51 protein-coding genes and 1 pseudogene are annotated in these 57,671 nt (G+C 64.7%); 30 read left to right on the top strand and 22 right to left on the bottom strand.

Annotated features, from left to right (window positions below):
- Positions 1 to 9 precede the first annotated feature (9 nt).
- From A5777_RS08815 to A5777_RS08800, 4 genes and pseudogenes are all read right to left on the bottom strand, one after another.
- Positions 10 to 1,410, bottom strand: a complete 1,401-nt coding sequence (locus tag A5777_RS08815; RefSeq protein WP_064862370.1) for an MFS transporter — start codon at positions 1,408 to 1,410, stop codon at positions 10 to 12.
- Between the two features lie 86 nt (positions 1,411 to 1,496).
- Positions 1,497 to 2,558 (bottom strand): esterase/lipase family protein, encoded by a 1,062-nt coding sequence (locus A5777_RS08810; RefSeq protein WP_231894995.1) that lies wholly within the window; start codon positions 2,556 to 2,558, stop codon positions 1,497 to 1,499.
- Positions 2,559 to 2,742: 184 nt separating this feature from the next.
- A pseudogene (locus A5777_RS08805) lies at positions 2,743 to 4,109 on the bottom strand (FAD-binding oxidoreductase).
- Positions 4,110 to 4,140: 31 nt separating this feature from the next.
- A complete protein-coding gene (locus tag A5777_RS08800) occupies positions 4,141 to 4,797 on the bottom strand; it encodes an SDR family oxidoreductase (protein WP_064862368.1) in 657 nt (218 codons plus the stop codon).
- A gap of 255 nt (positions 4,798 to 5,052) precedes the next feature.
- Between A5777_RS08800 and A5777_RS08795 the strand changes: the two genes are divergently transcribed.
- Together A5777_RS08795 and A5777_RS08790 are read left to right on the top strand one after the other, a co-directional pair.
- Positions 5,053 to 5,529 carry a MarR family winged helix-turn-helix transcriptional regulator gene (locus tag A5777_RS08795; RefSeq protein WP_156527450.1) on the top strand — a complete coding sequence of 159 codons (477 nt, stop codon included), beginning with the start codon at positions 5,053 to 5,055 and terminating at the stop codon, positions 5,527 to 5,529.
- 95 nt (positions 5,530 to 5,624) lie between these two features.
- Positions 5,625 to 7,460, top strand: a complete 1,836-nt coding sequence (locus A5777_RS08790) for an MFS transporter (protein WP_064862367.1) — start codon at positions 5,625 to 5,627, stop codon at positions 7,458 to 7,460.
- Between the two features lie 292 nt (positions 7,461 to 7,752).
- Here the strand turns inward: A5777_RS08790 and A5777_RS08785 are convergent, their stop codons facing one another.
- The 5 genes from A5777_RS08785 to A5777_RS08765 form a co-directional block, all read right to left on the bottom strand.
- On the bottom strand, positions 7,753 to 8,043 hold the full coding sequence (locus A5777_RS08785; protein ID WP_064862366.1) for a hypothetical protein: 291 nt from the start codon (positions 8,041 to 8,043) through the stop codon (positions 7,753 to 7,755).
- A gap of 59 nt (positions 8,044 to 8,102) precedes the next feature.
- Positions 8,103 to 9,026, bottom strand: coding sequence for an LpqN/LpqT family lipoprotein (locus tag A5777_RS08780; RefSeq protein WP_064862365.1), 924 nt, complete (start codon positions 9,024 to 9,026; stop codon positions 8,103 to 8,105).
- Positions 9,027 to 9,158: 132 nt separating this feature from the next.
- Positions 9,159 to 9,401, bottom strand: a complete 243-nt coding sequence (locus tag A5777_RS08775) for a hypothetical protein (RefSeq protein WP_039854792.1) — start codon at positions 9,399 to 9,401, stop codon at positions 9,159 to 9,161.
- Between the two features lie 62 nt (positions 9,402 to 9,463).
- Positions 9,464 to 9,922, bottom strand: a complete 459-nt coding sequence (locus tag A5777_RS08770; protein WP_064862364.1) for a hypothetical protein — start codon at positions 9,920 to 9,922, stop codon at positions 9,464 to 9,466.
- A 113-nt stretch (positions 9,923 to 10,035) separates the two neighbouring features.
- A complete protein-coding gene (locus A5777_RS08765) occupies positions 10,036 to 10,365 on the bottom strand; it encodes a hypothetical protein (protein WP_064862363.1) in 330 nt (109 codons plus the stop codon).
- A 130-nt stretch (positions 10,366 to 10,495) separates the two neighbouring features.
- Between A5777_RS08765 and A5777_RS08760 the strand changes: the two genes are divergently transcribed.
- Complete coding sequence (locus A5777_RS08760; RefSeq protein ID WP_064862362.1) at positions 10,496 to 10,969, top strand: NUDIX hydrolase; 474 nt, start codon at positions 10,496 to 10,498, stop codon at positions 10,967 to 10,969.
- A 1-nt stretch (position 10,970) separates the two neighbouring features.
- Here A5777_RS08760 and A5777_RS08755 read toward each other — a convergent pair whose 3' ends face one another.
- Together A5777_RS08755 and A5777_RS08750 are read right to left on the bottom strand one after the other, a co-directional pair.
- Positions 10,971 to 11,489: an SRPBCC family protein gene (locus tag A5777_RS08755; protein ID WP_064862361.1), complete on the bottom strand. Its 519-nt coding sequence runs from the start codon at positions 11,487 to 11,489 to the stop codon at positions 10,971 to 10,973.
- Positions 11,486 to 11,896 carry an ArsR/SmtB family transcription factor gene (locus A5777_RS08750; protein ID WP_005203748.1) on the bottom strand — a complete coding sequence of 137 codons (411 nt, stop codon included), beginning with the start codon at positions 11,894 to 11,896 and terminating at the stop codon, positions 11,486 to 11,488. The genes A5777_RS08755 and A5777_RS08750 overlap by 4 nt, the downstream gene beginning before the upstream one ends.
- 136 nt (positions 11,897 to 12,032) lie before the next feature.
- Between A5777_RS08750 and A5777_RS08745 the strand changes: the two genes are divergently transcribed.
- The 4 genes from A5777_RS08745 (at position 12,033) to A5777_RS08730 (ending at position 16,653) form a co-directional block, all read left to right on the top strand.
- A complete protein-coding gene (locus A5777_RS08745) occupies positions 12,033 to 13,067 on the top strand; it encodes an NADP-dependent oxidoreductase (protein WP_064862360.1) in 1,035 nt (344 codons plus the stop codon).
- A gap of 128 nt (positions 13,068 to 13,195) precedes the next feature.
- Positions 13,196 to 14,026: an aldo/keto reductase gene (locus tag A5777_RS08740; RefSeq protein WP_064862359.1), complete on the top strand. Its 831-nt coding sequence runs from the start codon at positions 13,196 to 13,198 to the stop codon at positions 14,024 to 14,026.
- A 249-nt stretch (positions 14,027 to 14,275) separates the two neighbouring features.
- Positions 14,276 to 15,466, top strand: a complete 1,191-nt coding sequence (locus A5777_RS08735; protein ID WP_064862358.1) for an aminotransferase class I/II-fold pyridoxal phosphate-dependent enzyme — start codon at positions 14,276 to 14,278, stop codon at positions 15,464 to 15,466.
- The gene (locus A5777_RS08730) at positions 15,463 to 16,653 is read left to right on the top strand and encodes a serine hydrolase domain-containing protein (protein ID WP_064862357.1); all 1,191 of its coding nucleotides are present in this window, start codon (positions 15,463 to 15,465) and stop codon (positions 16,651 to 16,653) included. The genes A5777_RS08735 and A5777_RS08730 overlap by 4 nt, the downstream gene beginning before the upstream one ends.
- A 145-nt stretch (positions 16,654 to 16,798) precedes the next feature.
- On the opposite strand, the gene A5777_RS08725 is transcribed toward A5777_RS08730, so the two are convergent.
- On the bottom strand, positions 16,799 to 17,902 hold the full coding sequence (locus tag A5777_RS08725) for a hypothetical protein (protein ID WP_064862356.1): 1,104 nt from the start codon (positions 17,900 to 17,902) through the stop codon (positions 16,799 to 16,801).
- Positions 17,903 to 18,336: 434 nt separating this feature from the next.
- On the opposite strand from A5777_RS08725, the gene A5777_RS08720 reads away from it, so the two are divergent.
- The 9 genes from A5777_RS08720 (at position 18,337) to A5777_RS08680 (ending at position 29,518) form a co-directional block, all read left to right on the top strand.
- Positions 18,337 to 19,974 (top strand): aromatic/alkene/methane monooxygenase hydroxylase/oxygenase subunit alpha, encoded by a 1,638-nt coding sequence (locus tag A5777_RS08720; RefSeq protein ID WP_064862355.1) that lies wholly within the window; start codon positions 18,337 to 18,339, stop codon positions 19,972 to 19,974.
- Between the two features lie 187 nt (positions 19,975 to 20,161).
- A complete protein-coding gene (locus A5777_RS08715) occupies positions 20,162 to 21,205 on the top strand; it encodes a 2Fe-2S iron-sulfur cluster-binding protein (protein WP_064862354.1) in 1,044 nt (347 codons plus the stop codon).
- 47 nt (positions 21,206 to 21,252) lie between these two features.
- A complete protein-coding gene (locus tag A5777_RS08710) occupies positions 21,253 to 22,359 on the top strand; it encodes an aromatic/alkene monooxygenase hydroxylase subunit beta (RefSeq protein WP_064862353.1) in 1,107 nt (368 codons plus the stop codon).
- A 5-nt stretch (positions 22,360 to 22,364) separates the two neighbouring features.
- Entirely contained in the window at positions 22,365 to 22,703 is a 339-nt protein-coding gene (gene mimD, locus A5777_RS08705; RefSeq protein WP_174273062.1) for a propane 2-monooxygenase effector subunit MimD, read from the top strand.
- Between the two features lie 163 nt (positions 22,704 to 22,866).
- A complete protein-coding gene (locus tag A5777_RS08700) occupies positions 22,867 to 23,928 on the top strand; it encodes an amidohydrolase family protein (protein ID WP_064862352.1) in 1,062 nt (353 codons plus the stop codon).
- Positions 23,925 to 24,737, top strand: a complete 813-nt coding sequence (locus tag A5777_RS08695; protein ID WP_064862351.1) for an iron-sulfur cluster assembly protein — start codon at positions 23,925 to 23,927, stop codon at positions 24,735 to 24,737. The genes A5777_RS08700 and A5777_RS08695 overlap by 4 nt, the downstream gene beginning before the upstream one ends.
- Positions 24,734 to 25,795: an NAD(P)-dependent alcohol dehydrogenase gene (locus A5777_RS08690; RefSeq protein WP_064862350.1), complete on the top strand. Its 1,062-nt coding sequence runs from the start codon at positions 24,734 to 24,736 to the stop codon at positions 25,793 to 25,795. Before A5777_RS08695 ends, A5777_RS08690 begins: the two co-directional genes overlap by 4 nt.
- A gap of 79 nt (positions 25,796 to 25,874) precedes the next feature.
- The gene (gene groL / locus A5777_RS08685; RefSeq protein WP_064862349.1) at positions 25,875 to 27,524 is read left to right on the top strand and encodes a chaperonin GroEL; all 1,650 of its coding nucleotides are present in this window, start codon (positions 25,875 to 25,877) and stop codon (positions 27,522 to 27,524) included.
- Between the two features lie 212 nt (positions 27,525 to 27,736).
- A complete protein-coding gene (locus A5777_RS08680) occupies positions 27,737 to 29,518 on the top strand; it encodes a sigma-54-dependent Fis family transcriptional regulator (RefSeq protein WP_064862348.1) in 1,782 nt (593 codons plus the stop codon).
- A gap of 11 nt (positions 29,519 to 29,529) precedes the next feature.
- Here the strand turns inward: A5777_RS08680 and A5777_RS08675 are convergent, their stop codons facing one another.
- Genes A5777_RS08675 through A5777_RS08665 form a run of 3 tightly spaced genes read right to left on the bottom strand, consistent with a single transcriptional unit; the run spans position 29,530 to position 30,886 of the window.
- The gene (locus A5777_RS08675; protein WP_064862347.1) at positions 29,530 to 29,976 is read right to left on the bottom strand and encodes an SRPBCC family protein; all 447 of its coding nucleotides are present in this window, start codon (positions 29,974 to 29,976) and stop codon (positions 29,530 to 29,532) included.
- Positions 29,976 to 30,410: an ArsR/SmtB family transcription factor gene (locus A5777_RS08670; protein WP_064862346.1), complete on the bottom strand. Its 435-nt coding sequence runs from the start codon at positions 30,408 to 30,410 to the stop codon at positions 29,976 to 29,978. Before A5777_RS08670 ends, A5777_RS08675 begins: the two co-directional genes overlap by 1 nt.
- Positions 30,407 to 30,886, bottom strand: coding sequence for an SRPBCC domain-containing protein (locus A5777_RS08665; RefSeq protein WP_064862345.1), 480 nt, complete (start codon positions 30,884 to 30,886; stop codon positions 30,407 to 30,409). The genes A5777_RS08670 and A5777_RS08665 overlap by 4 nt, the downstream gene beginning before the upstream one ends.
- Positions 30,887 to 31,077: 191 nt before the next feature.
- Between A5777_RS08665 and A5777_RS08660 the strand changes: the two genes are divergently transcribed.
- From A5777_RS08660 to A5777_RS08635, 6 genes are all read left to right on the top strand, one after another.
- The gene (locus tag A5777_RS08660) at positions 31,078 to 31,734 is read left to right on the top strand and encodes a class II aldolase/adducin family protein (RefSeq protein WP_064862344.1); all 657 of its coding nucleotides are present in this window, start codon (positions 31,078 to 31,080) and stop codon (positions 31,732 to 31,734) included.
- Between the two features lie 123 nt (positions 31,735 to 31,857).
- Positions 31,858 to 33,204, top strand: a complete 1,347-nt coding sequence (locus A5777_RS08655; RefSeq protein ID WP_064862343.1) for a flavin-containing monooxygenase — start codon at positions 31,858 to 31,860, stop codon at positions 33,202 to 33,204.
- A gap of 63 nt (positions 33,205 to 33,267) precedes the next feature.
- On the top strand, positions 33,268 to 33,720 hold the full coding sequence (locus A5777_RS08650) for a RidA family protein (RefSeq protein WP_064862342.1): 453 nt from the start codon (positions 33,268 to 33,270) through the stop codon (positions 33,718 to 33,720).
- Positions 33,717 to 34,391, top strand: coding sequence for a DUF1028 domain-containing protein (locus A5777_RS08645; protein ID WP_064862341.1), 675 nt, complete (start codon positions 33,717 to 33,719; stop codon positions 34,389 to 34,391). Before A5777_RS08650 ends, A5777_RS08645 begins: the two co-directional genes overlap by 4 nt.
- A 50-nt stretch (positions 34,392 to 34,441) precedes the next feature.
- The gene (locus A5777_RS08640) at positions 34,442 to 35,602 is read left to right on the top strand and encodes a M20 family metallopeptidase (protein ID WP_064862377.1); all 1,161 of its coding nucleotides are present in this window, start codon (positions 34,442 to 34,444) and stop codon (positions 35,600 to 35,602) included.
- Positions 35,592 to 37,082, top strand: coding sequence for an aspartate ammonia-lyase (locus tag A5777_RS08635; RefSeq protein WP_064862340.1), 1,491 nt, complete (start codon positions 35,592 to 35,594; stop codon positions 37,080 to 37,082). The genes A5777_RS08640 and A5777_RS08635 overlap by 11 nt, the downstream gene beginning before the upstream one ends.
- Here A5777_RS08635 and A5777_RS08630 read toward each other — a convergent pair.
- Positions 37,018 to 37,635: a TetR/AcrR family transcriptional regulator gene (locus tag A5777_RS08630; protein ID WP_064862339.1), complete on the bottom strand. Its 618-nt coding sequence runs from the start codon at positions 37,633 to 37,635 to the stop codon at positions 37,018 to 37,020. The genes A5777_RS08635 and A5777_RS08630 overlap by 65 nt on opposite strands.
- A 270-nt stretch (positions 37,636 to 37,905) precedes the next feature.
- Between A5777_RS08630 and A5777_RS08625 the strand changes: the two genes are divergently transcribed.
- Together A5777_RS08625 and A5777_RS08620 are read left to right on the top strand one after the other, a co-directional pair.
- Positions 37,906 to 40,008, top strand: coding sequence for an oxidoreductase (locus A5777_RS08625; RefSeq protein WP_064862338.1), 2,103 nt, complete (start codon positions 37,906 to 37,908; stop codon positions 40,006 to 40,008).
- Between the two features lie 26 nt (positions 40,009 to 40,034).
- A complete protein-coding gene (locus A5777_RS08620) occupies positions 40,035 to 41,729 on the top strand; it encodes an amidohydrolase (RefSeq protein ID WP_064862337.1) in 1,695 nt (564 codons plus the stop codon).
- Here A5777_RS08620 and A5777_RS08615 read toward each other — a convergent pair.
- A complete protein-coding gene (locus A5777_RS08615) occupies positions 41,723 to 42,664 on the bottom strand; it encodes a LysR family transcriptional regulator (RefSeq protein WP_064862336.1) in 942 nt (313 codons plus the stop codon). The two genes, A5777_RS08620 and A5777_RS08615, sit on opposite strands and share 7 nt — an antisense overlap.
- 110 nt (positions 42,665 to 42,774) lie before the next feature.
- Here A5777_RS08615 and A5777_RS08610 point away from each other — a divergent pair, with 110 nt between their 5' ends.
- A complete protein-coding gene (locus A5777_RS08610; RefSeq protein ID WP_082933599.1) occupies positions 42,775 to 44,340 on the top strand; it encodes an APC family permease in 1,566 nt (521 codons plus the stop codon).
- On the opposite strand, the gene A5777_RS08605 is transcribed toward A5777_RS08610, so the two are convergent.
- Positions 44,321 to 45,889, bottom strand: coding sequence for a GMC family oxidoreductase (locus A5777_RS08605; RefSeq protein ID WP_064862335.1), 1,569 nt, complete (start codon positions 45,887 to 45,889; stop codon positions 44,321 to 44,323). The genes A5777_RS08610 and A5777_RS08605 overlap by 20 nt on opposite strands.
- Positions 45,886 to 47,307, bottom strand: a complete 1,422-nt coding sequence (locus tag A5777_RS08600) for a purine-cytosine permease family protein (RefSeq protein WP_064862375.1) — start codon at positions 47,305 to 47,307, stop codon at positions 45,886 to 45,888. Before A5777_RS08600 ends, A5777_RS08605 begins: the two co-directional genes overlap by 4 nt.
- Before the next feature lie 333 nt (positions 47,308 to 47,640).
- Here A5777_RS08600 and A5777_RS08595 point away from each other — a divergent pair, with 333 nt between their 5' ends.
- Both A5777_RS08595 and A5777_RS08590 read left to right on the top strand, forming a co-directional pair.
- Positions 47,641 to 49,137 (top strand): aldehyde dehydrogenase family protein, encoded by a 1,497-nt coding sequence (locus A5777_RS08595; RefSeq protein ID WP_005207126.1) that lies wholly within the window; start codon positions 47,641 to 47,643, stop codon positions 49,135 to 49,137.
- A gap of 695 nt (positions 49,138 to 49,832) precedes the next feature.
- Positions 49,833 to 51,776, top strand: a complete 1,944-nt coding sequence (locus A5777_RS08590) for an HNH endonuclease signature motif containing protein (RefSeq protein WP_064862334.1) — start codon at positions 49,833 to 49,835, stop codon at positions 51,774 to 51,776.
- 111 nt (positions 51,777 to 51,887) lie between these two features.
- Here A5777_RS08590 and A5777_RS08585 read toward each other — a convergent pair whose 3' ends face one another.
- On the bottom strand, positions 51,888 to 52,475 hold the full coding sequence (locus A5777_RS08585) for a TetR/AcrR family transcriptional regulator (protein WP_064862333.1): 588 nt from the start codon (positions 52,473 to 52,475) through the stop codon (positions 51,888 to 51,890).
- Between the two features lie 194 nt (positions 52,476 to 52,669).
- Here A5777_RS08585 and A5777_RS08580 point away from each other — a divergent pair, with 194 nt between their 5' ends.
- Together A5777_RS08580 and A5777_RS08575 are read left to right on the top strand one after the other, a co-directional pair.
- The gene (locus tag A5777_RS08580) at positions 52,670 to 54,496 is read left to right on the top strand and encodes an acyl-CoA dehydrogenase (RefSeq protein WP_064862332.1); all 1,827 of its coding nucleotides are present in this window, start codon (positions 52,670 to 52,672) and stop codon (positions 54,494 to 54,496) included.
- 41 nt (positions 54,497 to 54,537) lie between these two features.
- A complete protein-coding gene (locus tag A5777_RS08575) occupies positions 54,538 to 55,299 on the top strand; it encodes an SDR family NAD(P)-dependent oxidoreductase (RefSeq protein WP_005202213.1) in 762 nt (253 codons plus the stop codon).
- Between the two features lie 53 nt (positions 55,300 to 55,352).
- Here A5777_RS08575 and A5777_RS08570 read toward each other — a convergent pair whose 3' ends face one another.
- Both A5777_RS08570 and A5777_RS08565 read right to left on the bottom strand, forming a co-directional pair.
- On the bottom strand, positions 55,353 to 56,189 hold the full coding sequence (locus A5777_RS08570; protein WP_064862331.1) for a class I SAM-dependent methyltransferase: 837 nt from the start codon (positions 56,187 to 56,189) through the stop codon (positions 55,353 to 55,355).
- A 101-nt stretch (positions 56,190 to 56,290) separates the two neighbouring features.
- Positions 56,291 to 56,800 carry an NUDIX domain-containing protein gene (locus A5777_RS08565; protein WP_197502325.1) on the bottom strand — a complete coding sequence of 170 codons (510 nt, stop codon included), beginning with the start codon at positions 56,798 to 56,800 and terminating at the stop codon, positions 56,291 to 56,293.
- Positions 56,801 to 56,878: 78 nt separating this feature from the next.
- Here A5777_RS08565 and A5777_RS08560 point away from each other — a divergent pair.
- Positions 56,879 to 57,671: solute carrier family 23 protein (locus A5777_RS08560; RefSeq protein ID WP_197502324.1), on the top strand; the 793-nt coding region annotated here is incomplete at its 3' end.

The raw sequence follows: 57,671 nt of genomic DNA, 5'->3' as shown, positions 1-57,671 counted from the left end.
GATGATCTCCTAGAAGAACTGGTCGCTGCGGCGGATCAGCGAGGTGGCGACGACGCTGATCAGTCCGGTCAGCACCAGGTAGCCCGCGGCCAGCCACGGCGTGCCACCCGCCGCGCCGAGCAGCGCGGTCAAGATGAGCGGCGTGAGACCCGACGCGTAGATGCCGGAGAACTGATACACCACCGACAGCCCGGTGTAGCGGACCGGCGTCGGATACAGGCTCGCGAACAGCGTGCCCTGCGCGCCATAGAACAGGGCGTGCACCACGCCGAACACCGCCACGAGTCCCACGGTGAACCAGATGAGGTCGGCGGTGCCGAAGAGCGCGAACACCGGGTACACCGCAAGCGAGTAGGCGATCATGCCCGCCAGGTACACGCGCTTGGGGCCGAACCGGTCGGTGAGCACGCCCGACACCGGTAGCAGCACGGCCATCACCAGCGAGGCGATTGTCACCGAGATCAGCACCGAGACCTTGGGCAGAACGAGTTGTGTTGTCGCATAGGCGATCGCGAACACACCCCAGGTGTTGAACGCCGACCCTTCACCCCAGCGAGCGAGCAGCCCGAGCACGGTGTTGCGCGTATACGGTCGACGCACCACCTCCTTGAGTGGCGCAGACGATTTCTGGGAGAGTTTGTCGACCTCCCGGAAGGCGGGCGTCTCGTCGACCTTCAGGCGCACCACGAACCCGATGACGACCAACACGATGCTGCCGAGGAAGGCGATGCGCCATCCGTAGGCGAGGAACGCGTCGTCGTCGAAAACCACCTGCAACAGCGCGAACATCGCCGTGCCCAGTGCGAGGCCGAGCGCCAGACCGATCTGCGGAATCGAACCGAAGAAGCCTCGACGCCCCCGCGGACTGTGCTCGACGGCGAGCAGGACCGCACCCGCCCACTCCCCGCCGAGCGCGAACCCCTGCACGACGCGGAGTACCAGGAGCAGGATCGGTGCGACGATCCCGACCTGCGCGGCCGTCGGCAGCACGCCCATCAGTGCGGTCGCGAGGCCCATCATCACCATCGTCAACGCCAGCGTCTTCTTCCGGCCGATCCGGTCACCGATGTGACCGAACACGACGCCGCCGATCGGACGCACCACGAACCCCACGGCGAAGGTCGCGAACGTGAGCAGAGTGCCGACGAATCCGCTCTGGTGCGGGAAGAACACCGTGTTGAAGACAAGACTCGCCGCGGTCGCGTACAGAAAGAAGTCGTACCACTCGACGGTCGTCCCGAGCAGACTCGCCACCGCGACGGTCCGCAACCGCCGACGCCGCTCGCCGTCGGTCTCGTCTGTCCGCGGCTCCGCGCTTGCAGCGGTCGGCGTGCTCGCGGCGTTCGGCGTGCTCGCGGCGTTCGGCGATCCGGCGAGCGGATCAGATGCGGTCGTGGGAGTCGCAGTCACGGTTATTCGACGCTACGCACCACCACGCCGATGAGCCCAGACCATGAATCACGGTGATCTCAACTAAGTGTGATCCCCACCGGCCGTCACCGTGCGACGCACACCACCGGGGCGTCGGCGCCGAGGCCCCGCAGCGCCAGGGACTGCGCTCGTGGCGAGTAGGTGAAGTCGGTGTGCTCGGTGTGGTCGTCGGCGCAGCCGTTCTGGATCACGATGTTCTCGACGCGGGCACCGGGACCAGCCGTCAGAAACGAAGCCGTGTACGGCGTGGAGACCTCGTCGTAGATAGTGGTGAGCACCGTGTAGCCGATTCCCGGCAGAGTGTCACCACCGCGGTTGAGTCGAGTGATGAACGCCGACCCCACCTCTTGATCCGCACCGGCGGGGCCCGACGCTGCGCCAACCTCGGAGCTCATGTCGATGCTCACTGCCCGGAGATCGTTCTCGAGACCGACCAATCCGTTCATCGTCGTACCATGATTGGTCGCGACCATTGTCACCACGTGAGACACCTTGTTGCGCTGAGGATTCGACGCATCCGCACCACCGTGGAACTTCAGGTAGCCGCGCGCGATGACACCGCCCTGAGAGTGGCCGACGAGATCGACCTGGCGCGCACCGGTCGCCCGCAGCACCCGATCAACGAACGCACCAAGCTGTGCCGACGACTCGTCGACGTGGCCCGCGCCGTACTCGCCGCCGTGCTGCCGTGCGGGTATTCCGCCACCATCGGTCGCAGACAGTATTCCCAGGTTCGGTGCGAAGACACAGAATCCGTGCCTCGCAAGCACCGGCGCAAAGCCTGCCCAAGTCTGATACGCCGATTCCCAGGTTCCATGCACCAGAACGACGGGACGCGGATGGGCAGCAGATGGTCGACAGGCCCAGTTGTTTGCGCCCGGTGGATTCGCTTCGGGATTCGAGAATCGTGCCGCCGCGCGGAAGTTGGACTGTACGGGACCGCTACCCACGGGGTCTGCACCGACGCTTGTCGCCGCATCCGCCGTCGGCGCGAGAAGCGCTGCGGCCAGGAGCGCCGCAGACACTGCCGTGACGACCGTCGACCCGATGCGACGTGAACGAATCGGACAAATACGAAATCCGTTGCGCAGCACTGATTCCCCCGTGAATTGACTGGTTTTGATCATAAATTCGCGATTGAGCATAGGGGCCAATGGGGGCGCAAGACCGGTCATGTGGTCGGTCAGTAGTTGCTCAACCGAGTGTGTCGCCGCTCGCATCGCCTGTTCGAGGTGGTCGGCGCTAATGCGGGCAATTCGTGGCAGGGGCAATTCAAAAGATCAGGCATTTCAGAACACCGCGATGCGGTCGCTACCCGAAGAGAACTCCCGGGTTGAGAAGCCCCGACGGATCGAGCGCAGCCTTGATCGCCCTCATCGTGTCGAGGTCGACTGCCGATCGGCCAAGCCCGGTCCAGGCGACTTTCGCGCGGCCGATTCCGTGTTCCGCGCTGATGCTGCCGCCGTGGGCGGAGACGATTCGAAACACCTTGTCACTCAACGATTCCACCGATTTCTCGGCGACGTCGAGCAGGTTCACGTGGATGTTCCCGTCGCCCACGTGCCCGAAAAGGATTGGCCGACAATCGTCATCAGCGATGGCAGCGAGCTCATCGAAGGCCACCGGCAATTCCCGCAGCGGAACCGAGACGTCGAGCTTGACCACCGGCGTCGTCGTCGACCGCGCAATGGATTCGGTATGACTCTCACGTACGAGCCACAGATCGCGCGAAGGACCCGGTTCCACGACCGCGTCGACGACGCCCGACTGACCGTCGAGCACTTGCAGCACAACGTCTTCCGCGTCGTGCGGACCCGAGACCTCCAGGAGGACATAGAACTGCGCGGGAGTCGACACGGCCGTCGGACTCCGTGCTCGTGCACCAGGTCGACGCCCGCCTGGGTCATGATTTCCGCGGCCTCTGTAGTCAGGCCGGCATCGGATACGGCGTCGATCAGCGCGAGTGCAACCGATACGTCGTCGATCGCAGCGATGAATACGACGGTCGCTCCGGTCGTCGGAACCAGGCGGACGAGCACGCGCGTGATAACGGCCAGGGTTCCCTCGCTCCCCGCGAGCAGGCCCGGAATGTCGTATCCCACATTGTCTTTCACGAGACTGCGCCAGCGGCGCAGGACCTGTCCATCTGCGCGCACGGCCTCGATCCCGAGTAGCTGACTGCGGGTGTTGCCATGCCGGATCATTCGGGTGCCGCCCGCGTTGGTCGCCACCATTCCGCCGAGCGTTGCCGACTCGCGCGACGCGAGATCGACGCCGAACCGGAGACCCACACTCGACGCCCGCGCATCGAGTGCCGCAAGCGTCACCCCTGCCTGCACGCCGACGCTGCGACCGACCGTGTCGATCTCGTCGATGTCGGTCATACGTGTGGTCGACAGCACAATCGCCGGAGTCGAGGCATCGGCGGGCGGGATCGACCCGCCGACAAGCCCGGTATTGCCGCCCTGCGGACAGATCGCGATACCTTCGTCGGTGCACAGCCCGACGACCGCGGACACCTCCTCGGTGGTGCGGGGTCTGACAACCGCGACGGCGCTGCCGGTCCAGCGACCTGTCCAGTCGGTGAGGTAACCCGCCATCGCATCGGCGTCGCTGAGGACGTGCGACGACCCGACGATGTCGCCGAGTCTGCCGAGGGCGTTGAGTCTGCCACTCACTGGATCACCGAGGTCAGGGGTCACCACCCGATTATGCTGGCTTGATGGCCTCCGCGATCGGCGTGGAGCCGTCGTTGAACTCGATGAACGTGCCGATGGTCGACGGCTCGACGATCACGGCCGCCGCGACCTGCGCGACGTTGTCGCGGCTGGTGTGCCCCTTCGTCCAGTCGCCCTTGTGCGTGACGTCGATGCGGCCGGTGCCCGGGTCGTCCGTGAGTGCACTCGGTCCGAGAATCGTCCATTCCAGGTCGGTCTTCTTCAGATACTCGTCGGCCTCGGCCTTCGATTCCGCGTACGCGTAGAACGAATCACCTTCCGGCACACCGTGATCGGGTCCGGCGCCGAAGTACGAAACCATGATGTATCGGTCGATGCCTGCCGCTTTCGCCGCATCCATCGACCGGATGGCCGCATCCCGGTCGACGGCGTAGGTGCGTTCTGGACTTCCACCACCAGCACCTGCCGACCACACGACGACGTCCTGTCCCGCCAGGACCGAGGCGAGGCCGGCCGTGTCGAGCTTCTCCACATCTGCGAGCAGCGGCTCCGCGCCGGTCGCCGAGACGTCGTCGGATTGGGCGTCGTTACGAATGACGGAGGTGACCTTGTCTCCCCTGTCGCTCAAGATCTTGGCCAGTCGCAGTGCGATCTTGCCGTGTCCGCCGATGATGATCACCTGGGTCATGAGAGTCCTCGTTTCGTCGGTGAATGGGTCGCCACATCCAACGTACCGACGCCGACGGCTCATTCCTCCCGAAGCACAGACACCCCTCGAGCGAACACCCTTCGCCGAGTTTACGATTCGATTACTTAGCATCAAGCAACTATATTGATCGTGGCTGGGTCCCTTGACCGACTTCTCGTCATCAGGGCATTCGTAGCCCGGAAAACAACACAGTTATCGACAAGTTCGACCAATCGAGCACGATTGACAAAGAAGGTGATCACCCTGTCCGACTCCACTTCAATCATCTCCACGACGCTCGACGGGGCAGGCACCAACGACGTCGCGGTGCTGCACCATCATCTGGTTCGCGTCACCCGCGCACTTCGCACCAGTGGGACCGGCAATCTCAGCGTCGGAACGGCATCGGCGCTCTGGACGATCAACGCGCACGGCCCGCTGCGCATGTCGGCACTTGCCGAGCGTGAGTCGGTCGCGTTGCCGACGATCTCACGCCTCGTCGCGAGCCTCGAGCAACTCGGGTACGTGACCAGGACACCCGATCCCGAGGACGGTCGGGCGCGTCTCCTGGTGGCAACCCCCGAAGGCGCGGATGTGATCACGCACGCTCGTACCAAAAAAGCCCAGTTACTCGGAGCCGCGATGGAGCGGCTCGATTCTCAGCAGCGAGAGCGCGTCCACGCGGCCATCGAGGATCTCGCCGACGCGCTGGCAGAGGAGATCTCGACCTGACGGCATCACCTGCTCCGCGGAGTGCCCCCCATCCCCACCACCAGATATCTCCACTGACGACTTCCTCCGTTCACTGACTTTGCAAAAGGATTCACATGACCACTGCGGTTAACGGCGCCGGGTCCGCCCAACCGGCACAGGCTCCCGCTCACGATCCCCACTACAAGTGGATAGCGCTGTCGAACACGACGCTCGGCATGCTGATCGCGACCATCAACTCATCGATCGTGCTCATCGCGCTGCCTGACATCTTCAAGGGCATCAACCTCAATCCGCTTCTCCCCGAGAACACCAGCTACCTGCTGTGGATGATGATGGGATTCCTCGTCGTCACCGCGGTGCTGGTGGTGAGCTTCGGACGACTCGGTGACATGTTCGGTCGCGCCCGGATGTACAACATGGGCTTCGCCATCTTCACCGTCTCGTCGATCCTGTTGGCGATCACCTGGTTCGACGGCAGCGAGGCAGCTATCTGGCTGATCTTCTGGCGCATCATTCAGGGCGTCGGAGGAGCGTTCCTGATGGCCAACTCGTCGGCCATCCTCACCGACGCCTTCCCACCGAACCAGCGTGGTCTGGCAATGGGCATCAACGGTGTCGCAGCCATCGCAGGCTCGTTCCTCGGCCTGCTCGTCGGCGGTTTGCTCGCGCCGATTCAGTGGCATTACATCTTCCTGGTCTCAGTGCCCTTCGGCGTCGTCGGAACCATCTGGGCCTACCTCAAGCTGCGTGACACCGGTGTCCGCAAGCACGCCAAGATGGATTGGTGGGGCAACGTCACCTTCGCCGTCGGCCTGGTCGCGATCCTCATCGCCATCACCTACGGCATCCAGCCCTACGGCACCTCGAACATGGGGTGGACGAACCCGTGGGTCCTCGCCGGCCTGATCGGCGGTGTCATCGTCCTGGCCATCTTCGTGCTGATCGAGACCAAGGTCGCGAGCCCGTTGTTCGAACTCTCTCTGTTCCGCAACCGCTCCTTCGCATACGGCAACCTCGCCAACCTGATGGCGTCGATCGGTCGTGGTGGACTGCAGTTCCTGCTCATCATCTGGCTGCAGGGAATCTGGCTACCGCAGCACGGCTACGACTACAGCCGCACCCCGCTGTGGGCAGGTATCTACATGGTTCCGATGACCATCGGCTTCCTCCTCAGCGCACCGGTGTCGGGCGCGCTCAGCGACAAGCTGGGCACCAAGTGGTTCACCACGCTCGGCATGCTCATCACTGCAGGCACCTTCGCGGCACTCATCGCGATCCCCGTCGACTTCGACTACTGGGTGTTCGCACTGATCCTGCTGATCAACGGCGTCGGCATGGGCCTGTTCGCCTCGCCGAACCGAGCGGAGGTCATGAACAGCCTTCCGATCACGTCTCGTGGTTCCGGCGCGGGCATGATGACGACGTTCCAGAACGCTGCGATGGTGTTGTCGATCGGCCTCTTCTTCTCGCTGATGATCGCGGGTCTGAGCCAGCACCTGCCGACGGCCATGTACAGCGGACTCACGTCCAACGGCATGCCGTCGGAAGCTGCCAACGGAATCGCGCACCTGCCGACGGTCGGCATTCTGTTCGCCGCGTTCCTCGGGTACAACCCGATCAAGGAGGTCGGGGGCCAGGCACTGCAGTCACTTCCGCAGGCCAGCGCCGATCACCTCACCGGGCTCAACTTCTTCCCGCACCTGATCAGCGATCCGTTCTCCGACGGCCTCACCGCGGCGTTCACCTTCGCCATGATCTGCTGCGTGATCGGCGCGATCGCGTCGCTGTTCACCGGCAGCAAGACGATGAAGGTCGAGACGGTCGACGGTGCCGCCGCGGAGTCGCATCAGCCTGCCGAATCACTCGGCGAAGAGCTCGCCGCCGTCGCCGCCGACGCGAGCGAGATGCCCGGCGAACTGGTGACCCCCGACTCGTCGCGCCGTTCCTGACGCCGCCGCCGGTCGAGCCCGATCCGCGGGTCAAGCCCGATCCGCTGGTCGAGCCGATCCGCTGGTCGAGCCCGATCCACGGGTCAAGTCGATCCGCTGGTCGAGCTTGTCGAGACCATCCCGCGGCACCGGTCCTCGCCCCGGGGTGGCCTGGCTCGGTAGATGTGTGTCGTTTGTGAGGATGTGGGTGCTGCAGCACCCACATCCTTACGTTCGACACACATTTGGGCCGGAGCAACCCCACTCCTCCGGCTGAGCTCATGCCCGCTGGTGGAGCCTGTCGAGACCACCCTCAGTCGTGAAACTCGTTCTTCGGGAGTCGTTCCCGGGCGTCGGCCGACCAGCGGGCAGCGCGGACCCGCAGGTTCCAGCGAGCAGGAGGCACGGTGAAATCCATCCACCGACCGTCGCCGAGCCAGAGTGACCAGAGATCCTCGTCGGGAAAATCGCCCATCCGCACGTAGACCCGTTCACCCGCTGCCGTCGCGGTCAGCCAACCCTGGTCGGTCGGATCGTCGACGAACTGGGCTTCCGCAGCGAGTACCGACTCCAAGTCGACGACGCGATCGGCACGACTCACCATTGCTCTCCCCCTCGTTGATCCACCCCGGGCGTCACCTCGAAACCCCGACTACCCCGAGCTCAGTCGTCGAGCCCCACGCTGCTGACCGCGGCGACGACCTCACGACACAGCTCGCGCCCTTCGCGGAGCGGCACTATGCCGGTCGTGTGGACCAGGTACGCGACGTTCCCACGCGCAAAGACCTCGTATCGCAGTGCGCAGAACCTGCGCTCGCCGAGATCGAGGTACGTCCCCGTCTGCAGCGACGCACCCTCCGTGCGAAACCCTCGAGCAGTGGTGACGACGTCGTCTTCGTCCCAGCCCGGCAGGGCGCGGGCCTCGACGGGCGCATGGTCGAGAAGTGCACCGAGGTCGGTGTGATGGTCGACGATGAACCGGGTGAGCACGATCGCGATGGTGCCTTCACAACCGTTTCCCGCGACGAATAGGCGCAGACATCCCGGCGACTGTGCGGCCTGCCAGGCGTCGTCGAGGTCGATGGTGATCTCGCCGGGCACCGACATCGGATCGGTGACCCGATGCGCGGAGACCGCCATGCGGGTGAGTCGGTCGAGAATCGGCACCGGGGCATCCACCGCCCGCGCAGCTTCACTTGATCGTCGACGCCGTGCCGCGCCGGCGCTGCGCGGACTGTGCGCGCTGTGTCCACCCAGACGGGTCGACGTGGCTCCGGGCCGATCACGACGATTCATCCGGGTGAAGAACTCGCCCGTTCGCGTATCGATTTCGCCTGTGACGGCGCCGAAATCGGCCTGGTCGGCAAAGCCGGCAGCAATCCCAGTCGAGTCGGCGATCCCCGCCGAGTCGTCTGGGCACTCGGCGGGGTCCGCGGACCCGGTCGTTTCGGAGTCCTGTGCGGCCCCTGGTGGGTGGATCGGTTCGGCGAGCGTGGTCGACTCGCTCATCACGGCTGGGTCGGGCGCATCCGGGCCGGTCTGCACCAGGAGCCGGGTCACCGGTACGGCATCGCTGTCAACGGACACCGGACAATGGTACGCACGTAACAAACCTGGTGACCATCTCGCGCGGGAGTTGGACGTCCCACACCTCACCGAATCCGCTGAACTGAATCATGCTGTCGCGCTAGCGAATTCGCGGGTGATCGTTTGCCGTCCTCAGAAGCCCGATGAACCACCACTCGACCTCGAGGACCGCGACGACCGGAAGAGCATGTAGCCGCCGTAGATCGCGAGGGCGATGAGCCCGACCCAGAAGAGTCCCTTGAGTACCGGGCCGATGATCGCGAGCGCAATCAGCGCCACGACAACGATCCCCAGGATCTTCCAGAAGCCCATTCCCGAGCCGTTGTTGTTATTGCTGTTCGACGATGTGCTGGTGCTGTCATATGAAGTGGTCATGACTCCACGATGCGCGAGATCTGCAGGGAAATCACCTGTTCGGAACCGATCTGGGGGAAAGATCAGGGGCATCCCCGAGCCGGCTGCGGCGCGGTGTAACTCCACCCGAGGGATGCCGGATTGCCCCACGCACACCGGTCCCGGAACCAGCCGATGCAGATGTCGGCGATGAGTTCTGCAGAGGCGCTCACGAGATAACCGTGGGTGCAGTCGTCGAAGCGGTCGTCGAGGCGCCACCGATTGCGCACCGACCGCGGTACCGAATAGCCGGAAAGTCGAGGACGCTCCATCAGGGCAGTCGACAATCTCACCAGGTAGACATCGCCGTGCAGGACGTGCACCTGGGCGCACTCGACATCGGCGTCAGGGGCAACTGTGGTGTCGAGTCCCGCGGGTCCGAGATCGAGTACAGCCGCGTTCGGCATCGCGCCCAGCTCCCGGATCAGCCACGTCCGCATCTCCGCCCAACCGGGCGATGCGGACGGCCCGCGCGACACATTGTGCGTAGTAGGGGTGTTCATTTTGCCATGCCTCATCTCGGCGATCGGATGCGCTCTTACACGCGCACACCACAGTGAAGCACCCACCACCGACAGATTCGTCGAACACATACTCGACAAGGTCCGTGTCGCAGCTACTTCTTCTCCGGTTCATCGCGGCCGAGTGCAGCGTCGGTCTGTGCGTCCGCATACCCGGGCTTGGTGATCCAGTTGGCCTCCAGGCCGTCGGCGCGCTTCTGCGCCTCGTACTCCTCGGCGATGTTCTCGTGGTCGACAGTGATCAGCGGAGACCCGCCGAACTCCCGATACAGCGCGAAGACGACGAGCACCAGCCCGAGCACCGCGCACACCCACGTGCTACCCGGAACACTCGACCAGCCGCGATCGACAACGTCGACAATCGCCCACACAACCCCGACCAGTCCGATGCCGACCAGCACCCCGAAGACACCTCTACCGCGCATCGATTACACCTTTCGCCTGCATGTTCCCGCCGCACGCTCGACCCGGATCGTTCGTAGCCGATCCTGCCACTCCACCGCACGACCCGAGGACCTACGACACAAAACGAACCGACCACGGCAAGATGGCCTCATGCCGATTCCCGGATTCATCACCGAACTGCGCTACCACGTAGGGCATATGCCGCTATGGCTCTCCGGTGTGAGCGGAGTGGTCCGTGACGACCGCGGACACATCCTGCTCACGCAGCGCGCCGACACGGCCGAATGGGCAGTCGTCTCCGGCGTGCTCGAACCGGGAGAACAGCCGGCACGAGCGATCATCCGGGAGATCGCCGAGGAGACCGCCGTCGACGCGGAGGTGGTTCGATTGACCAGCGTCGACGTCACTCCGATGGTCACCTATCCCAACGGCGATCAGACGCAATACCTCGACGTGTGTTTCCTGGTCCGCCACGTCGCAGGTACGCCACGCGCAGCCGACGACGAGAACACCGATGTCGCGTGGTTCGCGCCAGATGCGTTGCCCTCGAGCCTTTCCGAGACGTCGAAGCTGCGCATCGAGAAGGCACTGGCCGACACCTCGGAGGCGTGGTTTCAGCGCTGAGTCAATCAGCGTCGGTCATCTGCTCGGCGATACGCCGGTAGTGCTCGGCTTGCGCCGGATAGTAGTCGTCGAAATCGATGTCCTCGACGCCGGCTCCGACCACGACCGCGACCAGCCGATCAAGGTAGTACTCCCAGCCGGGACCAACGGTCTCGACGCCGCCCGTGTCGTCGAAGATCTGCCGCATAACCAGCTTGGTGAGTCCGTCGACCTCGCTCAATTCGACGCGCAGATCCCATACGAGCCCTTCATCTTCCGACACCACCTGCAGAATCCGGGGCGGTGTGCACTCGACGATGTTCCATGGAGTCGACGCCACGTCGTCGCCTTCGGCGGTCATCACGAGTTCGACCCGACCGGATTCAGGGTCGCCGGTATAGGTGCCGAACCATCGCCCCAACCTGTCGGATTCGGTGACCGCAGCCCACACGTCCTCTATCGACGCACGGAACTCGCGTTCGAACTCGATAACGTTGCGCTCACTCAGTTTTCGGTATCGTCCCGTCGGTTCGGGGATCATCCCGCCTCCTCTTTCCCATGGGATCGCCGCAGTGACCGCTCGCCTTTCGCGCAGTCTTTGCGGGTTCTGTACACCTCGGTGGCGAGCGCATCGAGGGCATGCTGACTGATCGGTGGCAACACCTCGCTCTGTGGCCGATCGAGTGATGTCAGGGAGGCGACGTACTTCGTCACCTCGTCGAGCGCCGCCGGACGCAATCGATGCAGCCGCTCGCGTCCCCTGTCCTCGACGCAGACAAGTCCCGCGTCGTCGAGCACCCGCAGGTGCCTACTCACGGCGGGTCGCGAAATCGTCGCCTCGGTAGACAATTCACGCGTGAGGTCGATCACGCGCATCGGCGCCGTCGCGATGTGGTCGAGAATGCGTCGTCGGACCGGGTCTGCCAATGCGTCGAAGATGTCCTGCACACAGCAAATGGTAACTAATCAGTTACCAATTTAAGAAGACTTTCTCTCATCCGCTGCTGTCCGAGTACAGCGATCGACACCGGACGGTGACCTTCGGATCGGAATAGCGCGACGGTGCCTACGCCTTGAAACAGTTATGGCCGATTCAACGAACTCAGACTCCTCGACTACTGACTCAGCGAAGACACCGACCAACGAGAACACTCTCGACATCGAGTCGGCCGCCGTCACCGCGCGGCAGGCTGTGGCCAACGAATACGGCGAACCTTCGACGGTCGTCGAGATCGTGAAAGCCGAATTGCCACTCCCCGACCCAGGACAAGTCGTCATCGATGTCACGGCGATCGGCGTCAATCCCGCCGACGCCAAGACCGTGCGCGGAGTGATGGGCACCGACGAATCGAAACTTCCCATTCCTATCGGCAACGAACTCGCAGGCGTCGTCCGTGCCGTCGGCGATCCACTCGACGGCCAGACACCTGGCTTCGCGGTCGGCGACGAGGTCATCGCCTACCCGATCTCAGGCGCCTACGCCGACCACGTCGTCGTCAATGAGAAGTCGGTTCACCGCAAACCGGCAGGACTCGATGACGAACATGCGGCGAGTCTCCTGCTGGCAGGTGTCACCGCGGCCGACGCGATCGCCACCGCCGGCGTGCGCGCCGACGACACCGTGCTCATCCACGGCGGCGCCGGAGCGGTCGGCGTGATCGCGGTGCAGTTGGCACGCAAGATCGGAGCTACCGTCATCGCCACCGCCGCGCCCGCCAATCACGACCATCTGCGCGAACTCGGGGCCATCCCTGTCGCATACGGCGACGGCCTTCTCGAGCGTGTACAAGCTGCTGCGGAGAAGCCGGTCACGGCGGCGATCGACACGGTGGGCACCGACGAGGCAATCGACGTGTCCCTCGTGCTCGTCGACGACCGCGACCGCATCGTCAGCATCGCGGCGTTCGGACGCGGCGACGACGGCATCGTGCTGATCAACGGTTCCACTCCGCAGAGCAAAGAGAACCGCAGCAACGCAATCGACGACCTCATCACAGACGCGGCATCGGGCGCTCTGGTGACAGACGTCGCCCGGACGTATCCGTTGGACCAGGCCGCCAAGGCACTCGACGACATCTTGTCGTCGCATCCGCGCGGCAAGTTCGTATTGCTGCCCTGACCCCTTCGGATCGAATTATCTCGCCAGATAGGCCTCGGCCACGACGCCGCGCATGCAGACCGAGCGTGCACGGAGTCCCCCGGCTATCGCGATGTATCTGTTAGTTCCATAGACGCGAAAGGTGTTCCATGACAGTCCCACTCATCACCCTCAACAACGGCGTCGAGATCCCGCAGCTCGGTTTCGGTGTGTTCCAGATCGAGCCGGAGAAGACGGTCGACGCGGTGCGGACCGCGCTCGACGTCGGCTACCGCCACATCGACACGGCCGAGATGTACGGCAACGAGAAGCAGGTCGGTGAGGGCGTCAACGGGTCCGACATCCCGCGCGACCAGGTGTTCATCACCAGCAAGCTCAACAACGGATTCCACGCGTACGACGACGCACTCAAGGCCACCGACCAGACGCTCGCCGACCTGGGCGTCGACGCCGTCGACCTGTTCTTGATCCACTGGCCGCTGCCGGAGGTCGGGGATTTCGTCGAGACATGGAAGGCGCTGGAGAAGATCTACGCCGACGGCAAGGCGCGAGCCATCGGAGTGTCGAATTTTCAGAAGCACCACCTCGAGCGGCTCTTCGCCGAGACCGAGATCGTGCCCGCGGTGAATCAGATCGAGGTGCACCCCTATCTGACGCAGGACGATCTGCGGGCATTCAACGCCGACCACGGCATCGCGACCGAGGCGTGGTCGCCGATCGCGCAAGGCGACGTCCTCGACGACCCGGTCCTGAAGAAGATCGCCGAGGAGAAGGGTAAGTCGACTGCCCAGGTCACCCTGCGGTGGCACATCCAGCGCGGCGACATCATCTTCCCCAAGTCGGTCACCCGCTCGCGCGTCGAGGAGAACTTCGACATCTTCGACTTCGAGCTGTCCGGCGACGACGTCGCAGCCATCGACGGCCTCAACAAGAACAAGCGCCGCGGCCCCGACCCGGACACCTTCAACTACGTGCCCTGACCTGCGCCGCGCAAACGGTTCGCTCCCGCTCGGCGAAAAGCCGAGCGGGAGCGGCGGCTTTCGCCAATCGAGCTGGTCCACCGCTGATCGAGCCACTCTTCCGCTGATCGAGCCACTCTTCCGCTGATCGAGCTTGTCGAGATCACCCCTTCCGCTGATCGAGCGGGCGCGAGCGCAGCGAGCACCCGAGTCGAGATCACTCCCCCACCCCGAAACATCTCGCGAGCACCGTCGCGCACAATGAGATGAATGAAGATCTCGCAGCGCGCCCAGGAGGTCGCACCGTTCTACGCGATGGACTTCGCGAGCAGAGCGGCCGCCGTCGAGGCGCAGGGCAGCCCGGTGATTCGGCTGAGCATCGGCGAACCCGATTTCGGTGCTCCGCCTGCATTTCTCGCGGCAGCCCGAGAGGTCTCCGACGGCCGCCCACTGACGTACACGGGCGCACTTGGCCTCCCCGAACTACGTGAGGCCATCGCCGACTTCTATCGCCACCACTTCCGCGCCAACGGCGTCACGGCGGAGCAGGTCGCAGTCACCTCGGGAGCGTCGGCGGCGCTGCTTCTCGCATGCGCCGCGCTGATCGACCCGGACGACGGTGTGCTGATCGGCGATCCGTCGTATCCGTGCAATCGACAGTTCGCGCAGGCGTTCGGCGCGCGCGTCAGCTTGGTGCCGACCGGCGTCTCCGATCGCTTCCAGCTCACCCCGGATGCCGTCGACGCCGCGTGGTCGGAGAGCACACGCGGGGTGATCGTGGCGTCGCCGTCGAACCCGACCGGCACGTCGTTGCCCTACGACGAGCTCGTCGAGCTGTGCCACCGCGTTGCCGCGCGCGGCGGGTGGAGCATCGTCGACGAGATCTACCTCGGACTCTCCGATCCCGGGCCCGACGGCCGGCCTCCACGCAGCGTCCTCGCCGATCCCACCACCGGCCCCGATGTTGTTGTGGTGAACAGCTTTTCGAAGTACTTCGGCATGACGGGCTGGCGGCTCGGCTGGTGCATCCTGCCACCCGACATGGTCGACGTCGTCGAGCGCCTCGCGCAGAACTTCTACGTGTGCCCACCCACGCCGGCACAGTACGCTGCGCTGAGCTGCTTCAGTCCGGAATCCCTTGCGGTATGCGAAGATCGACGCCGCGAGTTCGTCTCGCGCCGACAACTCGTACTCGACGCACTCACTGCGATGGGCTTGCGTGTGCCGGTCATCCCCGACGGCGCGTTCTACGTGTACATCGACGTCTCCGACACCGGACTGGGCTCGTGGGAATTCTGCGAGCGCGCACTCACCGAAGCACACGTCGCACTCACTCCCGGAAAGGATTTCGGCGCCGCAACGGCCGATGATCACGTCCGACTGTCGTACGCGGCATCGACGGCCGATCTCACCGAGGGTCTCCGACGTCTCGCATCGTTCGTCGAAGGTCTGGCGTCATGAACCTCGACGGCACTGACCTCGACGACGTTGCACTCGATCACGTAGTCGACGCCGCGCCAGCGGATTGCGCGCTACCCGGCGTCGTCGTAGGTGTAACCACTTCCCACGACACGATCTACCTCAAAGCTGCAGGTCCACGGACCGCGGGCACCGATGAGGCGCTGGCCAAGGATGCCGTTCTCGCACTGTTCTCGATGACCAAACCGTTGACCGCAACGCTGGCACTGCAACTCGTCGACGACGCCCTCCTCGACCTCGACGCCCCCGCGTCCGAGTACGCCCCCGACCTCTCCGGGATCGGCGTCCTCACCGGATTCGATGGAGACACACCGGTGGTGCGCGCACCACGGACACCTGCGACTACCCGCCAATTACTTACTCACACAGCAGGATTCGCCTACGACTTCTTCGATGCCGACTGCGCGCGAGCGATCGCGGACCTCGGCCTGCCCGACGTCGCGACCGCGACCAAGGCATCGCTGCAAGCACCACTGATGTTCGATCCCGGAACCCGATGGGAGTACGGGACGAACCTCGACTGGGTGGGCAGGGTCATCGAAGGCGCGACCGGACGCCGACTCGGCGACGTCATGTCCGAACGCCTACTCACGCCGCTAGGCATGCGCGACACCACTTTTCGTCGCGGACCACAGATGCTCGAGCGGAGCGCGACCCTGCACGTACGCACCGGCGACGGTCACCTCAAGGCATTGCGGCCACCGACCTCGCCCGACGATCCCGAACTCGATATGGGCGGCCAGGGCATCTACTCCACCGCCGAAGACTTCCTCACCTTCATCCGCTTCTGGTTGCGCGGCGGCAGATCCGACTCGGGGCAACAGCTCCTCCGCCCGGAAACGGTCGACGCCGCAACACGCAACCACCTCGGAGCGCTCGGGATCACGCCGCTCCCCGGCGTCAACCCACGCAAGACCAACGATGTCGACTTCTTTCCCGGCGTCGACAAGGGGTGGAATCTCATCGCGATGACAAACAATTCCCAGGCACCGACCGGACGCAGCGCGGGCTCCATGGGCTGGGCCGGGCTGGCCAACCTCTACTTCTGGGTCGATGCCCAAAGAGGCATCGGCGGACTCTGGGCCACCCAGCTCCTACCGTTCTTCGACCCTGCCGCCGTCGCCGCGTCGCAGCAGTTCGAGAAGGCGGTCTACGACTCCCTGCGCTGAGCGCGCCTGGTGACACCGCGGTCCGGAGCCGACACCGAACGTCGCGCCGCACGAGCTGTCGGGGCCGGTGCGCGGCGTCGAGAATATGTGTCGTCTTGAAGGATGTGTGTGCTGCAGCGCCCACATCCTTCGATACGGCACACATTCATGCGCTGGCAGGTTCGACGATCAGCGCCAACTTCACCAGCCAGCGTCGAATCAGCGCTGCCACTCTCCCTGCGCGAAGGTCGTCCCAGGTCCAGCGCACGACCATGATGCCCATCGCGCGGAGTTCGTCTTCCCGACGCTTCTCGCGCACCACGACCTCGGTGGCGTCCTCCCCAGGTTTGAGGAGCTTCGCGTACTTCACCTTGCCGTCGAACTCTCCGACGAGCCTCCCGCCCCAGTCGAAATCAGTACGCGCCACGTGCTCGCCGTCGACGTCGCGGAACGTGTGCTGCAGCCTCGCCGCGGGCAGACCCGCCTCGATCATCTGCGCCCTACTCCACGACTCGCCCGGATTCTCCGACCGCCCGTCGGCGTGATGCAGCGCTCGGCGCGCCAGACCCACACCGCGACGCTTGCCGGCGAGCATCTTCGTCATGACGTCGCGGTCGGCACCGAGCCGCAGAGCCGAATCAACAACGGCGAGCGCCTGGGCGAACGTCTGTGCCCCGCAGGCAATGTCGACGGCCGTTCGTTCGATCGAGGTGATCAGCACGCCGTCGACCTCGACGAGTTCGTCGTCAGACAGTGCCGCGACATGGCGGTGATGGGTCGCGGTTCGAAATCCCGCACCACTCACCGTCGTCGAATGGACGCGCGTCAGCGTCGGCGAGAGCATCTCGAGGCCATGCACCGCCGCGGCACTCTGATGACTCAGCGCAGCGCGAGCCTTCGGCCCCGACTCCTCCACTCCTGATACCGCTGCGCCCGACTCCTCCACTTCAGGCTTCCCGGCGCCCGACTCGACAGCGCCCGACTCGCCCGGCCCGAGATCCCCTGCGCCCACGCCATCACCCCTCACGGCTCGCCCGGACGCGAGCGCGACGAGCCGGTGGCGTTCGAGCCGAGTCCGCTCGGCGCGGACGACGAAGACCCCGCGATGGACACGCTCGATCTCCCGTCGACGCAGCGACGCGCGCAGGTCGTTGTCGGTGTATCCGGCGGCAAGAACCGCGTTCCGATGGATGAGCCCGAACCGGTCGGCTGGATAACAAGCAGCGGCATAGCGGGCAGCAGAGTCGGGTTCAGTAGCGGGTGAGTGCATGACATATCCGACGCACCCCCGACCCGCCAGGTTCCACATCCGCCGAGATACGCCTCTGGCCGCGGTAAATGTGTGTCGAACGTGAAGATGTGGGTGCTGCAGCACCCACATCCTTCGATCCAACACACATTTACAACCAGGCCCGACGTCGGGCGCGCCGCGCCCAGCCGCGGCCGACCGCCGCGCACGACGCCCCGCCCGCGCCTAACGTTCCGCCGCGGCGCACGGCCAAGCCCCGCTCACCGGCCCACCGCCCCGCGCCATCGACGCCCCGCGCCATCGACGCCCCGCCCCCATCGCATAACCGCTGCGCGATCGTGAATATGTGCCCCGTCTCACAGTGAGACGGTTGTGATGCACCTCACGCGGTTGTATCGAAAGCGCTCCAGTCCAGCCAGGTCGGCACAGCGCCGGCCCATACGAGGAGGCGCACATTGAGCAGGCAGAGCTTGACCAAAGCCCATGCGAAGATCACCGAGTTGTCGTGGGAGCCCACCTTCGCCACCCCCGCCACTCGGTTCGGTACCGATTACACGTTCGAGAAGGCCCCCAAAAAGGATCCGCTCAAGCAGATCATGCGGTCGTACTTCCCGATGGAGGAGGAGAAGGACAACCGCGTCTACGGTGCCATGGACGGCGCCATTCGCGGCAACATGTTCCGGCAGGTCCAGGAACGTTGGCTCGAATGGCAGAAGCTGTTCCTGTCGATCATCCCCTTCCCTGAGATCTCCGCCGCACGCGCGATGCCGATGGCCATCGACGCCGTCCCGAACCCGGAGATCCACAACGGACTCGCGGTGCAGATGATCGACGAGGTTCGTCATTCGACGATCCAGATGAACCTCAAGAAGCTGTACATGAACAACTACATCGACCCGGCCGGCTTCGACATCACCGAGAAGGCATTCGCGAACAACTACGCGGGCACCATCGGCAGGCAATTCGGTGAGGGTTTCATCACCGGTGACGCCATCACCGCGGCAAATATCTATCTGACGGTCGTCGCCGAGACCGCGTTCACCAACACCCTGTTCGTGGCAATGCCCGACGAGGCGGCCGCCAACGGCGACTACCTGCTTCCGACGGTCTTCCACTCCGTGCAGTCCGACGAGTCGCGCCACATCTCCAACGGCTACTCGATTCTGCTGATGGCGCTGGCCGACGAACGCAATCGTCCACTGCTGGAACGGGATCTGCGCTACGCATGGTGGAACAACCACTGCGTCGTCGACGCCGCGATCGGCACCTTCATCGAGTACGGAACCAAGGACCGCCGCAAGGATCGCGAGTCCTACGCCGAGATGTGGCGTCGCTGGATCTACGACGACTACTACCGCAGTTACCTTCTGCCGCTGGAGAAGTACGGTCTGACGATTCCGCACGATCTGGTCGAGGAGGCGTGGAACCGCATCGTCGACAAGCACTACGTGCACGAGGTCGCCCGCTTCTTCGCCACCGGCTGGCCGGTCAACTACTGGCGCATCGACGCCATGACCGACACCGACTTCGAATGGTTCGAGGAGAAGTATCCCGGTTGGTACAACAAGTTCGGGAAGTGGTGGGAGAACTACAACCGCCTCGCCTACCCCGGCAAGAACAAGCCGATCGCCTTCGAGGACGTCGACTACGAGTACCCACACCGGTGCTGGACGTGCATGGTGCCGTGCCTGATCCGCGAGGACATGGTGACCGACAAGGTCGACGGCCAGTGGCGCACCTACTGCTCGGAGACCTGTGCCTGGACCGACAAGGTGGCCTTCCGTCCCGAGTACGAAGGACGCCCGACCCCGAACATGGGGCGCCTCACCGGTTTCCGTGAATGGGAGACGCTGCACCACGGCAAGGATCTCGCCGACATCATCAAGGATCTCGGCTACGTCCGCGACGACGGCAAGACGCTCATCCCGCAGCCGCATCTCGATCTCGATCCCAAGAAGATGTGGACGCTCGACGATGTGCGCGGCATCCCGTTCGGCAGCCCGAATGTGGCGCTGAACGAAATGAGCGACGAGGAACGCGAAGCTCATATTGCCGCCTACATGGCCAACAAGAACGGGGCCGTCACGGCCTGATCCGCGACGGACGCACTCGCCGCGCCGGTCGAGCAAGCCCGAGCTTCGCCCGGCTCGGCGAGTCACCCCGAGCCCCGGGGTAAGGGCGTATCGAGACCAACTCCGCAAGCGTGGTCTCGATACGCCCCCGGCTTCGCTCATGGCCACCCGACCAGCGCGGACATCCCCATAAAGCCCAGGAGACTTCATGGCCGACACGCATCACATCAGCTTCGAACCCGTCGACATCGAGATGGAGGTAGCCGAGGACGAGACCATCCTCGACGCCGCATTCCGGCAGGGAATCCACCTCATGCACGGCTGCCGGGAAGGCCGTTGTTCGGCCTGCAAGTCGTACATGCTCGACGGCGACGTCCAAATGGACGACTACTCCACCTTCGCCTGCAACGACGCAGAAGAAGCCGAAGGGTACGTACTCCTTTGTCGCACATACGCATACAGCGATTGCGAGATCGAGCTCCTCAACTTCGACGAGGACGAACTGCTCGGCGGCGCGCCCATCCAGGACGTCACCACGAAGGTCGCCGCCATCGAGCCGATGACCCGCGACATCGTGTCGCTGAAACTCGACGTCGTCGAACCGGAGACCGTCGAATTCAGGTCGGGTCAGTATTTCGACCTGTTCATCCCGGGCACCGACGAGAAGCGGTCGTTCTCCATCGCCACCACTCCGGCGACTCCGGATCGGCTTGAGTTCCTGATCAAGAAGTATCCCGGTGGTCTGTTCGCCGGCATGCTCACCGACGGACTGTCGGTGGGGCAAGAGATCAAGGTCAACGGGCCGTACGGATCGTGCACTCTGCGCAACGGTCACGTCCTGCCGATCGTCGCGATCGGCGGCGGCGCGGGAATGGCGCCACTGCTCTCGCTGCTCCGACACATCAGCGAGACAGGACTCAACCGACCGGTTCGGTTCTACTACGGCGCGCGCACCGCGTCGGATCTCTTCCTTCTCGACGAAATCGCCACTCTCGGTGAGAAAATCGACGATTTCTCGTTCACTGCATGTCTGTCGGAGAGCACCGACGACGCACCCGACGGCGTCACCGTCATCGGCGGGAACGTCACCGACATCGTCAACGACAACGAAGCGGACCTCGCCCGAACGGAGGTGTATTTCTGCGGTCCCCCACCCATGGTCGATGCAGCTCTCGCGCTTGCCGAGCAGCATTCGGTTCCCCGCGACCAGATCTTCTACGACAAGTTCACCAGCCCGGCATTCGACTCCTGATCACGACCACCGCGGTCGAGTCAGCCTGAACGACAGGAACGAAAGGTATGTCCGCACCAGCTCAATCGAGGGAACGCAGTTTCCCGTCCATCGAATTCACCGACGCCGAGGCCGGCGCAAGGGAATTCCCGAGCAGCCGCAGCCGCAAGTACAACTACTATCAGCCGTCCAAGAAGCGGGCCACGATCTATGAGGACGTCACCGTCGACGTCCAGCCCGACCCTGAACGTCACCTCACCCAGGGATGGATCTACGGCTTCGGCGACGGCCCGGGCGGGTATCCGAAGGAGTGGACCGCCGCGCAATCGGACAACTGGCATCAGTTCCTCGATCCCAACGAGGAATGGGAACAGTCGATCTACCGCAACAACTCCGCGGTCGTCCATCAGGTTGACCTGTGCCTGCAGAACGCCAAGCGTGCACGGGCCTATGACGGGTGGAATTCCGCGTGGCTCAAGTTCATCGAGCGCAACCTCGGCGCCTGGATGCATGCCGAGAGCGGCATGGGTCTGCATGTGTTCACCTCGATTCAGCGGTCGGCACCGACGAACATGATCAACAACGCGGTCTGCGTCAACGCCGCGCACAAGCTGCGCTTCGCGCAGGATCTCGCCCTGTTCAACCTCGACCTCTCCGAAGCCGAGGAAGCGTTCGACGGCTCGGCGCACAAGGAGGTCTGGCAATCGGCCCCCGAGTGGCAGCCCACGCGCGAGGCGGTGGAGCGACTGACGGCGATCGGTGATTGGGCCGAACTGCTGTTCTGCTCCAATATCGTCTTCGAGCAACTGGTGGGCTCACTGTTCCGATCGGAGCTCGTCATGCAGGTTGCCGCCCGCAACGGCGACTACATCACACCCACGATCGTCGGCACCGGAGAGTACGACTACGACCGCGACCTGAACTACTCGCGCGCACTGTTCCAGATGCTCTCGCGTGACGAGAAGTACGGCATCGACAATCGAAAGCTCTTCTCGCGGTGGATGTCTGAATGGGTACCGCGAAGCCTCGACGCAGCCCGCGCCCTGCAGCCGATCTGGTCGCAGCCGGCCGACAAGTCGGTCACCTTCTCATCCAGTCTCGAACACGCGAAGACCAAGTTCGCCGACGTTCTGACCGCCATGGACGTCGATATTCCAGAGGAGCTGAACAAGTGAGCACCATGCAATTCGGGGCCGATACCGAGTTCTCCAACATGTGCGGTGTCACGCTCATGAATACGCCGATCGGTCGCATCGTCGCCGACGTCATGGGAGCCAAGGACGGCGTCGAACTCACCGAGTACCCGTCGATGATCCGTGTCGACGGCGTCAACCGCCTCATATTCGACTACGACGAACTGACCGATGCCCTCGGCCAGGACTTCGACGGGTCGATCTTCGAGGAGATCAGCTCCACGCACTACGGGCGGATGGTTCACCTCGACGACAAGACCATCCTGTTCGCCAGCCCGGAGGACGCCGCCGAGTTCATCGGATTCGACCTCACCGCGTCGTCGTAACACTTCGCCGCAGGCGCCGAGGATCGTCCACCCGGCGCCTGCGGCGAGTCCATTGCGGCTCACTTCTGTTGCCGTACAGCCGCTTTCCTCTACTCCATCCAGCCCGGTCACACGACAGCCCGATCAATTACGACAGCCCAGATCTCAGAGAGCGAGTGAGAAGATGTACGAGAAGAATGGCGAGAAATACTTCATCGTCGACGCCCACGTCCACCTGTGGGACGGCCGCGAATCCAATCAGCGCAACATTCACGGCAAACAGTTCATCGACTGCTTCTACGACTATCACCGCAACCTGAGTCCCGAGGAGCAGGTGTGGGACTACGACACCTACTGCTACTACGGCGCGGACCGTCTGATGCAGGATCTCTTCGTCGACGGTCCCGCCGATCACGCGATCTTCCAGGCCACGATCCTCAAGGACTTCTACGTCAACGGCTTCGCCCAGGTCGACGACTCACTCAAGCTTGCGCAGGACAACCCCGACAAGCTCACCTACAACCACGCCTACGACCCGCGCGACGGCGAAGACGGTCTGGTCCAGCTCCGACGCGATGCCGAGGCGATGGACCTCAAGGGCGTCAAGCTGTATACCGCTGAATGGCATGGGGATTCACGCGGATACAAGCTCGACGACCCGTGGTCGAGGCGCTATCTGGAGGAGTGCCTGAACCTGGGCATCAAGAACGTCCACGTCCACAAGGGCCCGACGATCCGCCCGCTCGACCGAGACGCCTTCGACGTCGCAGATGTCGACAAGGTCGCGACCGACTACCTCGATCTGAACTTCATCATCGAACACGTCGGGCTTCCTCGTCTCGAGGACTTCTGCTGGATCGCCACGCAGGAGTCCAACGTGTACGGCGGTCTCGCCGTTGCCATTCCGTTCATTCACACGCGCCCGAGGTACTTTGCGCAGATCATCGGCGAGCTCCTCTACTGGATCGGTGAGGACAAGATTCTGTTCTCCAGCGACTACGCACTCTGGACACCGCAGTGGCTCGTCGAACGCTTCGTCGACTTCCAGATTCCCGAGGACATGACGGAGTACGCGCCGATCACCGTCGAGCAGAAGAAGAAGATCCTCGGACTCAATGCCGCGGCACTGTACCCGCACATCTCGGTTCCAGAGGAACTGCGAATTCCCACCGACGCGGCCGATCCGGGTGTCGACGTCGCTGCAGGCGCCCAGGACACGCCGGCCGCGGAGGCGGCAACCGCATGACCGCGCTCGCACATCGCGGGCAGACGCACACATCGGGTATCCAGTTGTCGGACAACGTCATCGCAGCTCTCGATACCGTTGCCGATCCCGAGTTGGATCTGCCCATCACAGAACTGGGGTTCGTGCGCTCGATCAGCCTCGACGACGAGGGTGTCACCGTGCATCTGCGACTACCCACGTCGTTCTGTTCGCCGAACTTCGCTTACCTCATGGCATCTGACGCGCTCGATGCGCTGGAAGCGATCGACGACATCGGACGGGTCCGCGTGATGCTCGACGATCACCACGACTCGGACAAGATCAACGCGGGTCTGGCGGCACACGCGGGATACAAGGGCACCTTTGGTGTCGAGGCGGAGCAGGATCTCGAGGAACTTCGGCTCACCTTCTTCCGCAAGGCGCACACCGCTGCCATGGAACGTGCTGTGACCCCGCTGATCTCGTCGGGCGTCGTCGACGTCGAGGGCTGCACGCATCTGCTGCTGCGCGACATCCCTGACGGACCGGAGAAGTACGCACTCTTGCGCAGGCGAGTACAGATCGGACTCGGTGTCTGCCCCAACTGTCGGGCCGTCGTCGACGAGGACGGGCGGAGTTTGAGTGCCGACGAGGTTCCGATGCGCATGCGGTTCGCGCGATCGGTGCGAATCTCTATGGAGGGCAACGCACATTTCTGCCGCGGGTTGCTCGCGACCCGCTACGCCGACGACGACGAATGCGACGGGACAAGCGGCCCGGTCATCACCGACCTGCGCCACCACACGTTCGACGCATCACGTACAGCAACCACTACTGGGAGGTCATCATGAGAGCCGTACAGGTTGTCGGCTACCACGACAAGCTGCAACTCACCGAGGTGCCCGATCCGGTGGTGACCGGTCCACTCGACGTGATCGTGCGGATCGGTGGCGCTGGCGTGTGCCGCACCGATCTACACATCCTCGAGGGACAGTGGGCCGAGAAGAGCGGCGTCGAACTGCCGTACACGATCGGGCATGAGAACGCCGGATGGGTCGAGGCGATCGGCGATGCCGTCACCAATGTGTCGGTGGGCGACAAGGTGATCCTGCACCCGCTGATCACGTGCGGCCTGTGTCGGGCCTGCCGCGCAGGCGACGACGTGCACTGCGAGAACAACAAGTTCCCCGGCATCGACACCGACGGCGGTTACGCCGACTACCTGAAGACCACTGCGCGCAGCGTCGTGAAGATCGACGATTCGCTAGAGCCTGCCGATATCGCGGCTCTCGCGGATGCCGGTTTGACGGCCTATCACGCGGCCGCCAAGGTCGCACGGATGACACGACCCGGCGACACCTGCGTCGTAATCGGCGCGGGCGGTCTGGGGCACATCGGGATTCAGGTTCTTGCCGCGATCTCCGGGGTGCGCATCGTGGTGGTCGACCGTAATCCCGATGCGGTGGCGCTTGCGGTCGAGGTCGGTGCGCACGAGGGCATCGTCGCCGACGGCGCCGGGAGCGCAGCGAGCGGGCCGGATTCACACGGCACGCAGGTCGAGAAGGTGCTTGCGCTGACCGACGGCAAGGGCGCCGAAGCCGTCCTCGACTTCGTCGGCGAGGGCGGCGCGACGACGGAGGGCATCGCGATGCTGCGCCAGGCGGGCAACTACTTCGTCGTCGGCTACGGGGAGAACATCAACATCCCGACCATCGACGTGATCTCGACCGAGATCAACTTCATCGGAAACCTCGTCGGCTCGTACAACGATCTGACCGAGCTCATGACGCTGGCGGCGGCGGGAAAGGTGAAGCTACACACCGTCACTTACCCACTGACCGAATACCAGCAGGCGCTCGACGACCTCGACGCCGGCCGGGTGCGCGGCCGCGCGATCCTCGTCCCCTGAGGTTTCGACAAGCTCAACCAGCGGGACAGCTCAACCAGGAAACCCCAACCCCCACAACCCAATCGAAAGAGGTGCCAACATGGCCAAGGAGTTGCGCTACAACGCCGAAGCGCGACTGCGGCTGGAGCGGGGCGTCAACGCCCTCGCCGACGCGGTCAAGGTGACATTGGGTCCGAAAGGACGCAATGCGGTGCTGGAGAAATTGACCGGACCGCCGACGATCACCAATGACGGAGTCACGATCGCACGCGAGATCCAGCTGCGAGATCCGTTCGCCAACATGGGTGCTCAGTTGGTCAAGGAAGTCGCCATGAAGACCAACGGCGTCGTGGGTGATGGCACCACGACGGCCACCGTGCTGGCGCAGGCCATGGTCCGCGAGGGACTGCGCGCCGTCGAGCAGGGCGCCAACCCGATGCGGGTGCGTCGCGGTATCGAGCGCGCGGTGACCGCTGTCGTCGGGTCGTTGAACGACCAGGCCGTCCAGATCGGCGGCCGCAGCGACCTGGAACGGATCGCATCACTTGCCGCAAGTGACGACGAGGTCATCGGCGACGTGATCGCGACGGCCGTCGAGCATGTCGGCAAGACCGGAGTGATCACCACCGAGGAGAGCGACACCCTCGGCCTCGCGGTCGACATCGTCGACGGCATCGAGTTCGACCACGGCTACATTTCCGGCTACATGGTCACCAATCCCGACCGCATGGAAGCCGTCCTCGAGAATCCCGTGGTCTTGTTGACCAACAAGAAGATCACGTCGGTGCAGGAGATCATGCCCGCGATCGAGGTGGCCAAGCGGGCCGATCGGCCGCTGCTCGTCCTCGCCGAGGATGTCGACGGCCCGGCGTTGCAACTGCTCGTCGGTGGCAACATGCACAAGACGATGCAGTCGGTCGTGGTGCGCGCCCCCGGTTTCGGGCATCGACGTATCGCCGAACTCGAAGATCTCGCGGTCGCACTCGGTGGCCACGTGATCGCCAAGGACACCGGCATCGAGTTGTCCGAGGTGTCGATCGACCATCTCGGGACCTGCGACCGGGTGACGGTCACCGAAAACGAGACGACGATCGTCGGCGCCCACGGCGACCAGGCTGCCGTCGACGCCCGCGTGTCACATCTGGAAGCGCAGCTCCAGCGGGCCCGTATCGACGCAGATCGCGACGGTCTCGAGCTCCGCATCGCCCGATTGACCGGACGCGTGGCCGTGATCAGGGTCGGTGGCGTGACGAGCGTCGAACTCAAGGAACGCATGCTTCGCGTCGAAGACGCGTTGGCGGCGACACGCGCAGCGGTCGAGGCGGGGATCGTCTCCGGCGGCGGTACCGCTTTGGCACAGGCGCATCGCGCGCTCGAACCGCTCGAGGCGACCGGCGACGACGCCGTCGGCATCGACGTCGTGCGACGGTCCCTTGCCGAACCGGTGCGCTGGATCGCCACCAATGCGGGCTACGACGGCGACGAGGTCGTGAAGGTTGTGACGGGATTACCCCTCGGGCACGGCTTCAACGCGCTCACCGGCGAGTACGCGGACATGTTCGACGAGGGCGTCATCGATCCGTGCAAGGTGACCCGCGCCGCACTGGAGAGTGCGGCATCCATCGCCGCACTGTTGATCACCACGGAGACCGCGGTGGTCGAGGAGGTCATGGGCAATCCCGGCGCGATCCCCGCACCCGGATTCGGCGACCTGGCGGAAGGAATGGTACGTCCGTCCAACATCTACTGACCGTAAGGCTCTCCCCTGACCGGGAGGCACCGAACCGTCGGTAGTCCCCGAACTGGGCCGGTCGCGATCTGAACAAACCGTTCACGGCGTTGATCGCGGCCGGCCCTTCCCCCGTCGCACACGTGCGTGCTCTGCTGCGAACTCATTCGCTCGGGACCATGTGTCGGCTACACTCGAAAGTGAGATATAGATCACAGAGGGGTACTTGCCACGTGATATCCCGGCCGCCAGCCCAGGCTCCGACATCACGACTCGTCGCTCGCGCCCGCGAGCGATTCTTGAGCGACGACGACGTCGATGTCGATGTCCGCGACGCGATCTTCACGTCGTGGCGGCGTTCCCGCGCGCTCAACGTCGATGCCGACCGACTCGAACTCCCCTTCGTTCGTGAACCGAATCCCGAGACGCCGCTGATCGCCGCAGCCCGGCCGGTGATCGACCAACTCGCCAACGACCTCGTCGCCGAACCGATCAGCATCATCCTCACCTCGCCCGACGGCGTCGTACTCTCGCGTGCCACAGCCAATCGCAGCCTGCAACGGATGCTCGACGACGTCAGCCTTGCCCCCGGCTACAGCTACAGCGAAGAACACGCGGGAACCAACGGAATCGGCACAGCCCTCGAGACCCGGCAACCGACGTTGGTGAGTGGCTCGGAACACTACGCAGGCTGCCTCGGCCGACTCTCCTGCGCCGGAGTTCCCATCCTCAACCCCATCTCCGGAGCCATCGTCGGCGCGCTCGACCTCACCTGCCTGACCGAGCAGGAGCACCCGTCGACGCTGCTCCTCTCACTGGCGAAGTCGGCGACGTCACAGATCGTGCAGCGCATGGTCTCGCAGGCCAGCGAGCGCGAATCCCGACTTCTCAACGCCTATCTCGCGACGTGTCGTCGAGCTCCGCAGGCGATGGTGATCGGGCTGTCCGGCGACGTCGTGTTGATGAACCGCCGACTGCGCCACAGCATGAATCCCTCCGACCAGACCGCACTCCTCGAACTGGCCGTCGACCATTCCGTCGACGGCCATTCGCTCGACGCCGCCGTTCCCCGAGTCAGCGCGTTGCCCAGCGGGATAGTCGCACGGTTGTCACCTGTCGACGAACACTGCGACTCCGATATCGCCGTCTTCCGAGTTCACCTCGTGGACAGCAGCCCCACCCGACACACACGCGTCACCCGGCCGTCCACCACTGCCCTTCCACGACTCGTCGGCCGCAGTTCGTCGTGGCGTCAGTGCTGCGACAACGTCGCCGGGCACGTTCGGGCCGGACGCTGGATCGCGGTCTCGGGCGAATCGGGCACCGGTCGGACCGCCGTACTCCGGGCCGCGGCCGAACAGTTCCTACCCGGCACGACACGCGTGTTCAACGCCGACGACTTCGAGTCGCCGGAGACGTTCGATGCACTCGAAGCCGAACTCTCGGGCGACGGCTTCGGGGTCATCATTCGCGGTCTCGACCAACTCGACGACGACACCGTGAACGCGATCTCCGATCTGCTTCCGGGACGCGAGCACGCGGGCTGGCTCGCGGTGACAACATTGCCCGACGCCGGCAACGCGGCGTCGGTGCTCCTGCCGTTCTTCGGGCACACGGTCGAACTCCCGCCGCTGCGGCATCGCATCGAAGACCTCCACGATCTGGTGCCGACACTGCTCAAACAACTGACCCGTGGACGGGAGTTGACCGTCGCTCCGGACGCGATGAACCAGCTCAGCAAGTACTCGTGGCCGGGGAACGTCGCGGAGCTGCGACAGATCCTGCGCGAGGTGGTCACTCATCAGCGCACCGGAACCATCGAAGCGGCCCAACTGCCGCCGCGCTGCCGCTCGACAAGCAGGCACACTCTGACCAGGATCGAGTCGCTCGAACGCGACGCGATCGTGCGCAGCCTCGAGGAGAACGACCACAGCAAGGCCGCAGCCGCCGCGGCCCTCGGCATCTCGCGGGCGACCATCTACCGCAAGATCCGCGAGTTCGGGATCAACACCTGACCCCGGTGCGATCAGTGCCAGTCGCTGACCGCCACATCGCGCGGTGCGGGTGTCCCCTTGCCGGACTCGATCAGCGCTTTGAGGCTCAACAGGAAGACCGCCCACTTGGTGCTGCAGTGATTCATGAACGGCACCTGCTCGCGCCAGCCGTCGTGACTGAACATCACGATGGCGTAGTCGCCCTCCTGGCGCAGCGACCACGTGATGGTCGTGCCAACCCACTCGTCCGGCCCCTCGACGACCCGCCATCGCACCGACTCCGACGGAACGGTCTCGAGTACCTCCATGTCGAATCCGCCGACCGGCGGGAAGCGGAATTCGAGGCGCCCGCCGGCCGTGCCGTCACCGCTCACGTCTTCTGTCCACCAGCCCGCAAGACCGTCGATCGTGGTCAGTGCGTCGTAGACGTCTGTGGTGGCGGCGCCTTCGACGCCGATCCTGTGCAGGATGCTGCCCATCATGTACTCCCTTGATCCTTCTGTTCTGAACGGTTCTGTTCTGGACGGTTCTGTTGTGAACGTTGGTGTTCTGTCTTGCTGCGGTTTCGGGCCTGCTGCAACGCCTCGGCGATGCCCTTGATGCGATGCAGCCGGGCATCCCATGCCGCGCCGACGGATTCGAGCTGCGCAGCAGCTTTCGCGAGCTGAGCCCTGTTGACGTCGTAACGTCGCTCGCGTCCCGCAGACGTCGCCTGCACGAGTCCTGCCCGGTCGAGTACGCCGAGATGCTTCGCCACTCCCTGCCTGCTGACCGGAAGCTGTTCGCTCAACGACGTCGCCGTGCCCCCGTCGCCAGCAAGAAGTAGGTCGACGATGCGGCGCCGCGTCGGATCTCCGATGGCCGACCACAGCGCGTCGTCGACGTCGCCCGTCGACGCTTTGCCCTGCGTCACGACGCTGCTTCCATTCCGGCAACGTAGGTCACCAGTCGGGGCAGGAAGAAGTTCCAGCCGTCGACGTGTTCGCGGAACTGCCGCTCGAGTTCTGCTTCCTCCCAACCTCTTTCACGGAATCCCGTCTCGGTCATCGTCAGCGTCGTACCGCTACCCGACGCGGTGAGGGCGAAAGTGACGAGCAACGAATTGCCCGCGGCCGGGCCCTCGCCGGCCTGGTGAGTCCACCGGAACGAGAACGTGCGCGGCGGATTCGATTCGACGACGCTGAACTGCTGGACGATCTCGTCGCCCTCGGCGGTACGGAACACCAACTCGCCGGGCGATCCCGGCTCGAGTCGGTATCGCGCCTCATCTGGCCACCACTGTTCGACGTACTCGGGCGAACTCACCACGTCGAACACGATGTCGGGCTCCGCATCGATGTAGAGCTCACGCACGAGGGTCCCCACCTCTGCGTCGGTCAGCTTGTCCATGTCGCCTCCTGCAACCTCTGGTTGCGTATCAATCTACGACCCCCGCGACCCGATGCGCAACCATTAGTTGCATTTGATTCGCTCTACCAATCGGAACGTGACGGTTCGAGAAGCCCGCGGAATCAGATCGAGATGCGCAGCCGCAGCCGTCTCACTGCGGCGAGACCGTACGAACGACTACCGTCAAAGAGGTGGACATCGTCGATCAGCGCGTACCCCTGTGCGTCGCTGCGCATCAGCTCGCGGCCGCGGGCACGTCGCTGAGCACCGGCGGCAACCTCTCTGTCCGCGTCGGCGATCGCGTGCTTGTGACGCCGTCGGGCGCACGCCTCGGCGCCGTCCAACCGGACCAGCTGGTCGTCGTCAACATGGACGGTTCGGTGATCGAAGAAACCCGCTACCGGCCGACGGCAGAACTCGGATTCCATCTCGACCTCTACCGGTCGACCTCCGCGTCGGCAATCGCCCACGCCCACCCGCTCGCGTCGGTCGCGGTGTCGACGATCACCGAGCTCCTCCCACCGATCCACTACGACGCCGCGATGGTCGGCGGCTCGATACGAGTCGCCCCCTACTCGGTCTTCGGCAGCCCCGAGCTGAGCGAAGGCGTGGTGGCGGCACTGTTCGAGCGCACCGCAGCCCTGATGCGCAACCACGGTTCGGTCGCCATCGGTGGCAACATCGAGACCGCGTGTGAGCACCTCGGCGTCGTCGAATGGCTCAGCGAGGTGTATCTGAAAGCCGTCAGCGCCGGGGCGCCGGCAATACTCAGCGACGACCAGCTCACCGAGGTCGTCGCCACCGCCGCCCGACGGGCCTACCAGCCCTACCCCGGTCGCGACCGCTGACAACGCGGCACGACTCTGCATCGACTGAACCGATGTAATACCCAGGATATCTCTGCTGTACAGATGCAGGCGGTCCGATGATCATTGAGTCAACGACAACGCACGCGACAGCGGAGGTACGAGATGGTGGAGTTGGCTACGCCGGGGACGCAGACACCCGCGGGTACCGCGGCCACACAGGTCGAGGTGCTCGTCGTGGGCGCGGGCCAGGCAGGTATCGCGATGAGTGAGCATCTCACCGCACAGAGAATCAACCACCTCGTACTCGAGCGTGATCGCGTAGCCGAACGCTGGCGCACGTGGCGATGGGATTCGTTGGTCGCCAACGGTCCCGCATGGCACGACCGCTTCCCCGGACTGGAGTTCGACGTCGACGCCGACGCGTTCGCGACCAAGGATCAGGTCGCCGACTACCTCGGCTCCTACGCCCAGCGCATCAACGCACCCATCCGCACCGGCGTGGAGGTGACGTCGGTCCGTAAGAAGCAGGGCGAGAACGGCTTTCGCGTCGAGACCTCGGATGGTTTGATCGAGGCCGACTTCGTCGTCGCCGCGACCGGCGCCTTCCAGACCCCGGTCATCCCGGCCGTCGTGCCGCGCGACGCGCCCTTCCATCAGATCCACTCCAGCGACTATCACAACCCGCAGCAGCTCCCCGACGGTGGCGTTCTCGTCGTCGGCGCGGGATCGTCGGGCGTGCAGATCGCTGCAGAACTACGCGCGTCAGGCCGCGCGACGTACCTCGCCGTCGGACCGCATGATCGCCCGCCACGTAGTTACCGTGGACGCGACTTCTGTTGGTGGCTGGGCGTTCTCGGCAAGTGGGACGCGGCGGCACCTCCTGCGGGCGCCGAGCACGTGACCATCGCCGTCAGCGGCGCGGGCGGTGGGCACACCGTCGACTTCCGGCAGCTCGCCGCGGACGGGATCACTCTTTTCGGGCGCGCGCAGGCATTCGACGCCGGCACCATGACCTTCGCCTCCGACCTGCGCACCAACATCGAGAACGGTGACGCAACCTATCTCGCCATGCTGCGAGAGGCCGACGACTACATCGAGCGCAACGGCCTCGACCTTCCCGCGGAGCCACAGGCGCACGTCCTGGGACCACTCCCCGACTGCGTCACCGACCCGATCGCGCAGCTCGACCTCGCGGCAGCCGGGATCACGTCCATCGTGTGGGCAACCGGTTTCGCCTATGACTACGGCTGGCTGGAGGTCGACGCCTTCGACGAGAGTGGCCGCCCGGTCCACCAGCGGGGCGTGTCGGGCGAACCGGGAATCTACTTCCTCGGGCTGCCCTGGCTCTCACGTCGAGGGTCGAGCTTCATCTGGGGCGTATGGCACGACGCGAAGTACCTGGCCGACCAGATCGCGATCCAGCGTGGCTACCGGGCCTACCGACCGGAGCAGGTCGACGGCGCCACCCCGTCGGATGCCGATCCGCTTGCCGCGCAGGCTGTTTCCTGAACTCCTCGCCATCCGCCAACCCGCAATCCAGCCACTCCACAACCCTCAGCACGGGAGCACACCATGAGCGCAGCCGTCAGCCCTGACGTCACCCACACCCGGATCCGTCCCTTCAACACCCGCGAGACCTACCCGGAACAGAACCTTGACAATGACCTCTGCCAGGCCGTCGTCGCGGGCGGCGTCGTGTACCTGCGCGGCCAGATCGGCCAAGATCTCGACACTCGCGAATCGGTGGGCATCGGCGACGTCGAGGTGCAGACAGAGAAGGCGATGAGCAACATCGCCATGCTGCTCGACGAGGCTGGCAGCTCGCTGCGCGACATCGTCAAGGTGACCGTGTACCTCACCGACATCCGGTACCGCGAGACGGTCTACCGGGTGATGGGCCGCTGGCTCAAGGGCGTCTATCCGGTGTCGACCGGGCTGGTGGTCGACGCACTCGCGCGGCCGGAATGGCTCGTCGAAATCGACGCGACCGCAGTTCTCAGCGAGCAGAGCGGAGCAGCGCGATGACGATGTCGCTGGTCGCCCGCGACCCCGCAAGTGGCGCGTTCGGCATCATCGTCTGCTCGTCGAGTCCAGCGGTGGCAGCGCGCTGCGCACACCCGAGGGCAGGCGTCGGAGTGGTGGCGTCGCAAAACGTCACCAACCCCGCGCTCGGGCCCGCGGTGCTCGACCGACTTTCCGACGGCCTCGACGCCGAGAAAGCGCTCAGCGCAGCGCTTTCTGCGGAGCACCACCCCGAGTACCGCCAGGTGAGCGTCGTCGACGCACACGGGCACACCGCGCTGCATTCCGGCGCTCGCAGCCTGGGTACCTACGGCGGCGTCGAGGGCGATCAGGCGGTGGCCGCGGGAAATATGCTCGCCGACCTGTCTGTGCTCGAGTCGCTGCTGAACGGCTATGCCGACAGTGCCGCCGACACATTCGAGCAACGACTGCTCGACGGGCTACACAGCGCACTCGACGCCGGCGGCGAAGAAGGACCGGTCCACTCTGCAGGCCTGCTGGTCGTCGAGGACGTGCCGTGGCCGGTGACCGATCTGCGCGTTGACTTCGCCGATGACCCGCTCGACGACCTCGCTTCGCTCTGGCAGATCTGGCAACCGCAGAAGAACGACTACCGAGTCCGCGGCGTCGACCCGACGCGTGCGCCCTCCTATGGAGTTCCGGGAGACCTGTGACCACCATCGACGCCACCCCCGATCGATTCGACGCCGAACTCGGCAGCCGTATCGCGTCGGCGCACCCGAGTCTGATCGCGCTCTCGCACGACTTGTACGACAACCCCGAGACCGCCTGGGAGGAAACCTATTCGGCAGCTCGGGTCGCCGGTTCCCTCTCCGACGGCGGCTTCACCATCGTCGAACAGTTCTGCGACCTCCCGACCGCGTTCACCGCGACGCTCGGCAGCGGCGACCTCCACGTCGCGCTCTGCGCCGAATACGACGCACTGCCGGGACTCGGACACGCCTGCGGACACAACCTCATCTCTGCGATCACCGTCGGCGCGGCGCTCGCACTGGCACCGATCGTCGACGACCTCGGTCTGACACTGACGGTCATCGGCACTCCCGCGGAAGAGGGCGGTGGCGGCAAGATCGAACTGCTCGAACGGGGCGGATTCGCCGCTCAGCATGCCGCCGCGATGGTTCACCCCGGACCGGCTGACGTCGCACGCGCGCGGCCATTCGCCGTGTCGCACAGCCACATCGACTACCACGGCAAGTCAGCGCACGCTGCCGCATACCCCGAACGTGGCGTCAACGCCGCGGATGCGTTCACCATCGCTCAGGTAGCCATCGGCCTTCTGCGCCAACAGCTTCCGGCGTCGGTGCGCGTGCACGGCATGATGACACGCGGCGGTGAGGCACCCAACTCCATCGCCGAGCACACCGAGGGACGCTGGTATGTCCGCGCCGAAACACTTGCCGAACTCGCCGAGGTCGAACCCCGTGTCATGCGATGTTTCGAGGCGGGCGCACTCGCCAGTGGCGCGACGCTCACGGTGACCCCGGAGTCGAAGCCCTACGCCGAGTTCCGCACGGACGATGAACTTCTCGGCCGCTACGAACGCCGCGCACTCGCGGCGGGACGCAGCTTCGGCTCCGGACCAGACGCGACCATGGCGCGTGCGTCGACCGATATGGGCAATGTCTCGCAGGTGCTGCCTGCGATTCACCCCTACATCGGCATCGACTCGCTGCCCGCGGTCAACCATCAACCCGAATTCGCCGCTGCCACACTCACCTCGGCGGCGGAGACCGCGATCGCTCAGGGTGCGCTCGCGCTGGCGGGAACCGTCGTCGACGCCGCCCTGCTCGATACGATCCGCGACAGGCTCCTGGCCAACGGCACTCGCACGTCATCGCTAGGGGCAACAGATGAGCACTGACGCCGCGGGTGCGGTTCGCATCGAGCACGACCTCCTCGGCGATCATGCGGTACCCGCCGACGCCTACTACGGGGTGCACACCGCACGGGCGATGGAGAACTTCCCGATCTCCGCGGTTCCCATCTCCACACACCCCGATCTCGTCGTCGCCCTGGCTTCGGTGAAACAGGCTGCCGCAGAGTCCAATCGTGAGCTCGGACTACTCGATCCCCCGATCGCCGACGCGATCATCACGGCATGCACCGAAATCCGCTCCGGATCGCTTCACGAGCAGTTCGTCGTCGACCAGATCCAGGGCGGCGCGGGGACGTCGACCAATATGAACGCCAACGAGGTGATCGCGAACAGGGCGCTCGAACTGCTCGGGCAGCGACGCGGCGACTATCACGTGCTCCACCCGCTCGAACACGTCAACCTCGGACAGAGCACCAACGACGTCTACCCCACTGCCGTGAAGGTGGCGCTCGGAATCGGCGCCCGTGGGCTCTCGGACGCACTGCGCGAACTGGCGGCCGAATGTGCCGACAAGGCAGTCGAATTCGGCGACATGCTCAAACTCGGACGTACGCAACTGCAAGATGCCGTGCCGATGACGCTGGGGCAGGAGTTCGGCGCGTTCGCGGTCACCATCGGCGAGGACGCCGACAGGATGGACGAGGCTATCTCGCTCATCGCCGAGATCAATCTCGGCGGCACCGCGATCGGCACCGGACTCAACGCCCACCCGTCCTACGCCGCGCAGGCATGCGAACGCCTGCGACAGCTCACCGGTCTGCCGCTGACCACCGCGGGAGATCTGGTCGAGGCGACGTCAGACGTCGGCTCCTTCGTACAACTCTCCGGTGTCACCAAACGTGCCGCGGTGAAGCTGTCGAAGATCTGTAATGATCTGCGCCTGTTGTCTTCTGGTCCGCGTGCGGGCTTCGGCGAGATCGTGCTTCCCGCCGTGCAGGCCGGATCGAGCATCATGCCGGGCAAGGTCAACCCGGTCATCCCCGAGGTCGTGAACCAGGTGGCCTTCGAGGTGATCGGCAACGACCTCACGGTGACCCTCGCCGCGGAAGCAGGTCAGTTGCAGCTCAACGCTTTCGAGCCGATCATCGCGCGGGCGCTCCTCTCGTCACTGACCCATCTACGCGCAGCGGTGCACGTACTCGGCGAACGCTGTATCCGAGGCATCACCGCGAAAGAAGACCGCATGCGTGCTGCGGTGTACGGCTCGGCCAGTATCGCCACCGCGCTCAATCCGGTCCTCGGCTACGAGGCGACCACCGCGTTGGTCGCGGAGGCAGTGGCAACCGGAGCGTCGATTCCCGATCTCGTCCGACGCTCCGCACTGCTCGACGACATCGCCCTCGACACCGCGCTCCACCCCGACAACCTCTGTCGGCCACACGATTCGGCGCGTCCAGACGTCAGCGGGGACTCTCCTCGACCACGAGATCCGGACACCGCAACGCTGCCTGCAGATACTGCATAACGGCGCTGCGAGCACTCGCCGCGTCGAGTGTTCTGGTGCGCCCGACAAGGTGTATTCCGCATCCGTCTTCGAGCGCCACCGCGGCCCTGGCGACGCGTTCGCTGTCGACGTCGGCGAAGACACCCTCCGCGATACCCCCATCGATCGCCTCGCGGTAGAGCGAGGTCTCGAGGTCGAAGAGCGTTGACATCAGTTCGGCATGTGCGGGTGAGCGCGCACTGTAGAGATGCAATTCGTACAGCGCAGGTGACATCGGATCATCCGGGTCACAGATTCCGAGTTCGACGAGCCGTGCCAGGGCCTTTACCGGATCGTCGACGTCGGTGGCGGCGGTGCGTCGGGTCTCATAGAACCGCGTGACCGCAGCCTCGTGCACAGCAAGCAACAACTCGTCGATCCCGGGGAAATAGTAGGTGATCGATCCTGGCGACAGACCCGCCGCGTCGGCGACGTCTTTGATGCGCAATCCCATCAGTCCGCGCGCGGCGATCGCACGCGTCGCGGCGTCGACGATCCCTGCGCGACGCGCGTGCTGATTGCGTGGACGTGCCATACGTCCCGATACTGCCGCCCTGCACCACGTCGGGGCAACTCCGCTGATTACATCGGTTCTCCCGATGAACCAATTCGGAAGTTCGCACCGTGAGATGTCCGCAACAGGGCTGCCCGATGGGACAAACCGCGATACCGTCATTTCATTCTTTGCGATTTACCTCAAAGAATGACACGAGTCGCCGCCACTGCCCGACGCCGACTCCACAGCCCACAACTGATCACTGCGCCAAGCATTTTCACGCCGCAGCACCTCTCGACGGAGATTCACATGCGCGACCATCGCTACGACATCCTCTTCGAACCGGTCCGGATCGGACCGGTCACCGCCCGCAACCGGTTCTTCCAGGTGCCGCATTGCAACGGCATGGGGTACCGCGATCCGTCCGGCGAGGCGGCGATGCGTCGGACAAAAGCCGAGGGCGGGTGGGCCGTGGTCTGCACCGAGCAGGTCGAGATCCATCCCACCTCGGATATCGGACCGTTCATCGAGCTTCGCCTCTGGGACGACCAGGACATGCCCGCGATCGCGCGTATCGCCGAGCAGATTCACGAGGGCGGTGCGCTCGCGGGAATCGAGCTGGCGCACAACGGACTCAACAGCCCCAACCTGATCAGCCGCGAAACTCCGCTGGCACCACAGCATCTGCCCGTCGTCTCGTGGAATCTCGATCCGGTGCAGGCCCGTGCGATGACGAAGGCCGACATCGTCGATCTGCGCAAATGGCATGCGGATTCGGTCCATCGGTCACTGAAAGCCGGCTACGACATCGTCTACGTCTACGCGGGACACGCGATCGGCGGTCTGCACCACTTCTTGTCGCGTCGATACAACAACCGCACCGACGAGTACGGCGGCAGCCTCGAGAACCGTGTCCGCCTCATCCGCGAGATCCTCGAGGACACCCGCGAGATCGCCGACGGCAAAGCCGCTGTCGCGTGCCGCATCTCGGTCGACGAACTGCTCGGCGACGACGGCATCACCCGCAGCGAGATGGAAGACGTCTTCGGCCTGATCGGCGAGCATCCCGACCTCTGGGACCTCGTGCTCGGAAGCTGGGAGGACGACTCGGTGACCTCGCGCTTCGGCCCCGAGGCCGAGCAGGAACCTTACGTCACCGGACTCAAGCAACTCACCACCAAGCCCGTCGTCGGAGTGGGCCGCTTCACCTCTCCCGACACCATGGTGCGCCACGTGAAGTCGGGCATCCTGGACCTCATCGGCGCCGCTCGACCGTCGATCGCAGATCCCTTCATGCCCAACAAGATCGAACGCGGTGACCTCGCAGACATCCGCGAGTGCATCGGTTGCAACATCTGCGTGTCCGGCGATTTCACCATGTCGCCGATCCGGTGTACGCAAAACCCCACAATGGGTGAGGAATTCCGACGCGGCTGGCATCCGGAGCGCATCTCGGTGAAGGGCTCCGACGCCTCGGTGCTCGTCGTCGGTGCGGGACCGGCGGGCCTCGAAGCCGCTCGGGCACTGGGTAATCGCGGGTATCCCGTGACGCTCACCGAGGCGAGCCGGGTGCTCGGTGGCCGTGTGGCCCGCGAGTCGAAGCTTCCCGGGCTCTCCGCATGGATTCGCGTCATCGACTACCGGCTCCAGCAACTCGACCGGCTCGACAACGTCGAGATCTATCGCGAATCGCCGATGAGCACCGACGACATCCTCGAGTACGGTTTCGACCACGTCGTGATCGCGACCGGGGCGTCGTGGCGTAACGACGGTGTCGGCCGCTGGCACACACATCCCATCGAGATCGATTCCAGCACAGCGGTCTTCACTCCGGACGACATCATGGCCGGGGCGCGGCCTACCGGCAAGCGAGTCGTGCTGTTCGACGACGACCACTACTACCTCGGTGCTGTCATCGCGGAGATGCTGGCCAAGGAAGGCTTCGCGGTCACGCTCGTCACCCCGGTCCCCCAGGTGTCGCAGTGGACCACCAACACCATGGAGGCTCACCGCATCCGCGCGCGCATCATGGATGCCGGCGTCGACGTATGCACCGACACCGCCGTGACAGCTGTCGACGCGTCAGGCGTGCAGACCGCATGCCGATTCACCGGTCGGACAGGGCATCTCGACGCCGACGCCGTCGTCATGGTGACCGCACGTCTCCCCCACGACGAGCTCTACACCCAACTGCAGGAGCGCGGCGACGACTGGGCCGCTGCGGGAGTCAGCAGCGTCACCGGTGTCGGCGACGCCTGGGCGCCGTCGACCATCGCTGCAGCAGTCTGGTCGGGACACCGGTTCGCCGAGGAACTCGACGCGCCGCGTAACGACGATCCGGTGCCGTTCCGCCGTGAGGTCACCGGGTTGTCGATCGAGCCGGTGTTCAGCACGCCGGTCTCGGTGTCCTGACGGCCCCACTGACCACAGGAGTGGTGATGTACGCAGATCACATTTTCACCAACGCCGCGGTGTGGCAACCACTCGGTATGCCACCGGCGAGCACGGTCGCGGTGTCCGACGGCACCATCGTCGCGATCGCGTCGGACGTCGACCGTGACCTCGTCTCGGCGTCGACCGTCATCCACGACCTCGCGGGAGCAAGCCTACTCCCGGGGTTCATCGATGCGCACGTGCATCCAGTGGCAGGCGGACTCGCAGCGCTGCGCTGTGATCTGTCCGAGCTTGCACATGACCGGCGCGGTTACCTCGAGGCCATCGCGGCCTACGTCGACTCACACCCCGATGCCCCGGTCATCACCGGAAGTGGTTGGTATGGCGACGCATTTCCCGGCGGTCTGCCCACGCGTGCCGATCTCGACGAGGTGGTCGCGGACCGACCGGCGGTGCTCTCCAGCCACGACGGACACGGCGTCTGGGTCAACAGTGCCGCACTCGCCGACGCCGGAATCGACCGGCACACCCCGGACCCGACGGGTGGACGTATCGACCGCGACGCCGCGGGCGAACCCACCGGCGTCCTGTTCGAGCGGGCGGCCGACAGCGTCCAGGCACTCGCGCCCGAGATCGACGACGACGTGCTGCGCGAGGCATTGTTGACAGCTCAGCGTCGACTGCACTCCGTCGGCGTCACCGGCTGGCAGGACGCGGGCGTCGACATCCCGGCATTCGGCCTCTCCGACACACTCGCGACGTACCTCGCCGCGGACGAGGCCGGCGAGTTGACCGCACGCGTGTGCGGCGCATTGTGGTGGGCGGCCGAGCAGGGGCTCTCGCAGATCGACGCAGTCCGCGAACGCCGGGCACTCTCGCGACACGGCGGCCGGTTTCACGTCGACACCGTCAAGGTGATGCAGGACGGGATCTGCGAAAACTGCACTGCCGCAATGCTTGCGCCCTACTCCGACCTGCCGACCGGGGCCGACCCCACCGGGCTCTCCTTCATCGACCCGGCAGAACTGAACGAGGTCTGCGCACTCCTCGCACGCGACGAGTTCCACATCCACATGCACGCAGTCGGCGACCGCGCGGTCCGCGAATGCCTCGATGCGCTCGGGGCCGCACGCGCCGCCAATCCGGAGTTCGACGCCGCACACCAGATCGCGCATCTGGATGTGGTTGACCCGCAGGATATTCCACGCTTCGCAGCGCTCGGCGTGATGGCGAACATCCAGGCACTGTGGGCTCGCCGCGACATCGAGATCGTCGAACGCAAGCTCCCGCTACTGGGCGCCGACCGCGAGCGATGGCACTTCCCCTTCGGTTCGATCAGCGCGGCCGGTGGGACGCTGGCGATGGGCAGCGACTGGCCGGTCACCGATCCCAATCCGCTGTGGGCAATCCACACCGCGGTGAATCGAACCGGTTCTGACGCCGATCCGCATGCAATCGGCACCGACGCCCGCACCGTGCCGCTCGTCGCCGAGGAGGCGCTCACTCTGCGGACCGCCGTCGATGCCTACACGATCGGCGCGGCGCGCGCCGCCCACTGCGCTCAACACGCCGGTTCGATCGAGATCGGCAAGGACGCCGACCTCGTCGCACTCTCCGGTGACATCTCGACAGCGCAGGACATCGGTTGCCTCACTGCACAACTGACGATGGTCGGGGGAAATGTTGTCGGGGGTAGCGCGCTCGGCGAGAATATCGGTGGCCGGGCATGCGCTCACTGAGCGGAGGTGTCGCCGAACAGGTCTCGGCACAGTTCGGCGACGACTGCCGCACGCCGGGTCGGTCGCGCGGCGATCGCATTGAGCAGGACCATCGTGAGTGCGGGCGTCTCGTCGGCGATGGGTATCGCTGCGACCGGATGTCCGTCGAGCGCCATCGGCACGGCGGACTGCAGGTTGAGCACCGTGTATGCCAGGCCACGTCCGACCAGCGCGCGACAGGTCTCGACGGTCGTCGAGCGGTAGCGCACAACGGGTTCGACGCCGGCGTCGGCGAAGACCTGCCGGAAGTAGTCACGGCTGTGTGGCAGGTCGAGCAGCGCCATGGGTTCGTCGGCCAGGTCGGCGAGTCGGACCTTCCGCCGTTTGGCGAGTCGGTGCGAGCCCGCGACCAGAGCGTAGGGCGGAACACGACGTAGCGGCCACCGTTTGAGTCGCGGGTCGTCGACGAGGTCGTATCCGATACCCATCTCGAATGTTCCGTTCGCGACACCCTCGGCCAGGTCGGCCATGTCGACCTCGGTGGTCACCAACTCCAGGTTCGGCAGCTTCTCGGCTGCGATGGACAACAACTCAGGAAGGAGGTAGGGCGCCATGACCTCGAAGCAACCGATCGTCAGGGTTCCGGTCAGCGAGCCGCCCAATCCGTGTGCGGCAGAACGAAGATCGGCTGCGGATGCCAACAACTGGCGGCTCGCCACGAGCAATTGTCGACCTGCGGGAGTCAACGTGATGCCCTTGGCGTGATGACGGACAAGAAGCTGAATCCCCAGTGCGCCTTCGAGATCGGTCAGCGCCGTCGACATCGCCGACTGCGATAGGTGCACCGCCGACGCCGCGCGGGTGATACTCCCCGCCTCGGCCACGGCGACGAAATACTCCAACTGACGCAACGTGTAATCAGCCACGACGACCTCACAGACGATCCGGCGCGGCATCGGCTCGATCAATGCCGATGCACGAGAACCCCGACTCTACAGAACCTCGCCTCATCCCGACGGCTATCTGACGCCGCGCGAAGAATCCACTTCCATCCAGGAGTACCTCCATGACACTCTCGCATTCCGACCCGGGACGGACACCCGCCGCCCAGGCACCTTCCACACCGGCTCATCCCACACAGGCGCATCCCGGGCAGATTCACCCCGACCTCGGACAAGGCGGGCCGAACCTCCGACACTCGTTGCGTCGCTTCGATGTTCCGATCATGATCCTGTCGGCACTGATCAGCCTCGACATGGTGGGCGAGATCTCGTCTTTCGGCGGAGAGACCTTCACATGGCTCGTCGTGTTGGCGCTGCTGTGGATGGTGCCGTACGGCCTCGTCACCTCGGAGCTGGGTAGCGCATTTCCCGACGAGGGCGGACTGTTCGAGTGGGTCAAGCGCGCCTTCGGCCGTCTACCCGCGTCCATCGCCACGGTCATGTACTGGTCGATCAACCCGTTGTGGATCGGCGGGTCGCTCGCCTTCATCAGCACTGAAGCATGGAGCACGTTCATCCATCCGATCGGTTCGGGCACCGCGGGCGACTTTCTCTTCAAGACGCTCTTCGTCGTGGCAGCCGTCGCAGTGACGCTGCTGTCGATGCGCCGGGCGAGGGCAGTGCTGCAACTCGGGACCTACCTCAAGCTGATCCTGGCCGCCGTGTTCCTCGTGACGACTGTCATCTACGGAATTCAGCACGGATTCAACGGAATCGGCTCGGTCACCTGGTCGCCGACGCTAGGCGGCTTCCTCGGCCTCGTACCGCTGCTCCTGTTCTCCCTCGTCGGTTTCGAGGTTCCCAGCCAGGCGGGCGGCGAGATGCAGAATCCGCAGCGCGACGTTCCGCGCGGTATCGCGATGAGCGGATGCATCGGTCTGATGGTCTACGCGCTGCCGGTACTGGCACTGCTGCTGGTGTTGCCGAGCGACAAGATCACCGGTATCGGGGGTTTCATGGCTGCACTCGACACCGTCTTCGGTGTCTACGGGTCAGCGGCGTCGATCCTCGTGAAAGTTGCGGTGATCGCGTTCATCATCGCGCTCGGAATCACCGGCGCCACCTGGGCGATGGCCGCGAACCGCGCGTTGGCGGTGGCCGCCGGCGACGGCGGCTTCTTCCCCTACTTCGCGAAGTTCGACGCCAAGACGGGTTCGCCGATTCGGGTCGGCATCTTCACCGGCGTGATCGCTCTGGCGTTCATGATCGTCGGCGTCGTATTCTCCGGCGGTGACAGCGCAGCGACGTTCACGGTGGTGCTCACCATCACCATCTCGACGTCGCTGATCGCCTACCTCTTCGTCTTTCCCGCGGCATTCCGCCTGCGCATCAACCATCCGAACACGCCGCGGCCCTACGCCGTCCCCGGCGGAACCATCGGCATGGGCATCGCGGCGGGACTCGCGACATTCTGGGCGGCACTCGGGGTCTGGGTCGCGGTCTTCCCGGGCACCCTGGAGAGCCTGTTCGGCCTCGACTACGCGTTCCTCGACACCTGGAAGGTCTCACGCGTCCGCTTCGAGGCGTTCACGCTCGGGACTCTGGCCGTACTCACCCTGATCGCCACCGCCGGATACCTCGTCGCGAGAAAGTCGCGACGCACCAACCCGCTCACTGTTGAGCAGCGATGATCTCCGCGGCGCGTTCGGCAACGCTCATGATGGTGCCGACAGGATTGACCGAGGTGAGCGTCGGGAAGACAGCGGCATCGACGACACGCAGCCCACTGACCCCACGAACTCGCAACGATGGGTCCAGCACGGCCATCGGGTCGTCGTCTGATCCCATCCTGCAGGTTCCGGATACGTGGTAGACCGTCTGATGCGTGGCCCGCAGTGCCGACGACAGTTCGTCGTCGGACTGCAGGGCCTCGCCCGGGAACACCTCGCGCACAACCCACTTCGACATCGGTGCGGTTGCCGCGATACGTCGTGCGGCACGAATGCCCGCCACGAGCATCGCCTCGTCCACCCCGTCGGGGTCGGTGAAGTACCGGTAGTCGATCGACGGCGGGGTCGACGGATCGTCGTCGACGATCTGGACCCGGCCGCGGCTGCGCGGCTTTGCTACGTTCGGCGCGATCGAGATGATCCGTTCAGGCATGTCGACGCCGTAGCTGACGGCATGATCCGCGACGGCCTCGACCGGGAAATGCATGAGCACGTCGGGACGGGCGGGACTCGACTCGTCGACGCGCAACGCAGCACCCGCGTCCCACCCGGTGGCGCAGGTCGACGGCACGTCGCGATCGGTCTCCCACACGATGAGTCCTTCGGCGTGATCCATGAGGTTCTCACCGACGCCGGGTGCGACGACGCGCACCGGCACTCCCGCCCGGGTGAGCACGTCGCTCGGGCCGATTCCTGAGCGCTGTAGCAGTGCGGGTGAAGCGATCGCACCCGCGCAGACGATCACTTCGCGCGTCGCGAAGTGATCGTTCTCGCTACCGTCGCGCGCGATGGTCCGCACTCCGACGGCGCGGTCGCCGTCGAAGATGATCGAACTGGCCAGTTCATGGTGCAGCACAGTCAGATTGGATCGCTCGGCGAGTACGGGGTGCAGATAGTGCACCGAGGTCGACGATCGTAGGTTGGATTCGGGGGTGTAGCCGATGTCGAAGAATCCGGCACCCTCCCCCGTGTTCGCAAAGTCGGCGTCGCGATTCCAGCCGGCTCGGGCCGGCACGTCGAGAGCGCAGCGAGCAGCGTCGACGACGTCGGCGACGTACGGATTGCGATCGGCTTCCGCGACGGGCGCAATGGGGGTGACGAGCTTGTCGAAACAACGGCCGAGCGTATCGGCGTCCCAACCGTCGGCCCCCAGCGCGACCCACTCGTCGATGTCTGCGCGCAGCGGTCGCCACGTGATCATCGTGTTGGCCGTCGCGCAGCCTCCGAGGATGTGCATGCGCGCCTGACGAATTCCGGAGTTGCCACGCTCCTGCGGCACGCTGCGGTAGTCCTGGTCGTACTCGCTCTCGAGCATCTCCGCCCACCGTCGAATCGAGCGGGCGCGGGGCTCGTGCTCGTCACTCGGGCCGGCCTCGAGGACCGTGACCGTCACCGCGGGGTCCTCGCTCAGACGAGCCGCCACGATGCAGCCTGCCGTGCCGCCTCCTACGACGAGATAGTCAGGAGCACTGGACTTGTCAGGAGAACCGGGGTTGTCAGGATTGCTCATGCCGCCGGCTCTGACGCCAGGTTCGCGCTCGCCGGCGCCTCGCTCTTACGGGTGGCCATCAGGACGTAGTAGAGCGGGCAGATGACAGCGAGCCCGACAATCCACGAGATATCGACGCCGCCAATCTCTTTCGCCAACGGACCGGTCCACAGAGTCGTCGAGAGGAACGGAATCTGAACTCCGATACCGATCACGTAGCACGCAATGGCGATCCAGTTGAATCGACCGTAGACACCGCCGTCGCGACGAAAGAGTGATTCGATGTCGTACTCGCCGTGGCGTAGGAGGTAGTAGTCGACGAGATTGACTGCGGTCCAGGGAATCAGGACGCAGAGGAGCAGGGCCAAGAAGTTGGCGTAGTTGGCCAGGAAGTCGTCTGCACTGAGCAGAGCAGGCAGCATCGCGATGGCGAACAGCACGAGCGCGATGACTGCACGGCTCGTCGCCTGTGCTCGCCATCGAGGAAAGATGTTCTGTCCCACTGTGATCGTGGAGAGCGCGCCACAGTAGAGGTTCATGCCGTTGGTGACGCTGATACCGACGGCGAAGACGAGGAACAGCCCCGTGGAGATCCCATGGGTCAACGTTCCCATGCCCGCGAGGGTGTCGGAGTCGGGCAGAGCGGCGCCGATCAGCACACCGAGCAGCATCGGAAGTACCGACCCGAGAACACATCCCGCATAGGTTGCCCAGAAGGCCGTCTTCACTCCGGTGTCGCGCGGCAGATAGCGCGTGTAGTCCGACACGTAGGGCGCGTAGGCGATCTGCCACAACGCCGCTGCGGAGAACGTGGCCATGAAGCCTGCCCAGGTGAACCCGCTGCTGTGCCAGGTATCCGTCGGCAACCCATTGACACCGATCATCCAGACGAACGCGAGGAGGAGCGCCAGGCCCGCGACCACCGACAGCACAGCCGCCATGGAGTGAATCAGCTTGTAGCCGATCATCGTCACGACGACGCTGATGGCACCGATGATGAAGATCGCCCAGTTGTCCGGCAGCCCGGTCACTTCGGCGAAGGCTTTGCCGCCGAGCACCGCGTTCGACGCGAAGAATCCCAGATACATGAAGACGACGAGCACCACCACGAGCAGGCTGCCCAGCGAACCGAATTGTGCTCGGGTCTGGAGCATCTGGGGTACACCCATCTGCGGGCCCTGCGCCGCGTGCAGCGCCATGACCACACCGCCCACGAGATTGCCAGCGACGACTGCGATCGCGCCCGCCCAGAAGGGCAGCCCGAACACGGTGGTGGCCAGCGCTCCGGTGATGATCGTCAGCAGCATGATGTTCGAGCCGAACCACACGGTGAAGATGTCGCGCGCGCGGCCGTGCCGTTCGTCGTGCGGAATGTGGTCGATGGTGCGGCGCTCCACCGACGGCGCTGCGCCCGTCGACGGCTGGGTTGACGTGTTCATCGGGAGATACCTCTGCTCTGTGTGGGCGGCACTGGATCGGCCTGTGCGCGTGTGTCTGGCGGGTGTCACGGTGTGCGGTTCGGAGCGAGCCACGGCCACGGCGTCGGGGCTGTTCAGCAAGTATCGAGGCGATCAGCATCACCGGGAAAACAGAAAGTTCCGGACTTTTACATCTAGAGAACAGATGACCTCGTTGCGCTATACGTTCTCGGCGCTGACGGGCAGCCGTACCACGTCGGCGCCCCCTTACATCGACCAGACCGATGTAGAACGTCAGATAAATCGGCGCTGCCTGATCTATCGCGCTTCACGATTTCCCGTCACGATAGAGTCATGACCGATCTACCCGACCTCACCTCGATCGACTGGTCCGCGCGCGCAGGCGAGATCGCGTTCTGCTCCCAGGCGTTCATCGATGGCCAGTGGCTCTCCGCACAGTCCGGCACGACCTTCGACGTCGTGAACCCTGCGACGGACACCGTGCTCGCCTCCGTCGCCGCCTGCAACGCCGAGGACGTCGACGTCGCCGTCGCCGCTGCGCGTCGAGCCTTCGACGACGGGCGCTGGTCGAAGCTGTCCGCCGGCGAGCGCGGGACGGTACTCATCCGCTTCGCCACCCTGATCGAACAGCATGCCGAGGAACTCGCGACGCTCGTGACGCTGGAGATGGGCAAGGCGATCCGCGATTCGTACGAGGTCGAAGTCCCCGGCGCCGCAGCCGTTTTCCGGTTCTACGGCGAGGTGGCCGACAAGATCCCGGGCGAGTTGCCCCCGACCGCCGACGGCAGCGTCGCCATGGTTCGCCGGGTACCGCTGGGCGTCGTCGGCGCAGTTGTGCCCTGGAACTTTCCGCTCGACATCGCAGCATGGAAGGTCGCACCCGCACTGGCCGCGGGCAACACCGTCGTCCTCAAACCTGCTGAGGAAAGCCCGCTTTCGGCTCTGCGCTTGGCCGAGATCGCGGTCGAAGCCGGGATCCCACCCGGCGTCTTCAACGTCGTGCCGGGCCTGGGCGCCGACGCCGGTCGTGCGCTCGGACTCCACTCCGACGTGCAGTGCCTGACATTCACCGGCTCCACGGAGGTCGGAAAGAAGTTCTTGGCCTACAGCGCAGAATCGAACATGAAGCAGGTCTGGCTCGAGTGTGGCGGCAAGAGCCCCAACCTGGTGTTCGCCGACTGCGCCGACCTCGACGCCGCCGCAGAGATGGCCTGTTTCGGCATCTTCGGCAATCAGGGCGAGGTCTGCTCTGCCAACAGCCGACTTCTGGTGCAGCGCGAAATACTCGACGAATTCGTCGACAAGGTTGTCGAGAAGGCTGGGGCTTACTTGCCTGGCGACCCGCTCGACCCGGCGTCGACAACGGGCGCCATGGTGACGCGCAAGCAACTCGACCTCGTCCTCGGCTTCGTCGATCAGGCGCGCGAAGACGGACGAATAGCACTTGGCGGCAACCGAATCGGCGACGTCGGGTGCTTCATGGAGCCCACCGTCGTCGTCGACCTTCCCGCCGATTCGGCGGTGATGACCGACGAGATCTTCGGCCCGGTGCTGGCGGTGATCGCGTTCGATTCCGAGGACGAGGCAGTCGCCCTGGCCAATGACACTCCGTTCGGGCTTGCAGCATCGGCATGGACCTCGAATCTCGATCGCGCACTGCGGATGTCGGACAATCTGCACGCCGGAACCGTCTCGATCAACACTGTCGACGCCCTTTCTCCCGGAACACCTTTCGGCGGCTTCGGGGCATCGGGGTTCGGTTCGGACCTGTCGGTCCACGCGATCGAGAAGTTCACCGGACTCAAGACGACGTGGATCGCGCGCGGCTGAGAATAACGTCCGCGAGGTAGCTGACACAGCCCGACGGAGCCAAGGGCACCGTGTGTTGTGTCCTCGATCACCGCAGTCCGCGGTCGATCTCCGCCGCTGCGAAAAGCGCTGAAGCAGTCTTCACAATCTCATTAGTTCTTGGCAATTCGGCAAATTGACGCCGAAGTCCGGTGGACCTCGGCTTCATGCTCGGCGACCGTCTGCGCGCCCGGCCCTGAATCCAGCAGGCGTCTTTCTCGATCCAGTTGGGCAACGTCGCAGTTTGACGTTGAACAGGCCACCGACGTGCTTACTGGCGGCGAGTTTCGACTCGGCCGCCTCCTTCAAACGGTCGTGATACATCCGAACCGCCGGCTCACGGGTCTACTGATCGAACTTCCGTGGTGCTCCCATATCCGTCCTCCCGGTGAGATCACGGTTCTGCCGCACCCCGTTCGCTCAGCTTGGCCTGTTCGCGACGCTCTGTAGTCGCGCCACAGCCGTGCGGGGACTTGCGAGCTGAGGCGTCTCCGCGTTGTTCTGGGAGATGAGATCACACCCGAAAGGACACCGCCTCTCATCGAAAGATTGTTCGGATTCTCCTGGCGGATGTCCGTTTCGTCAGGTAGCATAGAACACATATTCGAAGAGGCTGTTTGACTCGATCTCGGCGGCCGATTCTCTGTAGCGATACTTACGGGCGGGGGTGAGAACAGATGGCCACAGAATTTCACGACGAGCAGATCGACGAAAACCCCAGCACGCCTTCCGCTTTGGCTTCAACCGTGCCAGGTTCGGCCGATGCCGCGGTGGCTGAGCAACTGTCACGTCTGTCAGCAGCCTTGGACACGTTGGCTGAGGTTGATGCGTCGGCGCTGTCGGACGGAGTCCTCGTAGAAGCTGCGCAGGTTGCCGAGCGGCTGGCTCGGCGCACCTCGGGAGCTGTGACCGACCGTCTGGTGGTCGAGGTGTCTGATCGCAGTGCCGACCGTAGGCTGGGCTACCGCAATCTAAGTGGGTTTTTGGCCAGTCATCTGCACGTCGGTGACCCTGCGGCCAGGTATTGGCTGATCGCCGAAACCGGCACATTCACCTCGATACTGGGTGAGCGAGTGGCCCCGAAGTGTCCAACCCTGGCCGAGCGTGTGGCGCAGGGATTGGTGGCGCCCGCACATGCACGGGCCGTCATCGATGTGCTCAACAAGATCCCTCGCGCCGTTCCGGCAGAGACGCGTGCGGCCGCCGAGGCGCAGATGGCAGATTATGCGACTTCATACACCCCGACTGAAATCAGCAGTCTCGGGGCACGATTGTTGGCCCATCTCGATCCCGACGGCTCACTGACAGACGCCAAAGACCGTAAGCGTCGTCGTGCGTTCTGGGTGAATCGGCAAGATGCGCAACTGATGTCACGGCTGACCGCCGATCTCGATCCGGCCGCACGCGCGCGTCTGGATGCGGTGCTGGACGCGTGGGGCAAACCCGGTATGAACAATCCCGATGATCCCGACTCGCCGTCGGGACCTGTCGGTTCGGCTGATCCCGACCTGCTCCGCGCAGCGGCACAACGTGACGAGCGATCGGCAGCGCAACGCAATCATGACGCCTTCTCTGCGCTGCTGGCTCGTGTGCTCGACTCCGGCATGCTCGGCAAGTCTCATCGCGGGCTGCCGATCCAGGTGATCGTCAAAACCAGTCTCACCGAACTCGAGCAGCAGGCCGGTTTGGCGCAGACCGCCTCCGGAGCGCTACTGCCGATCAAGGATCTGATCGAGATGGCTGCCACCAGCGGCGCGCAGCCATTCCTCGCAGTGTTCGCCGAACACACCAGCGTGCCACTGTATTTGGGTCGATCGAAAAGGATCGCCACCCTCGGACAACGCTTCGCCTCGTTCGCCTCCGATGGCGGCGGGATGTGTTCAGCACCGGGTTGTACCCAACCCGCGTCGCGAGTACAGATGCATCACGCCGCCAAGGACTGGGCGAAGGGTGGACTCACCGATATCGACCAACTGGTGCCCGCATGCGACGTGCACAACAGCAAGGTCGGACCGAATATCGGCCAGTACACAACGCGAATGATCACCGACGGTCCCGACACCGGACGAGTGGCGTGGCGGTTGAACGCCACTCCCGGCATGCCACCCAATCGTGAACATGTGAACCGAATGGCCGACGTGGCCGCCGACTTCCGCGACTATCTCGCCTCCGCGCACACCGGCACCGCGCACACCCACACCGAGCAGATCAACCCCGAACAGATCAACGCCGAACACACCGCGACCGACACCACCGGGCATCCTGCTGGAATTACAACGGCCGGCGGTGCGAGTTCGAGCGGCATGACCGGCGCAGGCGAACCCAGCGTTGGCGGCGCTGCTGTATCGCCACGCCGGAAAACGGATACGCCGAGCGCGTATGAGCAGATCTTCACCGGCGTCGAACTGCGACTGGTGGCGAGCATGCTCACCGACGACACCCCGGCCCGCGAGAAGCGCGCCGACTTCACGTGGAACCCACCCAGACCACTCGAACTCGACCCGGACCCGCCGACGGACCCCGGCGGGCCATCCGACCCCGGCGCGTCACCTGACCCGGACCCGCCGGCCGCCCCCGAATCGCCCGGCGGCGTCGACCCGCCGCTGTATGACGCAGCCTGACTGGCTGCGGCGTCGCCGCCAATCCTGTTGCACCGCAACCCGTCAGCACCCCGCACCGTACATTCGGTGGCGGGGCTGACGTGGTTGGGCGTCGAATCAACCCTGGTCGAATCAACCCTCGCGCGCCAACACCATGCGCAGGGCCATACGCGCGTACGCGGTCCCCAGCATGCTGGGGTCGCGGTGATCTCGACTGGGGAACCAGCGGCACACGTCGACGCACAGCGATGAGATGGCGAGCACCACATCGTCCGGGTCGTCGGCCGCGAACTCCCCGGCCGCGACCCCTCCGGCGACGATGGTCGCGAGGATTGCGGTCGTCTTGCGGCGAACCGCGCTGATCGAACGGTAGTGATCGGCGGTGAGCGCGCCCAGTTCGTACTGGACCACCTTGGCCAGCTCGTGATGCTCCGCCTGCCACCGCGCGAAGGCACTCACGACGTTCTCCAGACGAACCGCGTACGGGTCTGACGGATCGTCGACTTCGCGTAGCGCCTCGTAGACGCTGCGGTGTCCGTCGAGGGCGATCGAGTACAGCAGGTCCTCTTTCGACCGGAAGTGTGGGTACATCGCCGCGGCGCTCATCTTCAACGAGGCAGCGATCTGCCGCGTCGACGTGCCCGCATAGCCGAGTTGGGCGAACGACACAATTGCCGCATCGCGTATGCGCTGCGCTGCAGCCGACTCCCGCGTCGTCACGTCGCCGTCACCCCGTTTCGCTCGTCGAATTCCCGCCTGATGGTTGACCCAAACCGGCACACCAGGCAGTATAAGCGAGTGCTCATAAAATGAGCGACTGCTTAGGACGACGATTCCGTCACGTCGGACTTCGGATCGTGTGACCCGATCGTGGTGTCGAGCAGTCAGCAATACGCTGCCTCAAGGAAAGTGTCATGGCCGAACCGATCTCCAAACGCGACCTCGAATTCATGCTCTACGAGTGGCTCGACGTCGAGTCACTGACCGAGCGCGAACGCTTCGCCGAACACTCCCGAGACACATTCGACGCCGTGCTCGAACTCGCCGCCGACCTCGCGACCAAACGCTTCGCGCCGGTCAACCGACTCGGCGACACCCAGGAGCCCTACGTCGGCGACGACGGTGCCGTCGTCTTGCCCGACGAAATCCAGTCGGGCATCGCCGAGTTCATCAAGGCGGGCCTGGGCGCGGGCTCGTTCGACGAATCGCTCGGCGGCATGCAATTGCCGAGCGTCGTGAGTCTCGCTGCGCAGTCGTGGTTTCAGGCGGCGAATGCAGGCATGTCGTCGTACTCGTTCCTCACGATCGGCAACGCCAATCTGATCGCCGAGTACGGCACACCAGAACAGATCGACACCTGGGTTCGCCCCATGGTCGAGGGACGCTACTTCGGCACGATGTGCCTGTCCGAGCCGCAGGCCGGATCCTCACTCGCCGACATCACGACCAAGGCGACACCGACTGACGACGGCACCTACCGCATCACCGGAACCAAGATGTGGATCTCGGCAGGCGACCACGAACTCGGTGAGAACATCGTGCATCTCGTGCTCGCCAAGGCTCCGGGCGGCAAGCCGGGAGTCAAGGGCATCTCGCTGTTCATCGTTCCCAAGTACCTGCCGGACGGCACCCGCAACGACGTCGCACTCGTCGGCCTCAATCACAAGATGGGCCAGCGCGCGACCACCAACTGCCTCCTCAACTTCGGCGACGGCACCTACCGCACTGAACAAAACTCCGGCGCGGAATCCACCGGCGCTGGACAAAACCCGCCCGCTCACTCCGTTCCCGGCGCGGTCGGCTACCTGGTTGGCGAGGAGCACAAAGGCCTCCAGTACATGTTCCACATGATGAACGAGGCGCGCATCGGCGTCGGATTCCTCGCAACATCACTGGGTTACGCGGGCTACCTCACATCCCTCGAGTACGCCAAGGTCCGCACGCAGGGGCGTCCTGTCGACCAGAAGGACCCGACCTCCAAGCCCGTCCCGATCATCGAGCACGCCGATGTCAAACGGATGTTGTTGGCGCAGAAGGCCTATGTCGAAGGGGCACTCGCGCTCGGCCTGTACTCCGGCAAGCTCGTCGACCTGCAGCGGACCGGAGACGCAAGCGAGGCAACTCGAGCGGGCCTGCTGCTCGATGTCCTCACGCCGATCTCCAAGTCGTGGCCGTCCCAATGGTGTTTGACCGCAAACGATCTCGCCATCCAGATTCACGGCGGCTACGGTTACACCCGCGAGTTCCCCGTCGAGCAGTTCTACCGCGATAACCGTCTCAACCCCATCCACGAGGGCGCACATGGCATCCACGGACTCGACCTGCTCGGCCGCAAGGTCATCATGAATGGCGGAGCCGGCCTGGAACTGCTCGCGAACACGATCACCCAGACCACCGACCGCGCTGGCTCCACTCCCGCCACTGCGGCTCTCGCCGACGAATTGCGCAGTCGCGTCCAACGACTCGTCACCGTGACCGGGCAGGTGTGGTCGGCAGGAGATGTCGCGGTCTCGCTCGCGAACGCCACCGCATACCTCGAAGCCACCGGACACATCGTCATCGCCTGGATGTGGCTCGAGCAATTGCTCGCCGTCGCAGACAAGACCGGAGACTTCTACGACGGCAAACGCGTCGCAGCGCAGTACTTCTTCACCTATGAGCTACCGAAGGTCGACGCCCAGTTCGACCTGCTCGCAGCGCTCGACCGCACGACGCTCGACGCGCGTCCCGAAATATTCTGACCCACAACACATCCCCGCACGATCGACTCAGGAGAGACTTCATGTCAGTACTCGATCTGTTCAACGTGACCGACAAGGTCGTCGTCGTCACCGGCGCCTCGTCGGGACTCGGCGTACGCTTCGCCACGGCCTTCGCGGAGGCAGGCGCCGACGTCGTACTCGCCGCCCGACGCGCCGACCGGCTGACCGAGACCGCAGCACAGGTCGAGGCACTCGGACGCAAAGCCCTGACCGTGGCGGCAGATGTCTCCGACCCCGCGGACTGCCAGCGCGTGATCGACAGCGCCGTCGAAACTTTCGGCCGCGTCGACATCCTCATCAACAACGCGGGCATCGGCACCGCGGTACCGGCAACGCGTGAGACGCCGGAGCAGTTCCGTTCGGTCATCGACGTCAACCTCAACGGCTCGTACTGGATGGCTCAGGCCGCGGGCCGAGTCATGCAGCCGGGCAGCGTTATCGTCAACATCTCCAGCATCTTGGGCCTGACCACCGCAGGTCTCCCCCAGGCCGCCTATGCGGCGAGCAAGGCTGCCATCGTCGGCCTCACCCGCGATCTGGCCCAACAGTGGGGATCTCGAAAGGGTATCCGCGTCAACGCGATTGCACCCGGGTTTTTCGAGAGCGAGATGACAGACACCTACGCACCCGGATACATCGAGTCGCAGATGCCGCGAGTCCTGCTGGGACGTATGGGAGATCCCTCGGAACTCGCGGCCACGGCGATCTGGCTGAGCTCGGCCGCAGGCGGCTACGTCACCGGCCAGACGATCGCGGTCGACGGCGGAATCACGGTCACCTAGATCGGCTACCGCCCGCGCAACCGCCCGACACAACCACTGACCGCGGTGGCGATTCAAACCGTCGCCACCGCGATCAGTGTGTCGCAGTTGACCTCTGCGGGCCCCTCGGATGCCAGCCGTTCGAGGAACACCTGCCGCACCTGTGCGATCTGCTCGTCGTCGAGTGGTGTGAGTGCGCCACGCATCCCCGTGCCCACCACCAACTTCCAGGCGAAGTCCGGCGTGCACTCGATGCGCAGTCGGTACACCGACGTGTCGACCTTTCGGGCGCCCAACGTCGTGAACCATTGCGAGACAGACTCTTCGGTGTCGATATGACTGATCGGCATCCGACTCCCGCTCCGCGGCCCTTGATGCGACGTTTCGCCTGCCACCTCCGCAACCGATGCGCGGTAGGTCTCGCTGAACTCACGAAGGCTGTCGGCGTGCCAGATCGACGCCCCCATCCGCCCTCCCGGGCGCAGCAGACTCAACACGTTGCGCACGGCGTCGTCCATGTCCGGAAGGAAGAAAACCCGGAACGAACACGCCACCACGTCGAAAGGTGTTACGCAGGGCGATGTTCCGGCTTTCAATGCCGTGACGTCGGCGACGACGCAGTCGATCTCCAGACCTTCGTCAGCCGCATTGGCAGCGGCGATGTCGAGTAGTTCGGACGCGAAATCGACTGCGACGACCGTGCCTGCCGATCCGGTAGCCCGAGCAGCGGGTAGCGCACTCGCTCCGGTCCCCGAACAGATGTCGAGGATGCGCTCCCCTGGCCGGATGTCGAGTTCGTCGACCAGAGCCTGACCCGCAGGCCCCCACAGACTCGGTCGCAAGGCGTCGAAATCGGTACCGATCGAATTGAACAAGCCGACCAACCTGAAACCCGCCGCATCGTCTGTCATGCAACCCACCGTAGTGAGACCACCCCCTTATCGACAATGGTTGTCAGCAAACGGTGAGAGGCGGCGTCCAGTGATTGTGGAGGTTTACTGGTTATGGAGGTTCACTGCTTGCCGAGCGCCGATTCGAGTCGATCGACGAACTCCGCCTGCGCGGGGTTCAGCTTCACGCGCGCCTCGTCGAGGCCACACCACTGCGCCCGATCGACTTCGGGAAATGTCTGCATACGCCCCGACCGCGGCGGCCACATCATCTCGAACGTGTTGCTGACGACGGTGTCGACGTCGACGTCGCCCTCGACAGCGAAGGCGGTGACGACCTTGCCGCTTTTCTGGCGCACGTCACCGAGTTCGATGACGTCACCTTGAGGAGCGGCGTGCCCAATCTCCTCGGCGAACTCGCGGCGCGCCGTGTCGAGCGGGGACTCGTCGGCCTCCGGCAGCCCCTTGGGCACCGACCACGCGCCATCGTCCTTGCGCGCCCACAGCGGACCACCCGGGTGCGCGATGAGTACCTCGATCCCTCCGAGAGAGCCGCCTTCGATCGAAGCTGTCCCGTCGGTTCGTCGAAATACCAGGAGCCCGAAACTGTGTCGGGGAGTGCGCGTGTCCACGGAATATATTCTGGCGGAAACAGGGACGTCACACGATCGCGTCGTGTCCGAAACGTCCGATAAGTAGAACAATGATCCGTGACCGTTCTCGACACGATCAAACATGGCAGAAAGGCCGCCCGCGCGGTCGACGACATCCCACCGCTGGCGCGACTGTTCCCTCTGGGCCTACAGCACGTGATGGCGATGTACGCGGGAGCGGTAGCCGTTCCGTTGATCGTCGGCGGGGCAATGGTCGGCGCAGGGCAGATGCGCTCGGACGAGATCGTGCACCTGATCACGGCCGACCTCTTCGTCGCAGGTATCGCCACGATTGTGCAGGCGGTGGGATTCTGGCGCTTCGGAGTGCGCCTCCCATTGATGCAGGGCGTGACGTTCGCGGCCGTCGGCCCGATGATCACCATCGGCCTCAACCACGGCATCACCGCGATCTATGGCTCGGTGATCGCGTGCGGCCTGTTCATGATGCTCGTGGCGCCCATCGTCGGACGGCTCATCAGATTCTTCCCACCACTGGTGACCGGCACGATCATCTTGATCATCGGTATCTCACTGATGAGTGTCGCCGCAGGTTGGTTCGGCGGTGGCACCGCGAAGGGTGAGGACTTCGGTGCTCCCAAGTCCATCGCCTTCGGCTTCCTCACGCTGCTGATCATCATCCTGCTCGAACGATTCGGGCCACCCGCGGTCAAACGTGTCTCGATCCTCCTCGGCCTCGTCGCAGGAACACTCATCTCGATTCCGTTCGGGATGACCGACTGGAGCCACGTCGGATCGAGCTCATGGTTCGCCGTGCCCGAACCGTTCTACTTCGGCTTCCCCAGCTTCGACGTCAGCTCGATCATCGCGATGATCATCGTCGCGTTGGTCA

This window comes from Gordonia sp. 852002-10350_SCH5691597 (assembly GCF_001665715.1).
Classification (GTDB): domain Bacteria; phylum Actinomycetota; class Actinomycetes; order Mycobacteriales; family Mycobacteriaceae; genus Gordonia; species Gordonia sputi.
Note: the sequence above shows the minus strand (reverse complement) of the source record. Positions and strands in the feature narration are given on the sequence as shown.

Coding starts and splice junctions, on each gene's coding strand:
- A5777_RS08810 (WP_231894995.1), bottom strand. CDS start 2,558: ATGATCAAAACCAGTCAATTCACGGGGGAATCAGTGCTGCGCAACGGA.
- A5777_RS08800 (WP_064862368.1), bottom strand. CDS start 4,797: ATGACCCAGGTGATCATCATCGGCGGACACGGCAAGATCGCACTGCGA.
- A5777_RS08790 (WP_064862367.1), top strand. CDS start 5,625: ATGACCACTGCGGTTAACGGCGCCGGGTCCGCCCAACCGGCACAGGCT.
- A5777_RS08785 (WP_064862366.1), bottom strand. CDS start 8,043: ATGGTGAGTCGTGCCGATCGCGTCGTCGACTTGGAGTCGGTACTCGCT.
- A5777_RS08775 (WP_039854792.1), bottom strand. CDS start 9,401: ATGACCACTTCATATGACAGCACCAGCACATCGTCGAACAGCAATAAC.
- A5777_RS08770 (WP_064862364.1), bottom strand. CDS start 9,922: ATGAACACCCCTACTACGCACAATGTGTCGCGCGGGCCGTCCGCATCG.
- A5777_RS08765 (WP_064862363.1), bottom strand. CDS start 10,365: ATGCGCGGTAGAGGTGTCTTCGGGGTGCTGGTCGGCATCGGACTGGTC.
- A5777_RS08760 (WP_064862362.1), top strand. CDS start 10,496: ATGCCGATTCCCGGATTCATCACCGAACTGCGCTACCACGTAGGGCAT.
- A5777_RS08755 (WP_064862361.1), bottom strand. CDS start 11,489: ATGATCCCCGAACCGACGGGACGATACCGAAAACTGAGTGAGCGCAAC.
- A5777_RS08745 (WP_064862360.1), top strand. CDS start 12,033: ATGGCCGATTCAACGAACTCAGACTCCTCGACTACTGACTCAGCGAAG.
- A5777_RS08740 (WP_064862359.1), top strand. CDS start 13,196: ATGACAGTCCCACTCATCACCCTCAACAACGGCGTCGAGATCCCGCAG.
- A5777_RS08735 (WP_064862358.1), top strand. CDS start 14,276: ATGAAGATCTCGCAGCGCGCCCAGGAGGTCGCACCGTTCTACGCGATG.
- A5777_RS08730 (WP_064862357.1), top strand. CDS start 15,463: ATGAACCTCGACGGCACTGACCTCGACGACGTTGCACTCGATCACGTA.
- A5777_RS08725 (WP_064862356.1), bottom strand. CDS start 17,902: ATGCACTCACCCGCTACTGAACCCGACTCTGCTGCCCGCTATGCCGCT.
- A5777_RS08715 (WP_064862354.1), top strand. CDS start 20,162: ATGGCCGACACGCATCACATCAGCTTCGAACCCGTCGACATCGAGATG.
- A5777_RS08710 (WP_064862353.1), top strand. CDS start 21,253: ATGTCCGCACCAGCTCAATCGAGGGAACGCAGTTTCCCGTCCATCGAA.
- mimD (WP_174273062.1), top strand. CDS start 22,365: ATGCAATTCGGGGCCGATACCGAGTTCTCCAACATGTGCGGTGTCACG.
- A5777_RS08700 (WP_064862352.1), top strand. CDS start 22,867: ATGTACGAGAAGAATGGCGAGAAATACTTCATCGTCGACGCCCACGTC.
- A5777_RS08695 (WP_064862351.1), top strand. CDS start 23,925: ATGACCGCGCTCGCACATCGCGGGCAGACGCACACATCGGGTATCCAG.
- A5777_RS08690 (WP_064862350.1), top strand. CDS start 24,734: ATGAGAGCCGTACAGGTTGTCGGCTACCACGACAAGCTGCAACTCACC.
- groL (WP_064862349.1), top strand. CDS start 25,875: ATGGCCAAGGAGTTGCGCTACAACGCCGAAGCGCGACTGCGGCTGGAG.
- A5777_RS08675 (WP_064862347.1), bottom strand. CDS start 29,976: ATGGGCAGCATCCTGCACAGGATCGGCGTCGAAGGCGCCGCCACCACA.
- A5777_RS08665 (WP_064862345.1), bottom strand. CDS start 30,886: ATGGACAAGCTGACCGACGCAGAGGTGGGGACCCTCGTGCGTGAGCTC.
- A5777_RS08655 (WP_064862343.1), top strand. CDS start 31,858: ATGGTGGAGTTGGCTACGCCGGGGACGCAGACACCCGCGGGTACCGCG.
- A5777_RS08650 (WP_064862342.1), top strand. CDS start 33,268: ATGAGCGCAGCCGTCAGCCCTGACGTCACCCACACCCGGATCCGTCCC.
- A5777_RS08645 (WP_064862341.1), top strand. CDS start 33,717: ATGACGATGTCGCTGGTCGCCCGCGACCCCGCAAGTGGCGCGTTCGGC.
- A5777_RS08635 (WP_064862340.1), top strand. CDS start 35,592: ATGAGCACTGACGCCGCGGGTGCGGTTCGCATCGAGCACGACCTCCTC.
- A5777_RS08630 (WP_064862339.1), bottom strand. CDS start 37,635: ATGGCACGTCCACGCAATCAGCACGCGCGTCGCGCAGGGATCGTCGAC.
- A5777_RS08625 (WP_064862338.1), top strand. CDS start 37,906: ATGCGCGACCATCGCTACGACATCCTCTTCGAACCGGTCCGGATCGGA.
- A5777_RS08620 (WP_064862337.1), top strand. CDS start 40,035: ATGTACGCAGATCACATTTTCACCAACGCCGCGGTGTGGCAACCACTC.
- A5777_RS08615 (WP_064862336.1), bottom strand. CDS start 42,664: ATGCCGCGCCGGATCGTCTGTGAGGTCGTCGTGGCTGATTACACGTTG.
- A5777_RS08610 (WP_082933599.1), top strand. CDS start 42,775: ATGACACTCTCGCATTCCGACCCGGGACGGACACCCGCCGCCCAGGCA.
- A5777_RS08605 (WP_064862335.1), bottom strand. CDS start 45,889: ATGAGCAATCCTGACAACCCCGGTTCTCCTGACAAGTCCAGTGCTCCT.
- A5777_RS08600 (WP_064862375.1), bottom strand. CDS start 47,307: ATGAACACGTCAACCCAGCCGTCGACGGGCGCAGCGCCGTCGGTGGAG.
- A5777_RS08595 (WP_005207126.1), top strand. CDS start 47,641: ATGACCGATCTACCCGACCTCACCTCGATCGACTGGTCCGCGCGCGCA.
- A5777_RS08590 (WP_064862334.1), top strand. CDS start 49,833: ATGGCCACAGAATTTCACGACGAGCAGATCGACGAAAACCCCAGCACG.
- A5777_RS08580 (WP_064862332.1), top strand. CDS start 52,670: ATGGCCGAACCGATCTCCAAACGCGACCTCGAATTCATGCTCTACGAG.
- A5777_RS08575 (WP_005202213.1), top strand. CDS start 54,538: ATGTCAGTACTCGATCTGTTCAACGTGACCGACAAGGTCGTCGTCGTC.
- A5777_RS08570 (WP_064862331.1), bottom strand. CDS start 56,189: ATGACAGACGATGCGGCGGGTTTCAGGTTGGTCGGCTTGTTCAATTCG.